Genomic DNA, 48,073 nt, shown 5'->3' with positions numbered 1-48,073 from the left:
CCCCCCCCCCCCCCCCCCCCCCCCCCCCCGCCCCGGTATCAGGCGTCAGCGGCGGCGGCAGGGATCATTCGACTTGTCGATTTCGCGTCCGGCCAGCGCGCCCAGCGCGCCGCCGATAATGGTGCCAACGGTGCGATCGCCGCGCCGGCCAGCGAGCTCACGGCCAGCGAGACCGCCAGCGACAGCGCCGATTATCGTGCCGCCGTCGCCATTGTCGCAGCGGCTGTACTGGCGGCGGTCATAACGACGGTCGTAACGCCGATCCGATCGGCGATCATAGCGCCGGTCATAACGACGGTCATAGCGGCGCTCGTAACGATCATCATCATCGTCGTCATAGTAATTGCTGGCGCCGCTATAGCCATAATCGGCGGCAGCAGCCGGCGCGGCAAAGCCGACGGCCGGGATCGCCAGCGCTGCAGCGAGGGTCAGGGTGAGGGTGCGGGTCATCGCAAATCTCCAGTGCATCGGGCGGGATAGCCGATGACCATGATTTGCCGATTCGCCTTTGAGCCAAAGCTGAACACGGCTGTTGGCTGGCGTTCATCTTTCGCCGTTGCGGCGGGGCGCTGCGGCTGGCAGGGCGGTTGCGCCCATGCGCCGTACCCTGATTGCCCTTTTGCTGTTCATTTTGCTCGCGCCATTGCCCGGTTCGCAGATCGCGCCGCCGCCGCCCAACCACACGCAGCAATTGGACATTGCCGCCGTTGCGGGCGTGCCGCGGGGGATGCAGTTCGGGGCGCTCAAGCTGGTCGAGGCGTGGGACATTGGCAGCAAGCATGACAAATTTGGCGGATTTTCCGGGCTGGCGCTGGTTGGTGAGCGGTCATTCCTGTTGATGAGCGATATTGGCTACCGCTTGCGCTTCACCCTGACGGCCAATGGCATGGTGGGCGCTAGCCGCTTTGATCATTTGCCGCCGCCCGTGGCGGGCTATCGCGGCAAGCATCACTATGACGCCGAGGCCGTCACCGTCGATCCGACGACCGGGCGCTATTGGACGGCGATGGAAGGGACCGGGGAGGTGTGGAGCTTTGCTGTCGATCACCGGCGGATTTTGCGCACGCGGCAGGCGGTGTTTGAAAGCTGGCCTGACAATGGCGGGGTTGAAGCGTTCACCCGCCTGCCCGACGGCCGCTTTATCGGCTTGTCCGAATCGCGCACGGTGCTGGGTCGGCGCGAAGGCCTGCTGTTCACTGGCGATCCAGGCGATCCTGCCACGCCCAGCGTCCGCTTTTTCTATGACAGCGGCGGGCAGGGGGATGTGACCGAAGTTGCGGCCCTGCCCGATGGACGGATTATCATTTTGCACCGGCGACTATGGCTTAACCCTGTTTTTCGCACCAGCATCGCTATCGCCGACCCGCGCACCATCGCAGCGGGGCAAACGCTCACCAGCCGTCCGATTGCCGTGATTGATGACGGCCGCATCGCCGAAAATTATGAAGGCGCGGCGGTGAGCGAAGCGTCTGATGGCTTGTCGCTGTGGCTGGTGTCCGACGACAATCTGCAGGATTGGCAGACCACAAGGCTGGTGCGGTTCACCATCGACCCGAACGCGTTGATGCCAGCAAAAAAGGGCGGCGCCGTCACCGGCCCGCCCCTGATGCAATCGGAATAGGCAAAACCGACTCAGGCGGCGGTGGCCGCCAGCTTCTTAGCCACTTCCTTCTTTAGCTTGCGGGCATTGTCCGACAGTTGATCGTCGCTGGCCTTGAGCAGCCAATTGTCGAGGCCGCCATTGTGCTCAACCGAGCGCAGCCCGTGCGTCGATACGCGCAGCTTCACGCCTTTGCCCAGCGCGTCCGAAATCAGCGTCACATTCTGCAGATTGGGCAGAAAGGTACGCTTGGTCTTGTTGTTCGCATGGCTCACATTGTGACCGACTTGACGGCCCTTGCCGGTGAGTTCGCAGATGCGCGACATGGATAATTCCTCAATTGACTGGCGGCCAGATTCGCCCCCGAAAGCGGGCTGGGCAAACCGGATGGGCCGGGAAAGTGCGCGCGCCTATCGGCTTGCGGCAGATTCGTCAAGCGAATAGGCCCTATACATGGCCGCTTCCTTTCCGCTTCCCCCCGGCATGCAGCGCGCGCTTGACCTTGCGGCGCAGGCGGCGCGCGAGGGCGGGGTGCCGGTAGGTGCTGTCGTGGTGCTGGACGGGAAGATCGTCGGGGAGGGCGTCAACCCACCGCCCGGCCACCATGACCCCAGCGCCCACGCCGAACTGGTGGCGATTCGCGCCGCCGCCGCGGCGCTAGGGCGTGACCGGCTGGAAGGGTGCGATCTCTATGTCACGCTCGAACCGTGCGCGATGTGCGCGGGCGCCATCAGCCACGCCCGCATCGCGCGGCTCTATTTTGGCGCCAGCGACCCAAAGGGCGGCGGCGTGACCCATGGCGCAAGGGTTTTCACGCACGCCACCTGCCACCACCGGCCTGAGGTTTATGACGAGCTGGGTGCGAGCGAGGCTGCAGCGTTGCTCAAGGATTTTTTCGCGCTGCGGCGTTAGGACAATACTTCCGCCACCCACGCGGGCACCAATTCGGTGGCCGGACCGTGCCGTGCCTCGTCGAACCAGCGGCTCCCCTGACTGGGTTCCATATTGAGTTCCAGCGTTGCCGCCCCCGCCGCGCGCGCCTCGCGTACCAGCCCGGCTGCAGGATAGACCGCACCCGACGTGCCGATGCTGACGAACAAATCGGCACCGGCGAGCGCTGCGTAGATTTCGCCCATGCGGTATGGCATTTCGCCGAACCAGACGATGTCCGGCCGCAGCGCTGATGCGCCGCACGTGGGGCACGGTGGGCGCTCGAACAGCGTCGCGGTCCAGCGATGGCGGCTGTCGCATGCGGTGCACCAGGCGTTCAAATGCTCGCCGTGCATATGAATCAGCCGACGCGCCCCGGCGCGTTCGTGCAGATCGTCAACATTTTGGGTGACGATGGTCAGGTCCCCCGTCCATTCCGCATCGAGCCGCGCCAGCGCGACGTGCGCGGCGTTGGGCTCGGCTGCCTGAATGGCGGCACGGCGCATGTCGTAAAAACGGTGGACGAGATCGGGGTCACGCGCAAAAGCCTCGGGCGTTGCCACATCCTCGACCCGGTGCTGTTCCCACAGTCCGCCATTGTCGCGAAAAGTGCCGATACCGCTCTCGGCGCTGATGCCTGCGCCGGTCAAAATGACGACATTACGGATTGTTGCGGCCATCATTCGTCCCAAGAAAAAGGGGCGGAATGACCCGCCCCTTTTGCCTTTGAATTTCGCGTGCTTATTCGGCGGCGAGGTTAACAGCGGCAAATTTGCCGCGGTCATCGACTTCGATGTCGAACGCCAGCCGCTGGCCTTCGACCAGCCCCTGCATCCCCGCACGCTGCACCGCGCTGATGTGGACAAAGGCATCGGCCTGACCATCGTCGCGTGAAATAAAACCGAAGCCCTTGGTCTCGTTAAAGAACTTGACCGTGCCTGAGGCGCGTTCGCCGGTCAGCTGACGACGGCCACGGGCACCGCCCGCAGCAGGGCCGCGATCGGGCCGGTCACCGCGATCACGCGGCGCAAATTCCTCGACCGGCATCGGCTCGCCATCGATCTTCAAATCGATCGCCGAAACCTTGCCATTGCGCTCGACCAGCGTGAAGCCGAGCGGCTGGCCATTGGCCAGACCGGTCAGGCCCGCCTGTTCGACCGCGCTGATGTGGACGAACACGTCTTCGCCGCCATCATCACGGGCGATGAAGCCAAAGCCCTTGCCGCCGTTGAAAAATTTGACCTGGCCTGTGCCTTCACCGACGACCTGCGCCGGCATCCCACCGCCGCGCGGGCCACCGCCGCCAAAGCCGCCGCCACCACCACCGAAGCCGCCGCCGCGCGGGCCGCCGCCGCCGAAGCCGCCGCGATCACCACCATAACCGCCGCCACGATCATCGCCGAACGAACGGCGCGGCTCGCCATAGGGTTGCGGTTCGAAGCTGTCGAAATTGCCGAAATCGTCGCGCTTGCCGCGCCCGCGGGGGCCCCGGCGGTCTTTGTTGAAACTCATCTTGGTCGTATCACTTTCGCCTCGCCCGCACCCTGTTTGTCGCACGCGCCGCACCGGACGAAGGGCAGCATGAGCCACTGGGACAGACTCACCCTGCACCCAGCCAAAACTAGACATAGCAAGAAAGACAAGCCTCTGCGAACGAAAACTTGGGGATAAGCTGGCCATGCGCGGCGCTTCCATTCGCTGGGCAGCGGGTCTATGGCGCCCCGATGACTGTTTACCTGCACGACGAAGATCTGCCGACCGATGCCTTGGGCCCCGGGCCTATTGCAATCGATACCGAAACGATGGGCCTCAACCCGCTGCGCGACCGGCTGTGTCTGGTGCAGCTCAGCGATGGCGGCGGCGATGAACATCTGGTGCGATTCGCGCCCGGCAGCCGCTATGACGCGCCGGTGCTAAAAGCATTGCTGACCGATCCGGCGCGGCTCAAACTCTTTCACTTTGCGCGGTTCGACATTGCCGCGCTGCGCCATCATCTTGGCGTGGTGACGGCACCTGTCTATTGCACCAAAATCGCCTCGCGGCTGGTGCGCACCTATACCGACCGCCATGGCTTGAAAGAGCTGGTGCGCGAAATGTTGGGGCAGGAACTGTCCAAGCAGCAGCAGTCCAGTGACTGGGGCGGGCCGGTGCTGAGCGAAGCGCAGCGCGATTATGCAGCGAGTGACGTGCGCTTTTTGCACCGGCTCAGGCAAGAATTTGACCTGCGGCTGGAGCGCGAGGGGCGCACCCATTTGGCGCAGGCCTGCTTTGATTTTTTGCCGGTACGGGCTGAGCTGGATCTTGCCGGCTGGGCCGAAGCCGACATCTTCGCGCACAGCTAGGCGGCGCGAATGTCTGCCGCTGCTGACCTTGATCGCGACATGCGCCGCCTCTGGGCGGCGGCGGGGGGCAGCCATGACCGGGTGGTGCGCATTTTGCGAACCGGCTTGCCGCTGGTCATCGGCATCGTCGCGGCGGTGCTGGTCTTTTCGCCCTTCACCCACCGTGAGGAGCTTAGCTTTCTTTTGAGCAAGGATAAGGTCGATGTCGCCCAGGAACGGCTGCGCGTCGCTCAGGCGACCTATCGCGGGCAGGATGCCAAGGGCCAACCCTTTGCCTTGCTCGCCAAAAGTGCGGTGCAAAAATCGAGCACTGACCCCGTGGTACGGATGACCGACCTGTCAGGCGCAATCCGGCTGGCCGATGGCCCCGCCACGATATTTGCCCCCGACGGCGCCTATGATATGCAGCGCGAGGCCGTGTCGGTGACCGGGCCGATAACGGTCAAAGCCGCAGGCGGCTACCAGCTCGAGGCGCGCGATGTTACCATGGACTTGAAGGCGCGCCGCCTGACCGGAACAGGCGGTGTCGAGGGCAGCTTGAACATCGGGCGCTTTTCGGCCAACCGGCTGGTCGCCGACCTTGACGCCCGTACCGTGCGGCTGGATGGCAATGCCCGGCTGACCATCAATCAGGGAGGATTGCGCCGATGACCCGCACCAATTTGGCGCTTGGCACTGCGGCATTTGTGCTGACGGCCCTGGCCCTTCTGGCCAATGGCAATGGTGACACGGCGCGCGCGCAGGCGCTGGCCAACCATGACAGCAATGCCCCGGTCAATGTCGCCGCGAACAGCATCGAGGCACAGGACCGTGCCGACCGGGTTCTCATCACCGGCAATGTTGAAGTGACGCAAGCGGGACTGCGCCTGACCGCAGAACGCATGACGGTTGCGTACAGCCGCTCGGGCGGCACCGAAATCAATCGCATCGATGCGACCGGCGGGGTTACGGTGACCAAGGGCAATGAAAGCGCGCGCGGCAATGTCGCCATCTATGACCTCGATAAGCGCGTCATCACACTGGTCGGCAATGTCGAGCTCGTGCAGGCGGGAAACAATTTGCGCGGTGGGCGGCTGGTGATCGATTTGAACAGCGGCCGTGCGACGGTAGACGGACGCGGCGCGGGACGCGGGCCTGATGGTCAGCCGGTCGTAGGTGGCTCTGGCGGGCGCGTGACGGGCACCTTTACCGTGCCCAAGCGGAATTGACCGGACCCCGGACTTAACCACGTCGACGTCATGACCTGCTAGATGCGGTTTTGGGACCACCCACTGCCGCTGTGCCGTCCGTCTTGGGCGCCAGCGCCGTTGCGAGGTGCCCGCCGATGGAGCGCTCATCCATGCTTCGCCCTGCGTCGCTGCTCCGCGACCTTGGCCCGCCGACCGAGAGCGAGCGCACGACCATCGCGCGCATTCTGATCCGCCATGGCTATTCGCTGCCCCCGCCGCCTGCGCTGCGTTTGGCCAAGTCCCCGCGTCGGACTTGGTAAAATGCGCGCACCGCCCTACATGGCTGGGCGATGCCGCCCGATACCGCCCCCAGTTCCTCGCCCCGCGCCGAGCCGCCGGTTTGGGAAACGATCAAACGCTTTCTGCCCTATCTGTGGCCCGAGCATAAGCCGCAGCTGAAGCTGCGCATTGCTGGCGCGGCGCTGATCGTGCTGGTGTCAAAGGGTGTTCAGATTTCGCTGGGCTTCCTCTTCGGCGCCGCGATCGACGCGATGGCACCGGGAATGGAAGAAGGGTTTGCGCTCGCGATAGGTCTGGTACTCGCTTATGCACTGGCGCGCTTTGGCGGGGTGTTGTTCGACAATCTGCGCAATGTCGTGTTCGAGCGTGTGGGGCAGGACGCGACACGCGAGCTTGCCGTGTCGGTCTTCACACACCTCCACGCGCTGTCCTTGCGCTTCCACCTTGCACGGCGGACGGGCGAGGTGACCAAGGTGATCGAGCGCGGAACGAAGAGCATCGATGTGATGCTTTATTTCTTGCTGTTCAACATCGCGCCAACAATCCTCGAGCTCGCCGTGGTGCTGACTATTTTTGCCGTCAAATATAGCCTGGGTCTGGCCGCCGCGACGGCGGTAATGGTGATCGCTTACATCAGCTTTACCCGGCGCGTAACCGACTGGCGCAATGCGCTGCGCGAGCGCATGAACGACCTCGACACGCTGACCGTCGGGCGCAGCGTCGACAGCTTGCTCAATTACGAGACGGTCAAATATTTTGGTGCCGAACGCCGCGAGGCGGCGCGCTATGCTGAGGTTGCCGAGCAATGGGCCAACGCCGCGGTCAAAAGCGAAAACAGTCTGGCAGCGCTCAACATCGGTCAGGCCTTTATCACCAACGCGACGCTTGGCGGGGCGATGGCCTTTACCGTCTGGGGCTGGTCCAAAGGGCAATTTACGCCCGGCGATGTGGTCACGATCAACACGCTGTTGATGCAGCTGTTCCGACCCCTGGACATGCTCGGCATGGTGTATCGCACCATTCGCCAGGGACTGGTCGACATGGCGGCGATGTTTGCGCTGATCGATACGCCTTCCGAAATCACCGACGCGCCGGGTGCCAAGCCGCTCGCGGTCGATGGCGCGGCAGTGGAATTTGACAATGTGGTGTTCGGCTATGACCCCGACCGGACGATTTTAAACGGGGTCAGCTTTGCGGTCGCGCCGGGGCAAACGCTGGCGATCGTCGGTCCCTCGGGCGCGGGAAAATCGACCATCGCGCGGCTGCTCTACCGCTTTTACGATCCGCAGGGCGGAGCCATCCGCATCGATGGACAGGATATCCGGCAAGTGACGCAGGCCAGCTTGCGCGCCGCGATCGGCATCGTGCCGCAGGATACGGTGCTGTTTAACGACAGCATCGGTTATAACATCGGCTATGGCCGCGAGGGTGCGACGGTTGAGGATATCGCCGCCGCCACGCGCGGCGCGGCGCTCGACGATTTCATCGCGCGGCTGCCGCAGGGATATTCGACCGAGGTCGGCGAGCGTGGCCTGAAATTGTCAGGCGGCGAGAAACAGCGCGTTGCGATCGCGCGCACGCTCGTCAAAAACCCGCCGCTCTTGATTTTGGACGAAGCCACCAGCGCGCTCGACAGCCGCACCGAGGATGCGATCCAGGCAACGCTGGATGAAATCGCCGAACGCCGCACGACAATCATCATCGCGCACCGGCTGTCGACGGTCGTGGGGGCCGACCGGATTGTTGTGCTTGACGCGGGGCGCGTGGCCGAAACGGGCACGCATGCTCAGCTGCTGCGCGCGCGCGGGCTTTATGCCGAAATGTGGGCGCGCCAGCAGGATGAGGGCGTCGAGGTCTAGCCCGCAAATCGTCCCACTAGCCCACGCACATCCACCCGCGCCCCCAGCTGCGCGGCCAGCAAGAATGTCCCCCCCAGCTTCCTCTGGATGAACAGCGCGTCGGGCTGCGGCAATATCCAGTTGGCGCGGTCGGCCGCTACCGTCAGCGCTTCGTCGCGGATTGCGGCGGATTGGGTGCGGTCGGTGAAGTCATGTTTGCCGCGTCCTGCGAACAGGTCGGTCAGCGAGGCGATGATGCGTGCCATCTCATCCGGGTGGCGCTCGAATGCGCGCGGGGCGGCGAGGCCCAGAGCCTCCATTGCGGCGCGCACGCCTGTTTCATCCTGCCGCATCGCACTGGCCAGCAAGGCGCGATAGCCGTCCACAATTTCCGCCGGAATTTGGCGCGTTGCGCCGAAGTCGAGCAGGATGATGCGCCCGCTGGCCTCGTCGACCAGATAGTTCGCGAAATTGGGATCGGTCTGCATCAGGCCAAATTCGAACAATTCGCGCAGCACCAGCTCGCACAAGGTTGCAGCGATATGGTCGCGCTGCTTTTGCGGCTGATTGGCCAGTGTCTCGATGGCGACGCCCGGCACATAGTCCATCGCGAGCACCCCCGGTCCCGACAGTGGGGCATAGCGACGCGGGATCATGAAGCGCTCGTCTTCTGCCAGCAGTTTGCCAAAGCGCGCCAGCATAGCGCCTTCGCGCGCATAATCGGCCTCCTGATGCAGTTGCAGTTTCGCCTCGGCGAGCAAAGGCGCCAGGTCAATGTGGCGGGGGAGCAAGTTCGAGATTTTGAGCAAGGTCGCGACATTGTCGACATCGCTGTCGATGCTGCGCGCGACGCCGGGATATTGTACCTTGATCGCGAGCGCGCGGCCCGATTTACTTACCGCGCGGTGGACCTGCCCGATCGAGGCGGCGGCGAAAGGGCGGCGCTCGAAGCTGGCGAGTTTTTCGTGCCACTCCGTCCCCCATGCGGCCGTGAGCGCTTTGTCGAGCTGGCGCGCGGGCATCGGCCGCGCCTCGGCGCGCAGCTGCGCCAATATCGCGGCGAGCTCGGGCGGGAGCAGGTCGCCCGCGTCGAGCGACAAGAGCTGGCCGAGTTTCATCGCCGCGCCGCGCAACCGGCTGAGTTGATCGGTCAGGCGCAACGCATTGGCGGGGGTCAGGATCAGGTCGGACAAGCGCGGGCGCTTCCCTTCGGCCAACTGCCGCACGCCGTCGACCATCATTCCGCCCGCAATGCCGCCGACGAGGCTACCAAATCGCAGCATCCGCGCCGCGCGCCCGCCGGGCACGGCCAGCCCCTCGGGCAATTTGCGGTTGTCGGTCATGCAGGGAGAGGCCTTTTGCTGTTCTGACTGCCATATAGGGGCTCGCCGGGCGCTATGCATCCCCGGACATGCACGTTAAGGCCGCCGCCATGTCCCCCTCCGCCGCGCTGCTCCCTCTGCTCAAATCGACCTTTGGCTTCGACGCCTTCAGAGGGCGACAAGCCGAAGTGCTCGACCGCGTCATGGCAAGTAAGCATGCGCTCGCGGTGATGCCGACGGGGGCAGGGAAGTCGCTCACATACCAGCTTCCGGCCCTGGCGCTCGACGGGACGGTGGTGGTGATCTCGCCGCTGATCGCGTTGATGCACGATCAGCTGCGCGGCGCTCTGGCGGCAGGCATTCGCGCCGCGACCTTGACCAGTGTCGATGCCGATCAGGCTGAAACAGTGGCGCGCTTTCGGGATGGCGCGCTCGACCTCCTCTATGTCGCGCCCGAACGCGCGACGCGGAGTGCCTTTGCCGATTTGCTCGAGCAGGCTCGCATTGCCCTGTTCGCCATTGATGAGGCGCATTGCGTGTCCGAATGGGGGCATGATTTCCGCCCCGATTATCGCGGCCTTCGGCCCCTGCTCGACCGCTTCGGCGATGTCCCGCGCTTGGCGCTGACCGCAACGGCCGACGCGCACACCCGCGCCGACATATTGGTGCAACTGGGCATCCCGGAAGAGGGCCTGATCCTGGCCGGGTTCGACCGGCCGAACATCCGCTATGCGATGCAGCCGCGCACCAACCCTTTGAAGCAACTGACCGAGCTGCTGAACGAACAGCCGGGGCCGGGCATCGTCTATGTGCCGACGCGCAAGAAAGCCGAGGGCCTGGCCGAGGGGCTGGCGCGCGCGACCGGGCGGCCGGTCGCCCCCTATCACGCGGGCCTCGACCCGGACGTGCGCGCCAACACCCAGAGCCGCTTTGTCGCTTCAGAGGACGGGGTCGTCGTGGCGACGGTGGCGTTTGGCATGGGCATAGACAAGCCCGATGTGCGCTTTGTCGCCCATGCTGGCATCCCCAAATCGATCGAGGGATTTTATCAGGAAACGGGACGGGCAGGGCGCGACGGCGATCCGGCACTGGCGATCATGCTGTGGGGCGCGGGCGATTTCGCGACGGCGCGGTCGCGGCTGGCTGAGCTGCCCGAGGACCGCGTTGAGGGCGAGCGGGTGCGATTGAACGCGCTCGCCGCGCTGGTCGAGGCGACGGGATGCCGCCGCCAGATCTTGCTTGCCCATTTCGGCGAGACCGGCACGCCGCCATGTGGCAATTGCGACAATTGTCTGAGCCCGCCAACGGGAACCGACGCGACGGAACTGGCGCGCAAATTGCTGTCGGCAGTCTATCGCACCGGGCAGAGCTTTGGGCTGGGTCATGTCGTCAAGGTGCTGACGGGCGAGTCCGATGAGCGCGTGGCGGCGCGCGGGCACGACCAACTGACGGTATTTGGCATTGTTGGTCCTGAAGAAGCGGCGTTGCTGCGCCCGCTCGCGCGCAGCCTGACCGCGCAGGACGCGCTGCGCCAGACCGAGCATGGCGGCTGGATGCTGGGTCCGGCGGCGCGCGCGATTTTGAAGGGCGAGGCGAGCGTCGGGCTGGCGCTGCAACCCGAACGGGCGCGGCGGCGCAAACGCGCAGGAACAAGCGATGGCGGGGTCAACCCCGTCGGCGACCCGCTGTTCGACGCGCTGCGCAGCCTGCGCCGCGATCTAGCGAGCGAAGCCGGCGTGCCGCCTTATGTCATCGCGCACGACAGCGTGCTGCGCGAACTGACCGCGCGGCGACCGACGAGCCAGGCCGCGTTGGCCGATATCCCTGGCTTGGGCACACGCAAGATTGCTGCTTATGGCGAGGCATTGCTGGGTGTCATCCGCCAGCATTGACGTGAGCGTCAACCTTCACGCTTGTCAGTAGCGAACAGCGGGCATATCAGGTGGGCGGAGAGAGGATGCCCATGTTTCGCCGTCTGACAGATGACTTCCACGTCGCACCGCAGATCGAACTGGCGGACTTGGCTACTGCGGCAGCGCAGGGTTTTCTCATCGTCATCAACAACCGCCCCGATGGTGAAGAGCCCGATGCGCCGCAGGGCGATGCCGTGGCAGCGGCTGCTGCTGCGGCGGGTCTGGCCTATGCTGCAATCCCGGTCGGGCACGGCGGTTTCAGCGCGGCGCAGCTTGATGCGCTGGATGCCGCGCGCGCGGCGCATCCGGGCAAGGCGCTGGCCTATTGCCGCTCGGGCACGCGATCGACCCATCTATGGGCCCTTGCACAGGCGCGCGGCGGGGCCGACGTCGACGGTTTGTGCGGTGCAGCCGCGGCCGCAGGCTATGATATTTCCATGCTGCGACCCATCATGACCAGCCTCAGCGCAGGCGTTTGATGGACTGGCAGGTCGAGGGGCTGAAGCTGGCGGGCTCGCTGCTCGCGGTGTTTGGCGTGGCGTGGCTGGTTAAGGGCATGAAACTGGGCGGCGAAGTGCGCATCCGCGATGCTGCTCACGCCATCCGGCTCGCGGAGGAGGCCGAGGTCGGCTTTGGCGGGGTCGATGTCGGGCTCGACCGCGCAGGCTTTGCCGCGTTGGTACGTAATGCCGCAGGGCGCCAGATGTTGGTCCGTGCGCACGGCGTGCAATTTGCCGCGCGCGTGGTCGATACGCATTTCACCGCGCGGCTCGACAAGGAATTTCTGACGCTCACTGCGCCCGAACGCACTTTTGGCAGCGTTACTCTGCGGCTCGGCAAGGATGCTGGACTGTGGGCAAGCCGCATGCGCGATGTGGTGAGGACCGCCTGATGCCGCCAACATTCAGCCCAGTTGATTACGCCATACCGGCCTTCATCTTGCTCATCCTCATTGAAATGGTGGTGGCGCGGCGGCGCGACCCCGCCCGCTACGAGGCCAAGGACACGCTGACCTCGCTGCTGCTCGGCACGGGTAGCACGGTGGCCGGGGCGCTGACAGGCGGGATCGTGTTCGCGTTGGCGCTATGGCTATACGAGCAACGCCTGTTTGAGATCGGCTGGGCTTGGTGGGCGTGGGCACTGTGCTTCGTGCTCGATGATCTGGCCTATTATTGGGCGCACCGCACTGGCCACCGTGTGCGCTGGTTCTGGGCGGCGCACGTCAATCACCATAGCAGCCAGCACTACAACCTATCGACGGCGCTGCGGCAGACGTGGACAGGTTTTTTCGCGCTGTCCTTCGTCTTTCGCGTCCCGCTGGCGTTCATCGGCTTCCATCCGGCGATGATCCTGTTCTGCGGCGCCGTGAACTTGATCTATCAATTCTGGATTCATACCGAAGCGATCGGACGGCTGCCGAAATGGTTCGAAGCGGCGATGAACACCCCGTCGCACCACCGCGTTCACCATGCGGTCAACCCGCGCTATCTCGACAGCAACTATGCCGGGACCTTCATCGTCTGGGACAAGATGTTCGGGACTTTCGCGCCCGAAGTCGACGACGACCGCCCGCGATATGGCATCGTCAAACAGCTGGGCAGCTTCAACCTCATTTGGGCGGTGTTCCACGAATGGGTGGGCATCGCGCAGGACGTGTGGCGTGCGCCGTGGCGGCACAAGCTGTCCTATATGTGGCGTGAACCGGGCTGGACCCATGATGGCAGTCGCCTGACCAGCGATATGATCCGCCAGCGCTGGATGGCGGCACAAGGGAATGAGCATGGATGAATTTGACATCATCGTCATTGGCGGTGGCAGTGGCGGCTGCGCAGTCGCCGGGCGGCTGAGCGAGGGTGGCAAGTATAGCGTCTGTCTGGTCGAGGCAGGCGGGCGCAATACTGGCTATCGCACCATCATTCCGGGCTTCGTCGCGTTCCAGACCGACAAGACCAACTGGAAATTTGATACGGTGCCGCAAGCGGGGCTGAACGGTCGGCTGGGCTATCAGCCGCGGGGCAAAGGACTGGGTGGGTCGAGCGCAATCAACGGCATGGTCTATATTCGCGGCAATGCGTGGGACTATGACAATTGGGCGGCGCTAGGGTGCGACGGCTGGTCCTATGCCGATGTGCTGCCCTACTTCAAGCGGTCGGAGCGCAACGTGCGCGGCGGCGATGATTTTCATGGGCACGATGGTCCGCTGTGGGTGAGCGAGCAGGTTTCACCCTATCAGGGATCGGTCGAATTTGTCGAAGCCGCCGCATCGCTGCAAATTGCACGCAACGATGATTTCAACGGCGCGCGGCAGGCGGGCGTCGGCCTGTATCAGGTGACGCAGAAGAATGGCGAGCGCTGGTCGGCGGCGCGCGCTTATGTTGAGCCCAACAGGGCGCGCGACAATCTGACGGTGTTGACCAATGTCACGGTCGAGCGCGTGTTGTTCGACGGCAACAAGGCAAGCGGTATCGCCTTCCGCGAGGGTGGTACATTGCGCCAACTCAGGGCGCGCCACGCGGTCGTGCTCGCAGGCGGGGCATTCGGGACGCCGCAATTGCTGATGCTTTCGGGCATTGGCCCCGCCGATCATTTGCGTGCGCATGGCATCGACGTGCTCGTGGATCGACCAGCGGTGGGCAGCGATTTGCAGGACCATCTCGACTATTCCATCGCCTATGATTGCGACGACACCAGCTTCATGGGTCAGACGCTGGTCGGCCTGAAAAATTCGGCCAAGGCTGTAGTGCAGTGGTTCTGGAGCCGATCGGGCAAAATGACATCCAACTTTGCCGAAAGCGGCGGTTTCGTGACGGTCGATCCAGCATCACCCGCGCCTGATATCCAGTTCCATTTTTTCCCCGTCGCGCTCGAGGATCATGGTCGCACCGTGGTAAAGTCGCATGGGTATAGCCTGCACGTCTGTGTGCTGCGTCCCTATAGCCGGGGCACGGTGCGGCTTGCCTCGGTCGATGCGGCGGCACCGCCGCTGATTGATCCCAATTTCCTGTCGGACGACCGCGATCTCGAATTGCTGAAGCGGGGGATCAAGCTCGGCTATCGCATCATGGAATCGCCGCCGCTGACCAAATATGCAGGGCGTGACCGCAATCCGGTCAACCTCGACGATGATGCAGCGCTGGAAGCGATGATCCGTAACCGCGCCGACACCATTTATCATGCCGTGGGCACCGCGCGAATGGGCAGCGACGATGATGCAGTGGTCGATCCGCGCCTGCGCGTGCGCGGGGTCGAAGGGCTCTATGTCGCCGATGCCAGCATTATGCCGCGCCTCGTGTCAGGCAACACCAATGCACCCAGCATCATGATCGGCGAGCGCTGTGCCGATTTTGTGGCGGCCGATTTGTCGTAGATTGTTACGGCGAATCTGCGGCGTTACGAATCGGCGCTATGTTATGTTTATGCTGCAATCTTGCTGCACGACATGCTGCACTCAAGCCATTGAAAAGCCAAAAAAAGAGGGCCGGGACTTGCGTCCCGGCCCAGCCTTTCAGGCTCTCCCCTCCTGAAACTGTTGCGGCGTGAATGCCACATTAATGTCATGCTGAAAAGGGGGATTTTTGTTACAATCGCCTTGTCCCAAACCCCTCAAAAACTCTTGCGCGCGGTGATGCCAAAAGTGCGCGGCTGGCCGACATTGTAGCCCAGCCGCGCGCGCCCGCCGCGCTCGCGGTCGAACGACAGCAGGGCGTTTTCGTCGAAGACATTGTTGACATAAGCGGTCAGCGACAGTCCCCCGTCGAAGTCCACGCCCACGCTCAGATTGACCAGCTGGTAATCGGGCAGCCGCAGATCGACGGTCGTTGCCGATGCTGCCGGGGCGCCGCCGAACGGCAGATTGTGGGTGAAGGTGCGCGGATTATTTTCCTGGTCAGCCGGCTGGGTGAAGCGGCTGCCGACATGCTGGAAGGATGCTGCGACAAAGGCATCGGCCCCGTCGCTGATCGGCCATTCATAGCTGCCCGCTGCCGACAGTTGGAAATTGGGCACCGATGGCAGGCGGTTGCCCTCGCGGATGCCGGTCGCACTTGCCAGTGCGCCGGGCAGGGTGGTGTCGAACTCGGCCTCGATGATGCTGCCCGACAGGGTGAAGTCGAGCCCTTCAGCAGGCTGCAGGCCCAGTTCAAACTCCACGCCCGCCGTATGCGCCTTGTCGACGTTAAAGACGATGCGCGATGAACAGCTGCCGGCGTCGAGGGTGACCTGCAGATTGTTGATGTCGGTATAGAAGCCCGCGGCGTTGAAGGTGAATCCCCGCCCTTGCGTCTTCACGCCCAGCTCGTAGTTCCAAAGCGTTTCGTCGCTATAATCCTGGAACCCACCGAACAGCGCCAGATCGGTCGCGTTGCACAGCGGGGTGTTGAGCGGATCATTGACGCCGCCCAGACGGAAGCCCTTCGACGCCTGCGCGTTGATGGTCACGTCCTCGCTGACGTCATAGCTGACCAACAGGCGCGGGGTGAAACCGTCCGAGGCGGTGCGGTCGACGACGCCGGCATCGCCGTTGGCAAACAGGCCGCCAGTGGTGATAACACGCTCTTCCTCGAAATCATAATAGCGCCCGCCCGCGGTCACCGTCAGCGCGTCGGTCAGATCATAGCTAACCTCGCCGAACACCGCGAACTGCTTGATGTCGTAGGGCAGATCCGAGTTGAATGGCGAATCGGTGCCAAAGCCATTGGCCACGGCCGCCGATGTGCCTGCACCCAGCACGGCATCGGTGAAGGCGTCATAGCCCGGGGTCGGGAGCCGCTGGGCATAGACGCGGTCGATCTTCGAATAGAAGCCGCCGACGACCCACTGGAACGGGCTGTCATTGTCCGACGCGAGACGCAGTTCCTGCGTGAAGGTTTCAAGCTCGGTCGTGTCGCGCAGGTTTGACGGCAGCAGCACCGCAGCATCAGGATAGCCAAGATCGACCGATACCGATCCGGTCAGCGCGCTGGCATCGCGGCTGACCAAGATGCTGCGGTCGATATAGCTGGTGACCGAGGTCAGCTCGGCACCGCCAAAGCCAACTTTGATGGTCGCATCGGCGATGAAGGTTTCATCCTCAAACGCCTCACGCAGCAGCAGATATTGTTCGCGCTCGTCGAACGTCACCTGTGGGCGCGTGGTGGTAAAGCGATTGCCGAACAGGTTATAGATTTCCTGCCGGTTGAACCCGTCGGCTTCGATCTTCTGATAAACGATGCGCGGGGTAATGCTGAACCGGTCGGACGGTTCAAAGGTCAGCGCGATGCGTCCGCCATAGCGTTCGCCGCTGTTGATATCCTCGCCGCCAGCCGGGCCGATGGCGTTGATGAAACCGCCATAGCGGGTGAAATAGCCGACCGCGCGGATCGCGGCGGTCTCGCCGAGCGGTACATTGACTGCGCCCTTCAGATGACCGCCAATGTCATCGCCATCGACGAGGTTGAGGTTGGCCTCGATCATTCCTTCGGTGGTGCCGAGCCGTGGCTGGTTCGTAATGTAGCGGATGGTGCCGCCGACCGAGCCCGAACCGAACAGCGTGCCCTGCGGCCCGCGCAATGTTTCAACGCGGTTCAGATCGAACAGGTCAAGATCGGGGGTGAAGAGCGAAAGCGAAATGACGCTTTCGTCGAGATAGACGCCGACCTGTTCCTTGACGCCCGGCTGGTCGCGCACGACTTGCCCCGCCGACACGCCGCGCACCGAAACCTGGCTTTGTCCCGGCCCGAGGTTCTGGACCGAAAGGCCGGCGACGTTGCGCGACAGATCCTCCAGCGTCACCGCGCCCGATTTCTGGATATCCTCGGCGGTCTGCGCGTTGATTGAAAAGGGAACGTCCTGCAAATTGGCGTCGCGTTTGGTGGCGGTGACGATGATGACATTGCTGTCCTCGTCCTCGGCTTGCTGCGCGGCGACCGGGGTCGCAACGGCGACAGCGAGGCCAGACAGCCCCGCAAGCATGATGACACGTGCGCGCATAAATCTTCTCCTGCAAACCATGGCGCGGCGTCGCTGCGCTGCGCTCATCTCTGGATGCGGAGGAATCTGCGCGTCATTCAGCGCCTTGGCAATGACATGACAGCCGGATGACAAAAATGGGCCGGGGTGTGTTGCACCCCGGCCACAGGTGGTTCGCAGGAGGAACCTGGGTTGGAACCCGCCGCCGCCCCATGGAGTGGAGAGGAGAGGTGGCGGCGACGGGCCCCAATCTCGTCAATAGTTGTAGGCACGCTCCCCATGTTCGGCGAGGTCGAGTCCTTCTTGCTCGACGTCTGCCGACGGGCGCAGCCCGATGGTATATTTAAGGCCAAGGAACAGCACCGCGCTGACGACGCCGGTCCACAGCACGGTGGTGCCAACGGCCCACAACTGGGTCATGACCTGACCTGCCAGGTCAAATTCGCCAGCCTTGGCAACGGGTGCGGTGTAATCGATCCAGCCTTGGCCGCCCCACGCCGGGTTGGCCACAAAACCGGTACCGATGGCGCCGATGATCCCGCCGACGGCATGGACGCCGAAGACATCAAGGCTGTCGTCATAGCGGAACTTGTTCTTCACCGTGGTGACAAAGAAGAAGCATCCGGCAGAGGCCACCGCGCCGAGCAGGATCGCGGTTCCGGGATGGGCAAAGCCCGCCGCCGGGGTGATCGCCACCAGACCCGCAACCACACCGGTCGCGCCGCCAAGCAGCGACGGCTTCTTGTGCACCACCTGTTCGATAACCGCCCAAGTCGCACCTGCCGCAGCGGTTGCGGTCATCGTATTGAGGAAGGCAAGCGCGCCAAAGGCATTGGCTTCAAGCCCCGAACCGGCGTTGAACCCGATCCAGCCCACCCACAGCAGCGAGGCGCCGATCATCGTCATAACCAGCGAATGCGGAGCCATGGGTTCGGCCTTGTAGCCGATGCGCGGCCCGACGATCAGGCAGCCGACCAGCCCGGCGATCCCGGCATTGATGTGGACGACGGTGCCACCGGCAAAGTCAAGCGCACCCCAACCCCACAGCAGACCCATGTCGGTCGGCGCGGCGTGGAGGAAGTCCGGACCCGCCCAATACCACACCATATGCGCGATCGGGAAATAGGCGAAGGTCAGCCACAGCACAGTAAAGATGATCAGCGGGGTGAATTTGATGCGCTCGGCAAAGGCGCCGACGATCAGCGCGGGCGTGATGCACGCGAAGGTCATCTGGAAGATCACAAACACATATTCGGGGAGGTACACCCCGTTCGAAAAGGTTGCAGCAAAGGTTGTGACGTCGACCCCGGCAAGGAACGCCTTGTCCAAGCCCCCGACGATAGCCGGGAAGGGTGTTCCCGTCGACGTGAACGCCATCGAATAGCCCCAGCTGAACCAGACCAGCGCGGCGACGCAGACAATAGTCAGCACCTGCATCAGCACCGACAGCATATTCTTGGCGCGCACCAGCCCGCCGTAGAAAAGCGCCAGCGCAGGCACCGACATCATCAGCACCAACGCCGAGGCGACGAGCATCCATGCCACATCACCTTTGTTGACCATCTCGGCCGTTGGCACGAAGGCGGCGGGCGCCGCCGCCTCGGCAACCGCATCTGCCGTTTCGGCAACCGCTTCGGCGGCTTCCTGCGCCCAAGCGGGCAGCGCGGCGAACAGGGCGAGGCTTGCCGCCGTGCCCGCGCCCGCGATTTTGCTTATCAGCTTCATTGCGTTCCCCTTTATCTTAAAGCGCGGCTTCGCCGGTCTCGCCGGTGCGGATGCGCACGGCCTGACCGACGTCGAGCACGAAAATCTTGCCATCGCCGATGGACCCGGTGCCCGCAGCGGCCTGCACGGTTTCTACCACGCGCGGCGCGAGCGCATCGTCGCACACCAGCTCGACCTTCACTTTGGGCACCATGTTGGTGGCGTATTCGGCGCCGCGGTAAATTTCGGTCTGCCCCTTTTGCCGGCCAAAGCCCTTGACCTCGGTCACGGTCATGCCGGCGATACCCAGCGTGGTGAGCGCCTCGCGCACCTCGTCGAGTTTGAACGGTTTGATGATCGCCAGGATCAGCTTCATGCTTTGCTCCCCTTTGTTTTCTGGCTAAGCCTTGTTGCGGTGCAACATGCGTGCCAGATTGCGGGACGCGCGCGATCCGCCGCCGATTATGACGTTTTGACGTCATCACGAGCCATTTTGTTACGTGGTTGCGGTCAATTCGCTGGCAATCGCCAACAAAGTTTGCCTATTTTTTAGGCAAATTCTGCAGCTCGGCCCACACCGGCAGATGGTCCGATGCGCGCATCGCCAGCGCGCTGCGGTGCACAGCGGCTGCGGCAGCGGCAAAGTGCGGCGAGGCGAAGATCCGGTCGAGCCGCGCCACCGGACGGCGGCTGTGAAAACTGGGGCCAGTGTCGATGCAAGGGTGCTGCTCGGCAAAGTCAGCCAGGCAGCCGCCGCGCGGGCGCCATTCGTTGCAATCGCCCATCAAGATGGTCGGCATCGGCTCGCCTTGTGCGACATGGTGCAGAATGGCGCGCGCCTGCTGCCGTCGCCGGATGCCCGACAGATCGAGATGCATGCCGACAACGCGCAGCCGCAGTCCGGCCGTGGTGCGCAGCGTCGCGGCCACCGCACCGCGCGGCTCGAGCGTGGGGAGGTGCAGTGCATGGCATTCCTCCACCACCGTCCCGCGCCGGACGAGCAGCGCGTTGCCGTGCCAGCCGATGCTGTGCGGGCTTTCGTCAATGGCGACCGGGTCATAGTCGCTGTGCTCGGCAAACATAAAGGGTGGGATGGCACTGGTCCGCTGGCCAAAGCGGCGGTCGGCCTCTTGCAAGGCGACGATATCGGCGTCGAGTTCGCGCAGCACCGCCAAGATGCGGCCCGGGTCGCGCCGCCGATCGAGGCCGACCGCCTTGCGGATGTTATAACTGGCGACCTTGATGCGCGCGGCCTGGCTCACGCGTGTCCGAACTCAGCGAGTAGCGCCTGTGCTTCGGCCAGATCTTCGTCGAGCACCATCAGCCGCACCGGGATCATCAGCCCGGCGCTATCGGCGATGTTCATCCCGGCGTCAAAACAGACGGCTTGTACGCCTGCGCTCTCCAGCCGTCCGCGTAACAGCTCGGCTTCGGCCCCATTGGGCAGGCGCGCCAGTTCGACGAGTGCCATCAGCCTTCATCGCCCGCGATGAAGCGGTCCGTGGGGCGTGTCGGCAAGCCGTCAATGCTGGTAGTACGCCCGCCCACTTTCTCCAGCCACTGCGCGGGGTCGGCCTGCCGGTGCGCCTTTTTCAGCGTCTCGCGCTCGCGCTCCAGCGTCATGAAGGGCACGCCCCAGCCGCAGCTGGTCTGCACGCTGTCGATGTCGATGACGAAAATCTGGCGCGTGCCGGGCAGCAGGGTGAAATGTGCTACCAATGCCTCCCACTCGGCATCCTGTGGCAGCACAGCGCGCCCACGCCCATAGATCCGCAAAATCAGCGCGCTACGGTCAAACGCGTTGAACATGATGGTAATGCGCCCGTCGGCGGCCAGATGCGCGTGGGTTTCATTACCTGACCCTGCCAAGTCCAGATAGGCGACCTGATTTTCGCTGAGCACGCGAAAGGCATCATAGCCCTTGGGCGACAGGTTGATGCGCGCATCGGGCGCGGCGGTCGCGACAAAGAACATCGGCTGCGCGGCAATGAAGGCGCGGTGCTTGTCGGTGAGAGTGTCAGTGAAGTCGGCCATCTCAATCAATCTCCTTGCCGATACGGGCGCTGTCGCGGCTCAACAATATGCGCTCGGCCTTGCCGACAAAATCGCTCTCGGGCACCATCCCCAGACCCCAATCGGGACCAGTAAAGCGGCTGTCGGCCGCGTTGCCACGATTGTCACCCAGCAGGAAATAGTGGCCCGCGGGGATTTTGACGGCCGGCTGGTCGCTACCAAAATTGCCGCTGCACCCCATGATGGCGTGCGAGGCTCCGCCGGGCAAAAATTCGCGCCGCACAGTCGCCGCGCCGAAACTGCACGTGCCGACCACGCCAGCGACGCTTTGCCCGCTATATTCGGCGACGGCATTGTTGATGGACAATTTGCTGCCGGTGACAGCAATGATTTCGCCGGGCAGACCGACAACGCGATAGGCGAACACCACACCGCCTTTGCGGACCAGATATACGGCGCCTCGCTCGATTGGCGTCAGGTCGCTGGTGCGCGCAATGAATTGTTCGCGCGCGCGCAGCGTAGGCTCCATCGATTCGCTGGGAATGACAAAATTCTGGTAACGAGGCCCGGGTTCGGCGAGCAGCCCGCTGGCCAACAAACCGCCGCCGCCCAGCACGCCCGCCAGCCCGACCGGCCACAGCCAGCGGGGCAGACGGCGCGCCTCGCTCACGCGGTGCCGCCCACCGTCAGTCCTGCGACCAGCAGGCTCGGCTGGCCCACGCCGGCGGGCACGCTTTGTCCGCCCTTACCGCAAATGCCAATGCCTTCGTCGATCGCCATGTCGCCCCCGATTCCGGTGACCTTGGTCAGCACGCTCGGCCCGTCGCCAATCAGCGTCGCACCCTTAATCGGATCGCCGAGCTTGCCGTTCTTGACCTTATAGGCCTCGGTGCAGCTGAATACGAATTTGCCTGACACAATATCGACCTGCCCACCGCCAAAGCTGCGCGCGAAAATGCCGTCCTTGATGCGGCTCAAAAGCTCGGCGGGATCGTCTTGCCCGCCGCGCATAAAGGTGTTGGTCATGCGCGGCATCGGTGCATGGGCATAGGATTCGCGGCGGCCATTGCCAGTAGGCGCAACGCCCATCAACCGCGCGTTGAGACGGTCCTGCATATACATTTTGAGGACGCCATCCTCGATCAGTACATTTTCCTGCGTCGGCGTGCCTTCATCGTCGATCGACAGCGATCCGCGGCGTCCGCCGTCGGCCACCGGGCTGGCCATGCTGCCATCGTCGACCACGGTGACGCCGGGTGCGGCCACACGCTCGCCGATGCGGCCCGAAAAGGCGCTCGTCCCCTTGCGGTTGAAATCGCCTTCCAGGCCATGCCCAACGGCTTCGTGCAACAGCACGCCAGGCCAGCCGGGGCCGAGCAACACGGTAAACTCGCCAGCCGGAGCATCGACCGCGCGCAGATTGACCAACGCCTGAGCCAATGCCTCGTCGATGCAGCGTTGCCATTGCTCCTCGGCGAACAAATGATCGTACATGTACCGGCCACCGATGCCGAAAAAGCCGGTTTCGCGGCGGCCATTTTCCTCGACCACGATGCTGACATTCAGGCGCACCAGCGGGCGCACATCGGTGGCGACAAAGCCGTCGGCGCGGACAATTTCGACCACCGACCAGCTGGCCGAAAGGCCCACGCTCACCTGGGCGATGCGCGCGTCGCGCGCGCGCGCGGCGGCGTCCACCTGTTGGCACAAGGCAACTTTTTGGGCGAAGGGAATAAGGTCGAGCGGGTTGGCATCGCCATAGAGCCGCCGGTTCGTGCGCGGCGGCGGCGGTGCAGGCGGGCTGGTTGCAGGATCGAGCAACGCCAGTGTCTCGGCAGCGCGGCGTATGGCGGGCGCGCTCAAATCGCTGGCATGGGCAAAACCCGTCATCTCGCCCGACACGGCACGCAGCCCGAACCCCGCTTCGGTCGAATAATCGGCGGTTTTCAGACGTCCGTCGTCAAAGCCGAAGCTCTCGGTGGCGCGATATTGCAGGTATAACTCGCCATCGTCGGCGCGCGCCAGCGCCTTAGCGGTCAGCTTCTGCGCCAGATCGGGGTCGAGCGCATCGGCGCGGTAAAGGAAGCGGCGGGGGTCGGATAGGGCTGTCATTGCACTGATATAGGCAGCATGTCGCCGAAGGCAAAGCGGCGATGCGGCCAATCGTCAGATGTAGTTGACGGTCATTGTAAAGCTGCCGGCATAATCGCCCGGCGGTTGGTTGGCGGGTACGGTTAGCGTTCCGCCGACATAATAGATGCGAAAGCCCCCGCCGAAAACAATTGCGGTGTTGGGCAAGGCAACCGGCCCACCGGCGGTCTGCCGCGCCCGCGTGAGGCTCGCGGTCATATTCGGCGCGCCGCCGCCGACGCGCGCCAGCGTTGCCGAATTACTGCCGGTGATGATGATCAGCACTGCGCCGCCTGTGCCCTGGAATTCGGCGCGCTGCGTGGTCCCACCGACCGGGGTCACGCCGCCCGTGGTGGTGCGGGCACCGGACAACGCGCTGATTGTGACCGTCCCGGCGGTGGGGCCGCTGATCATTGATCCGAAATCCAGATCCTCAACCTTGACCAGCGTGTTGGGGCGCAGGATGATGGCGCGGGTCGACCCGTCGGCGTCGGCCAACTGCGCGGCCGCGATCGACGGCAGCCCGGTTGCAGCGCCCGCTAGCGCCACCGCAATCACCCTGATCTGCATTGCAAGCTGCACTGGTCCGCTTCGCTCCCCGCAGGCACTATACTGCCATCGTGAGGTGGATATGCCAGCCTATCCTTGGCATTGGATTGAGCGAAATGGCAAACAGCCACTTAACGGCTGCGCTGCTGCCATCAATGCTGGTCGGCAACCCCGCCGATCAGCACAAACCGCCGGTCGCAATAGCCGCAGTCGGCAAAGCCCTGGTCCGGATCAATTTCCAGCCACACGCGCGGATGGCCCAGGGCGGCATCTGCCAGCCCGTCGCCGGTGCCGTCACAGGCAATGCGGGTCTTGGCAACGCGGAGCGTTTCGGGGGCTGGAGCGGTCATGCCAGCGCGCATAGCAAGGCGGCTGGCGCGGCGCAATTCGCCGGTGGCGCGCTGCTTAAAGATAATTCAGCGTGATGGTGTAGGTGCCGACATAGTCGCCGGCGGGCTGATTGGCGCCGACTTCCAGGATTGCCCCGAGCGGGAAATTGAACGCGCCGGTTGCGCTCGTGATGCGGAAACGCAGCGGGCTGGTCGACAATATCGCCGTGGGGGTGCTGCCGATTTCGAAGTTGCGCACGCGCATGCGCGGTCCGGGGCCGTAAATCCAGATGCTGTTCGATTGCAGCGAAATGGCCACCTGCTGATTGAACCGGCCCAGCCCGGCAAAGCGCGAGGGTTGGTGGCTGTTGCCGACCAGCACGACCCCGCCGGTTGCGGTGCGGGTGCCGTTAGGCTGTAACCGCACCGTGCCCGCCGCGGTCGGATTGGGAATGATGTCGCCAAAATGCAGCTCATCAACGATGAAGAAGCTTAAGGGGCGCAGGATGATCGCCTCGGTTTGCACCTCGACATTGTCAGATTGCGCGGCGGCGGGCGCGGCGAGCAGCAGCGCGGCCGCGCCGACGAGCGCAGCCAATGCCGCCCGCGCGGCCTGCAGAAACGGAAATGGTCTGGTCCCCATTGCACAGCGGAAATAGCGCAGCATACTTTCAAACCGGTAAATGGCTTTCATCAAGCGCGCGGCCTCGCTAAGCGGCGGAATATGACCCAGTCTGCTATCGTTATCCGCGACCTTGTGAAAACCTATGCCGGGGGCAAACAGGCGCTGGGCGGTGTCAGCTTCGAAGTGCCGCGCGGACACATCTTTGGTCTGCTCGGCCCCAATGGAGCGGGCAAGTCGACACTGATCAACATCCTGTCGGGCATGGTGCGCAAGACCGGTGGAACCGCGGAAATCTGGGGCTTCGACATCGACGCGCACCCGCGCAACGCCAAGAACAGCATCGGCATAGTGCCGCAGGAAATCGTTTTCGACCCTTTCTTTACTCCGCTGGAAACGCTGGAACTGGTCGCCGGGCTTTACGGCGTTCCCAAAGCGAAACGGCGCAGTATGGAATTGCTCGAAGCGGTCGGCCTTGCTGACAAGGCCAATGCCTATGCCCGCACCTTGTCCGGTGGCATGAAACGGCGCCTGCTGGTGGCGAAAGCCATGGTCCATTCGCCCCCCGTGCTGGTGCTCGACGAGCCGACTGCCGGAGTCGACATTGAGTTGCGGCAGCAACTTTGGACTTACGTCCGCTCGCTCAACGCGCGGGGGGTGACGGTAGTCCTCACCACGCACTATCTGGAAGAAGCCGAAGAGCTGTGCGACCGCATCGCCATCATTAATCATGGCCAGCTGATCGCCAATAAGCCGACCCGCGAGCTCGTTGATATGGCACGAGAGAAAGTGGTGGTCGTGACCACCGATGCCGACATTACCGCGCCGCCAACGCATGACTGTTTTGAAAAGGTTGAGCTCGGCGGGGCGCGCGAGCTTTCCATCACCTATAACAAGGACCGTACCAATGCGGGTGAGGTGCTGGGCGCGGTGCAGGCGCAGGGCCACCGGATTGTCGACGTGTCAACGCGCGAGGCGGACCTGGAGGATGTGTTCCTTAATCTGACGCGGGCAGGCAGCTAGCCAAAGGAATTTCCATGAACCGTCCGTCCTCAGCTTGTCGAAGGACCGTTCCTTGTTTTTGATGCTCGAAGGAAAGGCCAGCCCTTCGACAAGCTCAGAGCAAACGGGGTAGGGGTGAAGCAGGTGGCAAGTGCCGCGGAACACGACATCATCATTATCGGCTCGGGCGCAGCGGGGCTGACTGCTGCGCTATTGCTCGCCGAACGACACCGGGTGCTGGTGCTGGCCAAGGGCGACCTTACCGGCGGGTCGACCGCCTGGGCGCAGGGCGGGATCGCGGCCGTGCTGGATGCCGGCGACACATTCGACAACCATATCACCGATACGATGGTCGCCGGCGCGGGGCTGAACCGGCGCGAGACGGTGGAATTTGTCGTCGAAAACGCGCCGCGCGCAATCGAACGGCTGGTCGAACTCGGCGTGCCATTCAACCGCGAAGCCGAGCTGCTGCACCTGACGCGCGAGGGCGGGCATTCGCATCGCCGCATCGTCCATGTCGACGACGCGACCGGCTGGGCGGTGCAGGCGGCGCTGCTGAAAGCCGCGGCGGACAATCCGAACATCACGCTGCAACCGCACCGCGCCGCGATTGACCTGATCACCGGGCGGCATGAGGAGCGTTATTCGGGCTCAGGGCGCGTGTGGGGCGTCTATGCGCTCGATGAACAGACGGGGCAGGTTCACGCCTATACCGGCCGCGCGACGATATTGGCGACGGGCGGCGCGGGGCGCTGTTACCTGTTTTCCACCGCGCCGCGCGGGGCGACAGGGGACGGCATCGCGATGGCGTGGCGCGCGGGATGCCGCGTCAGCAACATGGAAATGATGCAGTTCCATCCGACCTGCCTCTATAATCTTGAGGTCAAAAACTTCCTGATTACCGAGGCGGTGCGCGGCGAGGGCGGGGTTTTGAAGCATCCGCTGAGCGGTCACCGTTATATGCCCGATTATGACGGCCGCGCCGAACTGGCCCCGCGTGATGTGGTGGCGCGCGCGAATGATGACCAGATCAAGCGTTATGGCCTCGACTATGTCCACCTCGACATCAGCCACAAAGACCCGGACTTTGTGCGCGGCCATTTCCCCAACATCTATGACAAGCTGATAGGCCTCGGCATCGACATGACGACACAGCCGATCCCGGTAGTTCCGGCGCAGCATTATACCTGCGGCGGGGTGTTGATCGACCTTAATGGTCGCACCGACCTGCCCGGCCTTTACGCGGCGGGCGAGGTCAGCGAGAGCGGGCTGCACGGCGCCAACCGGCTGGCGTCAAACAGCCTGCTCGAATGTTTCGTGTTCGGCGAAGCAGCGGCGCGCGACATCATGGCGCGCTGGGCGGAACTCGATGTTCCGCCACCGATCCGCGCGTGGGACGCCAGCCGCGTGACCGACAGCGACGAAGAGGTCGTTATCAAACAAAACTGGACCGAAATCCGCCGCTTCATGTGGAATTATGTCGGTATCGTGCGCACGACAAAGCGCCTCGAACGCGCCGCGCACCGCATCCGTATGCTGAGTGAAGAGGTTGAGGATTATTACGGCCACTTCCGCGTAACAACCGATCTGATCGAGCTTAGGAACCTGCTTCAAACGGCAGATTTGATCGTGCAAAGCGCCTTGAAGCGCAAGGAAAGCCGCGGCCTGCATTACAACACTGACTATCCCGATATGTTGATGGTGGCCGAAGACACGGTGTTGGTGCCTTAGGGCGTCCTTGCGCCTCGAATCCGAGAACGAGTGGGAGGAACCACTGAAGATCGACGTTGGCGAACGAAAGCTGTCGATATTGCATTGATGCCGCCCCCTTCCCCTTTCGCTCAATCGCGCCTATGGGGGCCGATGCCTTTTTCGACACTTCCCGCGCTTCTTGGCGAAGCGATCGCTGCGCGTGGCTATGCCGCGCCTTCGCCGGTGCAGGCCGCCGTGCTTGCGCCTGAGGCCTCGGGCCGCGACCTCATCGTTTCGGCGCAGACGGGGTCGGGCAAAACCGTCGCCTTTGGCATTGCCATGGCCGACGAGCTTATCCCCGAAGGCCAGCCCGCATCGTACGCGCTCGCGCCGCTGGCGCTGGTGATTGCGCCGACGCGCGAGCTGGCGCTCCAGGTCAGCCGCGAACTTGAATGGCTCTATGCCAAGGCGCGCGCACGGATTGTCACCTGCGTCGGCGGGATGGACGCGTCGCGCGAGCGGCGCAATTTGCAGGGCGGTGCGCATATCGTGGTCGGCACGCCCGGGCGGCTGCGCGACCATCTCGAGCGTGGCGCGCTCGACCTTTCGGCGTTGAAAGTGGCGGTGCTTGACGAGGCCGACGAGATGCTCGACATGGGTTTTCGCGAGGATTTGGAAGAGATCCTCGATGCCACGCCTGCTGTCCGCCGCACCTTGCTGTTCTCGGCAACCATGCCCAAGCCGATTGTTGCGCTCGCCAAACGCTATCAGCGCGATGCCTTGCGCATTTCGACGGTGGGCGAAGATCGCGGGCATGGCGACATCGCCTATCAGGCGGTGACTGTTGCGCCTGCGGATATTGAGAATGCTGTCGTCAATCTGCTGCGCTTTTACGAGGCGGAGACGGCGATGCTGTTCTGCGCGACGCGCGACAATGTGCGTCACCTGCACGCCAGCCTGATCGAGCGCGGCTTTCAAGCGGTGGCGCTGTCAGGCGAGCATAGTCAGAATGAGCGCAATCAGGCGCTACAGGCGCTGCGCGACCGCCGCGCGCGGGTGTGCGTCGCGACCGATGTGGCGGCACGCGGGATCGACCTGCCCGCATTGTCGCTGGTGATCCATGTCGAATTGCCGCGCGATGCCGAGGCGTTGCAGCACCGTTCGGGCCGCACCGGGCGCGCAGGCAAAAAGGGCACGGCGATCCTGCTCGTTCCCTATCCGCGCCGCCGCCGCGTTGAAATGATGCTGCGCGGCGCGCGAATCGAGGCCGAATGGAAGCGGGCTCCGACCGCTGAGGAAGTGCGCGCGCAAGACCGCGAACGTTTGGTCGCCGCCATCACTGCGCCGGTCGAGGGCGATGACGAGGATCGCGCGCTCGCGGCGCGCGTGCAAGAGGTGCTGTCGCCGGGCGATATCGCGCTGGCGCTGGTCCAAGCGCACCGCGCCAGAATGCCCGCGATTGAGGAATTGCTGGATAGCGGCAGCGCCGGGCCTGAAAAACGCACGCTGGTCAAACGCGAGGGGTTCGACGACACCGTCTGGTTCCGGCTCAACATCGGCCGTCGCCAAAACGCCGACGTGCGCTGGATTTTGCCGCTGCTGTGCCGCCGCGGCCATGTCACCAAGAATGAAGTCGGCGCGATCAAGATTGGCCAGCATGAAACAATGTTCGACGTGCCGCGCCACGCCGCCGACCGCTTTGCCGCAGCGCTGAAACGCACGGCGCAAGAGGATCCCGATGACGGGATCGTCATCGAAGCGATGGCGGGCAGCCCGCGTGAAGCGGCGCGCGCCAATGCCCGGGGCGGGCCGCCACGCCACGGGCCGCGCGCAGGCGGACCGCGCAAATTTGGCGGTAAGCCGGGCCAAGGCCGGGGCCGCCCGCCGCGCGGATGACTGCCCGGCGCATCCTGGTCGATGCCGATGCTTGCCCGGTGAAGGACGAGATTTACCGCGTTGCCTGGCGACTTAATCTGCCCGTGGTCATCGTTGCCAATACGCGTATCCGCATTCCCGACCATCCGCTGGTCAGCCGGGTGGTGGTTACCGATGGCTTTGATGCCGCCGACGACTGGATCGCGGACGCGGCGGGGCCATGCACCATCGTCGTCACGGCCGACATTTTGCTCGCCGACCGCTGTTTGAAGGCGGGTGCGCTGGTCACCGGTCCCAATGGCAAGGCGTTTACGCCTGGCATGATCGGCGGCGCTGTGGCGACGCGCGCGATCATGGCCGACCTACGCAGTGGATTGGGTGAAGGGATCGGTGGCCCGCCGCCCTTCACCGCGCGCGACCGCTCGGCCTTTTTGCAGACGCTTGATCGCATGGCTCATCAGCTACTACGCAGTGCTGCATGAACCGATCGCAGATTTTCGAATTTTACAGCCGCCTGGCCGAGGCCAATCCTTCGCCCGAAACCGAGCTCGCCTATGGCAACACCTATCAATTGCTCGTCGCGGTTGTGCTGTCGGCACAGGCCACCGACGTCGGGGTAAACAAAGCAACGCGCGCGTTGTTTGAGCAAGTCAAGACGCCGCAACAGATGCTCGATCTGGGCGAGGATGGCCTGAAAGCGCATATCAAGACCATCGGGCTGTGGCGTGCCAAAGCGAAGAATGTGATCGGCCTTTCAGAGGTTTTGGTGCGCGATTTTGGCGGTCAAGTGCCGGCCGACCGCAATGTCCTCACTGGCCTGCCCGGCGTCGGGCGCAAGACCGCCAATGTGGTGATGAACTGCGCCTTCGGGGCAGAAACTTTCGCCGTTGATACGCACATCTTTCGCGTCGGCAACCGTACTGGTCTGGCACCGGGGAAAACGGTGTTGGCGGTCGAAAAGGCGCTCGACAAGCGCACGCCCGCGCCGTTCCGCGTCGGCGCGCACCACTGGCTGATCCTCCACGGCCGCTATGTCTGCAAGGCGCGCACGCCCGAATGCTGGCGCTGCGGCGTGGCGGATTTGTGCCGCTATAAACCAAAGTCGGTGCCGCGCGCGAAATAGGCCGCCAGCGTTGTTTCAATAAGGGCGATGGCACCGTCGCTCCCAAAGCTGGCGGGGTCGAGCACCAGTTCAAGCCACAGCCCGTCGACCAGCGCGGTGAGGGCAATTGCCAGCTGCGAAGCAGCCGCCGGGGCCATGCCGCACTTCTCGAGCAGCCCCGCCAGCCGCGCGCGATAGGCGGCGTAGCCCGTGCGGTGAATTTCCGCCGCGCGGGCGTTGGTGTGCGCCAATGCCCAGAAAGCGGTCCAGCTACCGAGCAGCGCCGGATCGGTCACCGGCGGGCGAAAGCTGGCGGTCAAAAAGGCCGTCAGCTGCGCGCGTGGAAGCGCAGGCGCGGTAACAATCGCCTCCTCGAAGATGGCGTCCATGCGCTCGGCGGTCGCCGCATAGGCGGCGCATACCAGATCGTCGATGCCTGCGAAATAATGGCGCAGCAGCCCCGGCGACACGCCCGCGCGGGCACAGATGCTGCGCACGCTGACGCCCTCCAGCCCCGCCTCGGCAAGCGCGGCACAGGTCGCGTCGATCAACGCTTCGCGGCGGACATCGGCGCTTTCGCGGGTGAAGGGTTGGCGCGCGGCTTGCATTTGTTTTACGAATGTATAACAAGCATGCCGACATGGCAACCGCACTGCACCCCGATTCCGCGACCGACCCGCTCGACGGCTGGTCGCTGCCCGCATGGACCTATGCGGACCCTGAATTTGCGGCTGTCGAGGCGGAACGGATTTTCCGTCCGTCGTGGCAGATTGTTTGCCACGTCAGCGACATCGCGGAACCGGGTAATTGGCACAGCTTGGATTACGTCGGCGAAAGCGTGATTGTGGTGCGCGGGCAGGACGGGGTGCTGCGCGCTTTTACCAATGTGTGCCGCCATCGCGGGTCGCGCCTGGTCGACGGGGCACGCGGCTGTGCAAAGAAGCTTGTCTGCCCTTATCATGCCTGGACCTATGATCTCGATGGCCGCCTGACCGGTGTGCCTGACAGCGCGACTTATCCCATGCTCGACCGCAAACGGTCTGGGCTGGTGCCGGTCGATCTGGAAATATGGCAGGGCTTCGTGTTTGTCCGGCTGACCGGCGACGGGCCGCCGGTCGCCAGCATGATGGCCCCCTATCTGGACCAGATTGCGCCCTATCGCTTTGCCGATCTCACGGCGCTGGGCCGCGTTACGCTGCGCCCGCGCGAAGTGAACTGGAAAAATGTTGGCGACAATTATTCGGACGGGTTGCACATTGCCCCGGCGCATCCCGGCCTGACCCGCCTGTTCGGCAAAAGCTATGGCGTCGAAGCCGAGCGTCACGTCGACCGCATGTGGGGCGATCTGGTCGAACGACCCTCGGCCAACTGGTCAGAGCGGCTTTATCAGCGGCTATTGCCGTCTGTGTCGCACTTACCGCCTGCGGGCCAGCGCCGCTGGCTCTATTTCAAGCTGTGGCCCAATATCGCCTTCGATATTTATCCCGACCAGGTCGATTTTATGCAGTGGCTGCCAACCGGCCCGACCAGCTGCATCATCCGCGAGATCAGTTATGTCCTGCCCGACGCGCGGCGCGAAATGCGCGCGGCCCGCTATCTCAACTGGCGCATCAACCGCCAGGTCAATGCAGAGGATACCGTGCTGATCACGCGAGTGCAGCAGGGCATGGCGTCGCGAAGCTTTACCATCGGGCCGCTCAGCGACAAGGAAGTTTGCTTAAAGCAATTCTGCCGCCGGATGCGGGAAACCATTCCCGCCGCGCGACAAGAACAGGCCCCGGCGGCGGGGTGGAGCAAGATATGACCCAGAAATATGACGCCCTCATCATCGGTGCGGGGCACAATGGCCTGGTCTGTGCCTTCTACCTTGCCCGAGCGGGCATGCGCGTGCGCATCGTCGAGCGCCGCGATGTCGTCGGCGGCGCGGCGGTGACCGAGGAGTTTCATCCCGGATTCCGCAATTCGGTAGCAAGCTATACCGTCAGTCTGCTGCAACCCAAGGTTATCGCCGACATGGAGCTAGCGAAGCATGGCTACCGCGTTATCGAACGGCCGATCAGCAATTTCCTTCCGCAGCCGGATGGTGGTTACGTCAAGCTGGGCGGTGGACTGGAGCGCACGCAGACGGAGTTTGCACGCTTCAGCCGCCACGATGCCGAGGTGCTTCCCGCTTATTACGACGCATTAGAGGGCGTTGCCGAAGTGCTGCGCGCCCTGGCGCTCAAAGTGCCTCCTAATGTGGGCGACGGTTGGCGCACGTTGATGGATGCGGCGCTGCAGGGGCGCAAGCTTGCAGGTCTTGGGGTGGAGGCGCAGCGCGACGTGCTCGACCTGTTCACCAAATCGGCGCGCGATTTCCTGAACGGCTGGTTTGAAAGCGAAGCGGTGAAGGCCGCCTTCGGCTTTGACGCAGTGGTTGGCAACTACGCTAGCCCCGACGCGCCGGGCAGCGCCTATGTGCTGCTGCACCATGTCTTTGGCGAGGTGAATGGCAAGAAGGGCGCCTGGGGCCACAGCATCGGCGGCATGGGGGCGATCACGCAGATCATGGCGCGGGTGTGCCGTGATTTGGGTGTGGAAATCAGCCTCGAAGCGCCGGTCGAGCGCGTGCTGGTGGACAATGGCAAAACGGTCGGTGTGCGGCTGGAAAGCGGCGAGGAAATTGCTGCGGCGCGGGTGATCGCCAATGTCGGACCGAAATTGCTCTATGGCCGGATGGTCGACAGCGCCGATCTGCCATCGGACTTCGCGCGACGGATCAAGGGCTATAAAGTCGGCAGCGGAACGTTCCGGATGAATGTCGCGCTGAGTGAACTTCCGCGTTTTTCCGCGCTCCCCGAACCCGGCGAGCACCATCAGTCGGGCATCATCATCGCGCCGACGCTGGATTATATGGACGCGGCCTTTGTCGATGCGAAGGCGCACGGCTGGTCGAAAGCGCCCATCGTCGAAATGCTGATCCCGTCGACAGTGGACGACAGTCTCGCGCCCGCGGGCTGCCATGTCGCCAGCCTCTTCTGCCAGCAATTCGCGCCGGTGCTGCCGGACGGGCGCGATTGGGATGCGGAGGAGGACGCGGCCGCCGACACCATCATCGACACGGTCGAAGCGCATGCGCCGGGTTTTCGCGCCAGCATCTTGGGGCGGCAAATCCTGTCACCCAAGGGGCTGGAACGCAAATTCGGGCTGGCTGGCGGCGACATTATGCACGGTCACATGAGCCTCGACCAGCTCTGGTCGGCGCGCCCGATGCTGGGCCACGGCGGCTATCGCGGTCCGATCCAGAATCTCTATATGTGCGGCGCGGGCACGCACCCCGGCGGCGGCGTAACCGGCGCGCCGGGGCACAATGCGGCCGAGGTTATACTGCGCGACGCGGCCGGGTGGTTTGCGCCGCGCTGGCTTCAATAACGCGCCGTCACCGATACGCCATAAAAGCGTGGCTCACCCGGAATGAAGGTCGGAATGCCGAACGCGCCGCCGGTGTTGCCGGCGTCGAGCAGATAGTCCTCGTTGCTAGCATTGCGGATGAAGCCGGCAAATTCAAACCGGTCATTGGCGAAGGCCACGCCCGCGCGCGCGTTGAACAATGTCACCGGTCCCTGTGAAATAAGCGGATTGTTGGGCACTTCAAAGAAGATGCGGCTGCGATGGGTAACGGTGGGCGTCACAAAGAAGCGCGCACTGGATCCGATCGGCGCGTCGATGGTGAAGCCGCCCGCCGCCTGCCATTCGGGCTGCAAACGGAACCGCGCGCCCGCGAATTGCGGAGCGAAGCTGTTGTTGTCGTCGATGCCGCCGTCGATGTAGCCGACATTGCCGAACAGGCTGAGCCAGTCGGCGGCGCGAAGATTGACCTCCAGCTCGACACCAAGGTTGCTCGCCTTGCCCGCGCTTTGGGTCAATGTCGTGCCGTTGGGCTGGATGACGCTGACCTGAAAGCCGTCATAGACCTGATAATAGACACCGAGCGCGCCCGACACGGGGCCCATGGTGCCCTTGATGCCCGCTTCATAGTTCCACACCGTTTCTTCGGGGACCAGCTGGCGATTGGGGACGGGCACCCCGCCGACGCGCGCGGCGTTCAACTGTACCACCGGCGAACGGCGACCCTTGGATACGGTGGCAAAGATATTGCTGCGTTCATCAAGCCGGAACAATATGTTGGCGCGCGGCAGCACGGCGGCATAGCTGCGCTTGGCGCGGAACGTCTGGCCGCCGGTGTCGACCTGTCCCGGGATCAGCGAGAAAGCAGTGGGGTTCAGCCGCGGGCGCGGCACGCGGGCGAAGAAGGTTGATTCACGATCCTCGATCAGGACGCGCGCCCCCGCCGTCAGTTCGAACCTGTCCGAGGCAATCCACGTGGCATCGGCGAACACCGAATAGCTGGCGTTGATCCCGCCATTTTCAAACACCGAGCTGTAGGGGACCTGCGTCAGCAAGCCACCGGTCAGCAGCGCGGTGACCTGCGCCGCCTGTACCACGCCCGCCGCATCGACGCACGGAATGCCGGGCACCACGCGCGCGGCGCATTGCAGGAATATGCCCTCTTCGCTGCTGAACGGCACGTTCTGGATGCTGTCTTCGCGGAAATAGTTCCAGCCAAAGGTCGCGCGCCAATTGGGGTCGGCATAGCTGAAACGGCTTTCGTGGCTAACCTGCTCGCCCTGCGCCAGTTCGGCAAATTCCAGATACCAGGCCGCCGAGCCGTCGGCGTCGAAGATTTCAAGGCTGTCAAACTTGCGATAGCCGTTGACGCTGGTGAAGGTCAGCCCGTCGGACACATCAGCAGTGATGGTGAAATTGACGTCGTACACATCGCGGTCGAGGCCCAATTGCACCGCGCCCAGCACGCTTTCAGACAGCGGCGATCCACCCAGATTGGCGCGGCCGAACGGGTTCGCGGGGCCGTCGCTGGTCGGCAGCGATCCCGAAATGAAAGGAGTGCCCCCGTTGCGCTGGCGGTCATAGGTGCCGATCAGGTCGAACGTCACGTCATCAAAAGGACGCCAGCGCAGCGAGGCGCGGATGCCCAGCTGGTCCTGCGCATACAGCTCTTCATCCTGTGAAGCGGCCAGATTTTCGACATAGCCGTCGCGGGTGCGCCATTCGAACGCCACCCGCGCGGCAAGGTTGTCGCCGCCCAGGTTGACGAAGCCGCCCAGCAGCGTCTGTTCGAAATTGCCATAACCGCCGGTCAGTTCGGCCGAAAATCCTTCGCGCGGGCGCGCTGAGGTCAGACTGATCGCGCCGACCGCGGATGCGGTGCCGAACAGGGTCGCCTGCGGGCCCTTGATCACCTCGACGCGTTCCAGATCGTAGATCGCTTGGTACGAACCGCGCGAGCGCGAAATGTCGATGCCATTATAGTAAAGCGTCACGCGCGGCCCCTGCTGCGCCGATCCCGAATCCGACGTGATGCCGCGAATGACGACGCCGGGGTTGTTCGCGCTCTGCTCCTGGATGTTGAGACCGGGGACATAGGCCGACAGCTCGTCAAGGTCGCTGACGCCCAGCTCGCGAATGCGCGCCCCTGACACTGCGGAAATGGTGATCGGCACATCCACCGAGCGCTGCTCAATCTTTTGCGCGGTGACGATAATCTCGGCCGAATTCTCTTCGGTTTCGGCGTCCTGCGCCTGCGCGACAGAAGCAAAGCTGCTGGCGGCGGCAAGCAGGGTCAGACGGGTTGCAGTATGGAAAGACATGGGGGGAGCCTCCTGTTGTTTGATCCGGCGGCTATGCTGCAAGTGCGAAGAAAGCGCGTCGCGGCGGTGACAAATCGGCGACAATCCAGAGAAATGTTGCCTGTCGGTTGCGATGGGCCGAGGTGGTTAAGAGCAGCGAAAGGATAAAGAGGCAGCGACAGACAAGAACGGCCTGCGCCGACAAAGCTAGTTTTCATGCCATCCACCCAGCTCTGAAAGGATGCCGCATGTCACTGCCGTTTGCCACTTCCCTCGCCCGTCGCCGCAGCATATCGCGCTCTGCCGGCTTGTTGCTTGCGCTTGTGCTTTTTGCACCTGCGCTCCCCGCTGCGGCGCAAAACAGCCAGTCGCCGGTGGACATCACCCCGACCAATAGCCGTCAGGCTCCGCTGCCGCCGCTCAATTTCACCTATGGCAACGATGTGCCGTTATCGGTGGTCAATACCGGCTCGCCCGGAGAAGAAGCGACTATCCGTGCCGATGTGCAGCCGGGTGCCGGGGTCGTTGTAATCGATACCACCAGCTATGACCTGCTGCAGTTTCATTTTCACAGCGAGGCCGAGCATGAAATCGAAGGCGCGCGGGCGGCGATGGAATTGCATCTGGTGCATCGTTCAAACGCGGGGGAACTCGCGGTCGTCGGACGGCTGATCGAGGTCGGCGACGAAAATCCGTTGCTTGATGTGCTGTTCAGCCAGTTTCCGCAGATGCCCGGCGCGACTGTCGCCATCAGTTCGTTCAACTTGGCCGGGCTGTTGCCAAGCGATCTGGCCAGCTTCCGCTACAGTGGCTCACTCACGACGCCGCCCTTTTCAGAGCCAGTTCGCTGGAATGTGCTGGCTTCCCCTCTTTACGCCTCGCAAGCTCAGATCGACCGGTTCCGTGCCCTGTTTCCCGATGGCAACAGCCGCGAAGTGCAGCCGCTCAACGGCCGTATCGTGTTGACCGACGTTGCTGGTTTCGCCGCCGTCCCAGAACCGGCGACCTGGGCAATGTTGATTCTTGGGTTTGGCCTGATCGGCTCCCAACTGCGGCGCGGACACCGCCGCCCGGTTCGGGCGCTGCAACCCGTTTGACTTGCGGCATGGCACTCGCCCCGGCGGCAATTTGCCGCTAGGGCAGTGCAATGCTCTCGGTCCTCGACCTGTTTCGCGTCGGCATCGGGCCGTCGAGCTCGCACACGGTGGGCCCGATGCGCATCGCAGCGCGCTTTCGGGCGCATCTGGACAAGCATGGGCTGACGGCGCGAGCCGCGCGGCTTCGAATCGAATTGCAAGGTTCGTTGGCGCTGACCGGCGAAGGGCATGGCACGCCGCGGGCAACATTGTTGGGCCTGCTCGGCCATTTGCCGGAAGGCGTTGATTTGACGCAGGCCGAGGCCGATCTGGCGGCGCTGCGTACAACCCACCGTCTCGCCCTCGCGAACGGCCATTGCATCAGCTTCGATCCTGCAAACGACCTGATCCTCGCTTTTGACGCCATGCCCACGCTGCACCCCAATGGCATGCGCTTTCAGGCGTTTGATGCAGACGGGGCGGTGATCGCGGACCGCGACTATTATTCAACCGGCGGCGGGTTTATTGCATCGCGCCGGCAGCTGGAGCGGCCGGCAGCGGACGACAGGATCGCGACCGGGTTCGCCGCGCCTTACCCTTTTGCCAGCGGTGACGAACTTCTCGCGCTAACCGCTGCGCACGGCCTCAGCATCGCCGACCTGATGCTCGCCAACGAAGATGCGCTGCGCCCGCGCGCCGAGACCGAAGCGCGCCTCGACGCCATTGCCGCCGTGATGCTCGACTGTATTGCGCGCGGCCTTGCCACCGAAGGCACCCTTCCCGGCAAACTCGGAGTCCAGCGCCGCGCCGCCGCGCTGTGGCGCAAACTCGACGGTGCGCCGCTGTCGAACGAACGCGAGAGTTTGTTCGACTGGCTCAACGCTTATGCGATGGCGGTGAACGAGGAAAACGCCGCCGGGGGTCGTGTGGTCACCGCGCCGACCAATGGCGCGGCGGGGATTATCCCGGCGATCATCCGCTATTACTGCGTCGATGCCGAACGGCCAGCGCGCGACATTCGCACCTTCCTGCTGACCGCCGGGGGCATCGGCCTGCTTTACAAACAGCGTGCGTCAATTTCGGGGGCCGAAATGGGCTGTCAGGGAGAGGTCGGCGTTGCCTGTTCGATGGCGGCGGCGGGGCTGGCCGCGATCTGGGGTGCAACGCCCGAACAGGTCACCATCGCTGCCGAGATCGGCATGGAGCATAATCTGGGCCTCACCTGCGATCCCGTGGGTGGGCTGGTGCAGGTCCCTTGCATCGAGCGCAACGCCATCGGCGCGGTCAAGGCGGCCAACGCCGCGCGGCTGGCGCTGCATAGCGTCGGGCCGATGCGCGTTTCACTCGATCAGGTGATCGAAACGATGCGCCAGACCGGGCTCGATATGTCCAGCAAGTACAAGGAAACCGCGCAGGGCGGTCTCGCCGTCAATGTTGTGGAATGCTGACGCTGCGCCGCGCCCACCAGTAAAACGGCAGCGCCGCCGCCATCAGCACGAAATTGAGCAGCGCGCCGCTGCCCGACCCATAAAGCGCCCACAAGCCAAAAGCGAGGCCCACGAGCGCAAGGCCTCTTGCCACGCCCAGCCAGAGTGCGGCCAGGCAGCACCCAAGATAGAATATCAGCGACGCCGCTGAAGTAAGGTTGAGCATGAAGGTCAGCAGGCCACCGTCGGCGCTGACGCTCGACAGCAGCAGTACCGACGCGCACAGGCTGGCGAGCAGCACCACGCGCACCGGCACGTCGCGGGCGTTGGTGACCCCCAGCGAGGGCGGCAGCAATCCGGCGCGGGCCATGCTCAATGGATGTTCGCCCTGCATTAACACCCAGCAGTTGAGGCAGCCGACCACCGCAATCACGGCAAAGGCAGCCAGCCACTGCGCCGCCGCTGCACCCCAGAAGCGCTCGACGAATAGCGCGATGGGCGCGGGCGACGCGGCAACCTCCGCCGCTGGCAGCGCGAGCAGGATCGCGGCGCAAACCGCGACATAAAGCAGCCCGGTCAGCCCCACGCCGATCAGCGTCGCGCGCGCAACATTGCGCGCCGGATCGCGCACCCGTTCTGCCGCCACCCCGGCAGTTTCGAAACCAACCATCGCATAGAAGGCAATAGCCATCACGACCGTAAATTCGGAGCCGTTGAAAGGTTTCAACGTCGCCGCCACTGCGCTGCTCTGGCCCGTGCCCAGCAGCTGCGCGCCAATCAGGATGACGGCCAGCAGCGGCAAAATGCGCAGCGTCGTGGTCACCAGCTGGAACCGCCCAACCGCCTGCGGACCGCGCAGGTTGATCAGCGTCATCGCCCAAATCAGCACCACCGACCAGATGGCGAGCGACTGGTCGCTGGCGGCGAGGCGCGGCTCGAACACCGCCATGTAGCGGATGGCGGTTTGTGCGAGCACGGCGTTTGCCGACCAGACGCTGATCCAATAGCTCCAGTTGATCAGCATTGCGGGCAGGGGCCCTAGCGCCTCGCCAATGACCGCTCCCGCCCCGGTTGCGTCAGGTCGGGCAGCAATCATCCGTGCGATGACTGCTGCCATCACCAGCACGCCAGGAATGACCACGGCCCAGGCCGCTAACCCCGTCCAGCCAAACGGGGCGAGCTGGCCGGGCATCACGAAAATGCCCGACCCGATCATCCCGCCCATCACCAGCGCGGCGGCAGTCCAGACCCCAAACGGGCGCTCTTCGGCGTTTGTCACAATGTTTCAGCTGCGCTGAAACGTGCGGCATCGGCCCGCGCCCCCACCCGGCTGCCCACAAGGTAACCTCGATTGGGCGGCCGGATGGGAGCGCGGGCCGGTGCCGTTTCCACGTCCGTGGACCCTTAAAAGTCTTTGGTGACCTTCAGCCCCACAAGCCGCGGGCGGATGACCGTGTCATAAAACACCCCGCCGGTGCTGCTGACATTGCCGGGATCGCCGCAGGTCGTCTCGACGCACTGCACGCCGGAATTGATCACGCCATTTTCGTTGAACAAATTGGTCGCGAACAGCTCAAGGCTCCATCCTTCGCCGGCAATCCCTGCTGAAACATCGGCGGTGGTATAGGCATCGAAAAAGCCCTTGATGGCATTTTCGGCGGTGCGCAAATCGCTGCGGCGGCTGCCAATATGGTTCACCGCTAACTGGATGTGTCCGTCAAGGTTGCCGATGGGCGCTTCATAACGGGCCACGGCGTTGCCCTTGAACTTGGCCGTCACCGGCAGACGCGTGCCAGCGGGCGCCAGCAAGCTGTTGGTTTGCCCGACCGGTGCAATGCTGCAGTCGAACTGCGGGTTAGCAATGCGGCAGAAATCGCGGCGGATTTCGGCATCATTATAGCTGGCCCCGGCGTTCAGGCTGAACCCGCCGGAACGGAAGCCGATATCGGCTTCGATGCCCCGGATGCGCGCAATTCCTGCATTGCGTACCTCGCTGAGACCATTGGCACCCAGGAAGGACAGCTGGATGCCCTTCCAATCCAGTTGATAAACCGACCCGTTGAACCGGAAGGGACCGAAATTGGTCTTCCACCCCAATTCGTAATTGTCGAGCGTATCGGGACCATAGGGCGGCAGCGATCCGCGCCGGTTGACCCCGCCGGGACGGAAACCACGCGACCAAGTGGCATAGAGCAGCACATCGTCGGTTACGCGGTAGCTGGCGTTCAGTTTCCAGATGGCATCGGTGTCCGACGTCGTTTTGTCGACGTTGGTGCAGGGGCTGCCCGCCACCTGGGTCGGGCCAAAGCACGCCGCCTCACCAGTGCGGCTTGAGAAACCGGCGCTATAGCCGAAAAAGCCAACCAGCGAATTCTTGTAGCGGTACAAGCGTCCGCCCGCGGTTACCGTGAACCGGTCGGTCAAGTCATAGGCAATTTCGCCGAACAGCGCATAGTCACGGTCAACGCGCAGCTGCTTGGTCAACCAGATATTGCTGTCGGTACCGGTTACCGTGATCGCATCGCTGATATTATCGATGATGTAATTCTGCTCGATGTTGTGCGACTGGCGCTGATAGAAAACACCGCCAATGAAGCGCAGCGGCGCATCGGCAGGTGACGCCAGCCGGATTTCGGCAAAGCTTTTGCGATAGCGGTCGGTCCCCTGAATATATTGGTTGGGGTTGACGGGGTCGCCATTATTGTCGGTGAAATAAGCCCCGTATCCGAACAGAGCGTCGTAGAAATAGGCATAGTCCGAATAGTCGCTCTCGGTTTCGGTCTTGCGGCGCAAATGGCCGCCGGTGGCCGTCAGATCCCAGCTGCCGATTTTGCCTTCGATCGTCAGCGCCGCCTGAACCCACTCATCGTTGCTCGATTCAGGGTTATATTGGACCGTCTGCAGCTTGCCCGACACGGCGGTCGACCGTTCCTGGGCAAAGCTGCCCGACACTTCCTGTACCTGACCGATAATGACCGGACGGATCGTCCAGTCGTCATCCAGTTCGATTCCCAGCGCGATGCGGCCGCCAAAGGTATCGACGTCGTTATAATTGCGCTCGACCAGATTGGCGTTGGTCTGGGTAATACCGGAGGTGGGATAGGTGCGGCTGCCAAAGACATTGTCGATATAGCCGGCATCACGGCGGTAATAGGCGACGATGCGCGCAGCGGCGCGTTCCGAAATCGGCGCGTTCAGAAAGCCTTCGACCAACCCGCCCAAGCCCCCCGACACGGCGTTGAGTTCGGCCCCGACCTCGCCATAGGTGCCGCTGGTGTCGGGTTTGTTGGTGACCAGCTTGATCGTCCCCGCCATCGAGCTTGCGCCATAGAGCGTGCCCTGCGGCCCGGCGAGCGCCTCGACGCGGGCAAGGTCATAGGCGTGCAGATCGAGCGCGCCCTGGATCGTCGTGATCGGCATTTCATCAAGGTAGGTGCCGACGGTAGGCAAGGACGTGGAGTGGTTCGCATTCTCGCCCGACGCGACGCCGCGGAAATAGACCTGTGCAAAGCCGGGTGCAGCCGTCTGGATTGTTACCGATGGCAGGAATTTAATAACGTCGGCAAATTCCTTGACCTGCAATTCATCCAGCCGCTCAGTGCCAAAGGCGGTGATGGCGAGCGGAACATCCTGCAGATTTTGTTCGCGCTTGGTTGCGGTGACGACGATATCGGCATCATCGCTAGAGTCGGCCTCCTGCGCCACCGCGCCAGTGGAGCAAAGGATCGTGGTCGACAGCAAAACCGCGCTGCTGCGGGTGACGGCGGAAACAAAGGAACGCATGCAAACCCCCCAAAGGTTGAACGCCTACTCAATCCTTTGGGCCGATATTGCGCAAGTCCCGTTCGTCCAAATGCCCGTTCGCGATACAATAATTCGCCTGATTGTGACCAATTAGTCACAAAACGCTGGCGGCGGGGCGGGGTAGTGGTCCAGCACCGGTCCCAGCGCGGTGGTAAGATCGCCCAGCCACGGGGCATAGGGCTTCCACTGATCAACCCCGTCACGATTAATCGGGCGGCGCACTTGCTCGCTCGACGCCGTCCGCACTGCACGGGCATTTTGGTGGAACGCCATACAGCCCGCCTCGAACGGCAGGTCCAGAAAGGCCAGCAGCGCGCGCACTTCCGCTTCGGGATCATCGAGTAGCGCTTCGTGGATCACACGGTGGACGCGGGCCGGTTGCACGGCGTCGATATGCGCCATCAGCCGCACATAATCGGCATAATAGCGCCCCATGTCGGCAAGGCCGTAGCTGAACGCCTGTCCTTTGGCAAAATGCTGGCGATAGTTGGACCAGCAGCAATCCATGGGATGCCGCCGCGCGTCGATTATGCGCGCACCCGGCAGGATCAGGCGGATGAAAGCGGTATAGAGCCAGTTGTTGGGCAGTTTGTCGATATAGTGGGGCTTGGTGGTTTTGCGCTGTACTGCGGTGCGCGCCAAATATTCGCCGCCGAGCGCGGTCAGTTCGGCGCCGGTCAACTCGCCCAGCGCTTCTATCCATTGCCGTCCATGCGCGCGTCGTGCGCGCCCCAGGTCAAGCGCCATCGCTGGAATGTCGGGCAGCTCTTGTGTGCCTTCAATCGCCGAATGGCTGGCCAGAATCTGTTCCACCAACGTTGATCCCGCGCGCGGCATGCCCAGGATGAAGATGGGGTCAGCGGCAGAATCGCCTGCACCTGCACGCGCCGCGAAATAATCGGCATCGAAGGTGGCGATCATCCGGTCGACCAGCGCACTGGTTTCGCCCGCATCATAGCCCAGTTGGTCGCGGCGGATGGCGTTGCCCGCGGCATAATGATCGAAGGCGGCCCTCGCGTCGCCGACATCATCAAACGCCTTGCCCAAGGCAAAGTTGAGGTGCAGGCGGTCATCCTGCCGCGCCTGGTCCGCCTCATCAATGGCTGCCAGCGCCGCCAGCATGGCGAGGCGATCCCTTTCATCGAAGCGGATGGTTTTGAGGTTGGCGAGGCTCCACCACACCTCGCCCAGCCCCGGATCGACAGCGATGGCAGCGCGATAGGCGGCGATGCTGTCGTCCTGCCGCCCCACGGTTTTCAGCATATGGCCATAGCTCATGGCGAGCTTGGCATGGTCGGGGAAGCGCTGCGTCAGTTCGGCATAAAGGGCTATTGCCTCGTCATAGCCGCCGATCCGTCCTAGCGCGGCCGCCTTCAGATTGCGCAGCGCTGGATTGTCAGGGTCGAAGGCCAACGCGCCCGACAGCACCTCGACCGCCTCGGCAAAGCGGCTTTGTTTATAGAGGACAGTGGCGAGGTTAGCGCGCGCCGCGCCAAAGGCGGGGGCCAGTTCCAGGGCACGGCGGAGCAATTTCTCGGCATCGGTGTAGCGTCCGATCCGCCCCGCCACCTCGGCAAGCATGCGGATCGCGGCGACGTCGCTGGCGTCGCGGCGCAGGCGGGTGCGCAAGGCGACCTCGGCGTCGGGCAGCCGGTCCTGTGCCAGCGCGAGCCCTGCCGCGATCATTTCGGGGTCGTGAATTGCGGCCGACACCGCAGCAAGTGAGGCAGCCTGCGCTTCGGCTTCGCGCCCAAGCCGCCGCAGCGCGTGTGCCGCGAGCCGGTGCGCCTCGGCAACCTCCGCATGCCGGGCGACAATAGCGGTGGCCAGCTCCAGCGCGCGCGCCGGATCGGAGGCCAGCGCGGCATGTGCCGCCGCCAATTGCCCGTCAGTTTCGGTCGTTGCCATCCAGCAGGATCAGCCCGCCGTGCGCGCTTCGGCCACGGCCTGCTTCAGCGCGTCATAGCCGACCGCGCCAGCAATCAGTCGCGACCCGATGATCATCGACGGGGTGGCGTTGATGTTGAGTTGCTGCGCCAGCGCCAGATTGTTATCGATTTCGCGCTCGAACAGGCGCGTATCGGCATTGGCATCGCTGCGCCCGTCGAGGATTACCCCGGCGCGGGTGCTGGCCGCGGCGATGGCGCCGCGGTCAAGGCTGCCTGCAGCAAACATTGCATGGTGGAAGGCGTCATATTTGCCCTGCCGCGCCGCGGCGAGTGCGGCGATGGCGGCGTCCTTACTCTGCGGAGCGATGATGGGCAGCTCGCGGAACACCACCTTCACGCCCTTGTCCTCGCGCACCAGCCGGTCGATATCGGGCAGCGCCGCGCGGCAGAACACGCAGCCATAGTCGGTAAAGATGGTCAGCGTGACATCGCCCCTGGCATTGCCGATCCACGCCCCCGAAAAGGGCTTTTCCAGCACCGGGCGCACCGCATCAATCGCCGCAGCCATCTGGTTCGCCTGATATTTTTCCAGCGCCTGGGGCACAATTTCGGGGTTGGCCAAAATGGTCTCGCGCACCAGTGCGCGTGTCTCGGCTGCGGTCATCGCGCCGCCGCCCCAGCGGCCTCCGGCCCAAAAGGTAAGCGCCAAAACAGCCAGCGCGGCTGCTGTTAGCGGCACCCAGCGCGGTACAGCAGGCGGTTCATCCGACGATGTGGCCCGCGGCAGGTCGCGGCGCGCCGGCCTTTCATCGGCAGTTAAATCGTCGGGCGGTGCTGCCTCGGCTGATGGCGCGACCGGCTCTGGCGCAGGCGCCGCCTGGAACAAGGGCAGATTGTTGGCGTCCGTCTTGACCGGTTCGTCGGCGAGCAGCCGTTCCAGCCCCGATATGGGCGGTTCGGCGGGTTCGGCAGCAGGCGGGCGCAACTTGCCAAGCTGGCGCGCCCCCGCTTGCTTGCCGCTGGCAACCACGCTGCCCAGCCCTTGCTGCGCGGCGGTCCCGGCTTTGCCGAGCTGCGCGGCGGCGGCAGTGCCTGCCTTGCCCGTGGCGGCGGCCGTTGCGCGACCCGCCGCGCGCAGCAGCACGCCTACTTGCCGCGCCGCCGCCGCGCTCTTGCGCGGGATTTCCAGGGCAGCGATGCGAGCGGGGATGTCAGCGCGTTCGCCAACCCTTATCGTCCAGTCGGCAAAGGCGTATGCTGCGCGGACGGTTGCGGCCCAACCTCGCGCCGCGAAGCTCTTGGCGGCGGCAACCGCGGGCCCCGCCTGCTCGGATAGCGAGGGCGGCGGCGACTTGGGCGGGGCAGCATAGGCCGACACATCAACGCCAAGCGGCAGCGCCTCGTCACGCATCAGTCCACCGTCGCCCGGCGGTGACGCTGGCTCGTGGCGGCGCTTCACCGGGACAGGCGGCGGCGGGTTCTGGCGTAGCCAGGGCTGGTAAAATTCGTCGTTGCGCTCGTTCACATTGGACCTTCGCTAAACCGGGACGAGCGCTCTAGCGCCTCTTGCGCTGCTGTTCCACCTCGGCGCGCGCAACCAGCGCAATATCCTGTGCACGAATCCAGTCGGGCGACCCGTTGGGTAGTGCGGCCATTGCCATTTCGGCATGTTGCAATGCGAGCGCCGCCGCGCGCCCCTGCAATTGATAGCGTTCGGCGGTGGCGAGTGCAGCACGCCCTTGGTCACCGCGCTGGGCATAAACCACGCCCAGTTGATACCAGGCAAAGGGATTTTCATTGTCGAGCGTCACCGCCGTGCGCAGCACCTGCTCGGCCTCGGCTGCGAGGCTCGGGTCTTCTGTGGCGATTAGCGCATGGCCCAACAGCGCGGCGATCAGCGGCTGTGACCGGCTGCCCGCCACCGCCTTGCGCAGCGGCGGAACGGCATCGCGCGGGCGCCCCGATTCGAGCAGAATCTGGCCCTGCAATTCCAGAAAATAAGGGTCATCGGGGTCTTTGGCTAGCAGCGCCTCAGTCTCGGCCAGCGCACGGTCGGGATAGGCGCTCTTGTGCCAGGCGTAGGCGCGGGCGTAGCGTGCGGGAATGCTGGTGTCGCTTGCCGGATAGAGGCGCAGCGTGCGCGTGGGTTCGGCAATGAAGCCGACGAGCTTGGCTTTGACGCGAACGAACCGCGCTTCGAGCGCGGGGTCGCTGGGCTTGTCCCACGCCGGATCGACAACATAGGTTTCGCGCAGCGCCGCGATGCGGTCCCCGCTCAGCGGGTGGGTGCGGCTATAGGCCTGATCATCATCCTGCTTGACCGCATAGCGGAACTCCAGATTCTGTAGCCGTTTGAAGAAATCCAGACTGCCGCGCCCGGTGATCCCGGCCTTTGACAGATATTGCGCGCCGGCTGCATCGGCGGTCGATTCCTGCACGCGGCTGAAGGCGAGATATTTGCCCAACGCGGCTTGTTGCCCGGCCATCAAAATGCCTATCCCGGCATCGCCTGCCCCTGCAGCGACAGCGGCTGCGCCCAAAATCAGGCTTAGCAGCGAAATGCCAGTGGCGTTCTTGATGCCTTCCGACGAGCGGATCACATGGCCGCCCTGAATATGGCCCAGCTCGTGCGCGAGCACGCCCTGGACCTCGTTGGCGGTCCCCGCCGCCTCGATGAGGCCGCTGTGGACATAGATATCCTGCGATCCCGCGACAAAGGCATTGATGCTGCGATCGCCGATCAGATGGACGCGGATCTGCCCAGCCTTTAGCCCCGCTGCCTGTTCGAGCGGGGCCATCATCTCGCGGAACAGCGCCTCGGTCTCGGCATCGCGCAGGATCGACTGCGCGGCGGCGGGACGGACAGCGAGTGCAAAGAGGGCGAGCAGCAAAATGGCTGCGCGTAGCATTTTGCCCGGCCAAATGGCCGGACGAACGTGGGGGAGACGCGCCATGACAAAGTCATGGCGCGCACTGCCTGAATGCGGGGTGAAGCGGCGGTTCGCAAGCTGCCGGACCGCCGCCATGGTCAGGCCCCGAAGGTCCGCTGCCACCAGCCGCGACGGCCATTGCCGCCTTCGCCTGCCGCCTCGCCATTTTCGACGGTGTCGGCGGCGACCGGGGATTTTGACCCGTTGCCGCTGGCCTCGTCGGCTTCCTGGGTCACCTTTTTGCGGCTGCGCGGCGCGCGCTTGGCTTTGGCAGGAGTTTCGGGCTCAGCTTCAGCGGCGGGAACGGCAACTTCCGCCGGGGCATCGTCGGCCACCTTCTTGCGGCTGCGGCTGGCGCGCTTGGGTTTTTCGGGCGCAGCCTCGTCGGCGGGCTCGACATTGGGCGCAGGTGCCCGTTCGATCGCCTCAGATTCAACAGCCGTTGCTTCGCCGTCGCTGTCACCGTCGCCGTCGCGTGCCTTGCGTCCCCGACCGCCGCGCCGCCGCTTGGGCTTTGCCACTGCGTCGGCGTCATCGGCCTCGACGGCGGCAACTTCGGCTTCGTTCTCGTCGCTTGCTTCGGCTTCACCCGTTTCGGCATTGCCGCCATTTTCGCTGCCTGCCTCGTCATCGCGGCGGCCCCGGCGGCCCCGGCGACGACGCTTGCGGCGGCGTTTGCCCTCGCCCTCTTCGTCGCCGCGCTCGCCATCACGCGGCTGGCTGCGGCGCGGGGTTTCGGCGTCGTCGGCTTCGTCGTCCTCGCCCTCGTCCTCGTCATCATAGGGCAGGTCGTCGTCCTCGTCGGCAGCAATCACCACAGGCGCGAATTGCGGTCGCTGCGTGGGCGGCGGGCCGCTGACCTCGACTGCCATTTTCGCACCT

The 48,073-nt window shown here is 64.0% G+C and carries 45 protein-coding genes (1 of these 45 only partly in view); 21 read left to right on the top strand and 24 right to left on the bottom strand.

Going from position 1 to position 48,073, the window contains the following annotated elements; translation table 11 throughout:
- Positions 1 to 45 precede the first annotated feature (45 nt).
- Entirely contained in the window at positions 46 to 450 is a 405-nt protein-coding gene (locus AC2TC0_RS01605; protein WP_484715741.1) for a glycine zipper 2TM domain-containing protein, read from the bottom strand.
- A 145-nt stretch (positions 451 to 595) separates the two neighbouring features.
- Between AC2TC0_RS01605 and AC2TC0_RS01600 the strand changes: the two genes are divergently transcribed.
- Positions 596 to 1,621 (top strand): esterase-like activity of phytase family protein, encoded by a 1,026-nt coding sequence (locus AC2TC0_RS01600; protein ID WP_484715740.1) that lies wholly within the window; start codon positions 596 to 598, stop codon positions 1,619 to 1,621.
- 11 nt (positions 1,622 to 1,632) lie between these two features.
- Here AC2TC0_RS01600 and rpmB read toward each other — a convergent pair whose 3' ends face one another.
- Positions 1,633 to 1,926 carry a 50S ribosomal protein L28 gene (gene rpmB, locus AC2TC0_RS01595; RefSeq protein ID WP_484715739.1) on the bottom strand — a complete coding sequence of 98 codons (294 nt, stop codon included), beginning with the start codon at positions 1,924 to 1,926 and terminating at the stop codon, positions 1,633 to 1,635.
- 127 nt (positions 1,927 to 2,053) lie between these two features.
- On the opposite strand from rpmB, the gene AC2TC0_RS01590 reads away from it, so the two are divergent.
- Positions 2,054 to 2,512 carry a nucleoside deaminase gene (locus AC2TC0_RS01590; protein ID WP_484715738.1) on the top strand — a complete coding sequence of 153 codons (459 nt, stop codon included), beginning with the start codon at positions 2,054 to 2,056 and terminating at the stop codon, positions 2,510 to 2,512.
- Here the strand turns inward: AC2TC0_RS01590 and AC2TC0_RS01585 are convergent.
- Positions 2,509 to 3,210: an NAD-dependent deacylase gene (locus AC2TC0_RS01585; RefSeq protein ID WP_484715737.1), complete on the bottom strand. Its 702-nt coding sequence runs from the start codon at positions 3,208 to 3,210 to the stop codon at positions 2,509 to 2,511. The two genes, AC2TC0_RS01590 and AC2TC0_RS01585, sit on opposite strands and share 4 nt — an antisense overlap.
- Positions 3,211 to 3,271: 61 nt before the next feature.
- Positions 3,272 to 4,042: a cold-shock protein gene (locus AC2TC0_RS01580; protein ID WP_484715736.1), complete on the bottom strand. Its 771-nt coding sequence runs from the start codon at positions 4,040 to 4,042 to the stop codon at positions 3,272 to 3,274.
- A 212-nt stretch (positions 4,043 to 4,254) separates the two neighbouring features.
- Here AC2TC0_RS01580 and AC2TC0_RS01575 point away from each other — a divergent pair, with 212 nt between their 5' ends.
- From AC2TC0_RS01575 to AC2TC0_RS01555, 5 genes are all read left to right on the top strand, one after another.
- The gene (locus AC2TC0_RS01575; RefSeq protein ID WP_484715735.1) at positions 4,255 to 4,872 is read left to right on the top strand and encodes a ribonuclease D; all 618 of its coding nucleotides are present in this window, start codon (positions 4,255 to 4,257) and stop codon (positions 4,870 to 4,872) included.
- A 9-nt stretch (positions 4,873 to 4,881) separates the two neighbouring features.
- A complete protein-coding gene (locus AC2TC0_RS01570; RefSeq protein ID WP_484715734.1) occupies positions 4,882 to 5,523 on the top strand; it encodes an LPS export ABC transporter periplasmic protein LptC in 642 nt (213 codons plus the stop codon).
- Positions 5,520 to 6,080, top strand: a complete 561-nt coding sequence (locus tag AC2TC0_RS01565) for an LptA/OstA family protein (RefSeq protein ID WP_484715733.1) — start codon at positions 5,520 to 5,522, stop codon at positions 6,078 to 6,080. The genes AC2TC0_RS01570 and AC2TC0_RS01565 overlap by 4 nt, the downstream gene beginning before the upstream one ends.
- A gap of 131 nt (positions 6,081 to 6,211) precedes the next feature.
- Complete coding sequence (locus AC2TC0_RS01560) at positions 6,212 to 6,361, top strand: hypothetical protein (protein ID WP_484715732.1); 150 nt, start codon at positions 6,212 to 6,214, stop codon at positions 6,359 to 6,361.
- Positions 6,362 to 6,391: 30 nt separating this feature from the next.
- Entirely contained in the window at positions 6,392 to 8,200 is a 1,809-nt protein-coding gene (locus AC2TC0_RS01555; protein ID WP_484715731.1) for an ABCB family ABC transporter ATP-binding protein/permease, read from the top strand.
- Here AC2TC0_RS01555 and AC2TC0_RS01550 read toward each other — a convergent pair.
- Positions 8,197 to 9,522 (bottom strand): ABC1 kinase family protein, encoded by a 1,326-nt coding sequence (locus AC2TC0_RS01550; protein ID WP_484715730.1) that lies wholly within the window; start codon positions 9,520 to 9,522, stop codon positions 8,197 to 8,199. The genes AC2TC0_RS01555 and AC2TC0_RS01550 overlap by 4 nt on opposite strands.
- Positions 9,523 to 9,611: 89 nt before the next feature.
- Here AC2TC0_RS01550 and recQ point away from each other — a divergent pair, with 89 nt between their 5' ends.
- From recQ to AC2TC0_RS01525, 5 genes are all read left to right on the top strand, one after another.
- Complete coding sequence (gene recQ, locus AC2TC0_RS01545; protein WP_484715729.1) at positions 9,612 to 11,393, top strand: DNA helicase RecQ; 1,782 nt, start codon at positions 9,612 to 9,614, stop codon at positions 11,391 to 11,393.
- Between the two features lie 71 nt (positions 11,394 to 11,464).
- On the top strand, positions 11,465 to 11,893 hold the full coding sequence (locus AC2TC0_RS01540) for a protein tyrosine phosphatase family protein (RefSeq protein WP_484715728.1): 429 nt from the start codon (positions 11,465 to 11,467) through the stop codon (positions 11,891 to 11,893).
- A complete protein-coding gene (locus AC2TC0_RS01535; RefSeq protein WP_484715727.1) occupies positions 11,893 to 12,306 on the top strand; it encodes a hypothetical protein in 414 nt (137 codons plus the stop codon). Before AC2TC0_RS01540 ends, AC2TC0_RS01535 begins: the two co-directional genes overlap by 1 nt.
- Entirely contained in the window at positions 12,306 to 13,202 is an 897-nt protein-coding gene (locus tag AC2TC0_RS01530; protein ID WP_484715726.1) for a sterol desaturase family protein, read from the top strand. Before AC2TC0_RS01535 ends, AC2TC0_RS01530 begins: the two co-directional genes overlap by 1 nt.
- A complete protein-coding gene (locus AC2TC0_RS01525) occupies positions 13,195 to 14,781 on the top strand; it encodes a GMC family oxidoreductase (RefSeq protein WP_484715725.1) in 1,587 nt (528 codons plus the stop codon). Before AC2TC0_RS01530 ends, AC2TC0_RS01525 begins: the two co-directional genes overlap by 8 nt.
- Before the next feature lie 236 nt (positions 14,782 to 15,017).
- Here the strand turns inward: AC2TC0_RS01525 and AC2TC0_RS01520 are convergent, their stop codons facing one another.
- From AC2TC0_RS01520 to AC2TC0_RS01470, 11 genes are all read right to left on the bottom strand, one after another.
- Positions 15,018 to 17,381 carry a TonB-dependent receptor gene (locus tag AC2TC0_RS01520; protein WP_484715724.1) on the bottom strand — a complete coding sequence of 788 codons (2,364 nt, stop codon included), beginning with the start codon at positions 17,379 to 17,381 and terminating at the stop codon, positions 15,018 to 15,020.
- A gap of 234 nt (positions 17,382 to 17,615) precedes the next feature.
- The gene (locus AC2TC0_RS01515; RefSeq protein WP_484715723.1) at positions 17,616 to 19,085 is read right to left on the bottom strand and encodes an ammonium transporter; all 1,470 of its coding nucleotides are present in this window, start codon (positions 19,083 to 19,085) and stop codon (positions 17,616 to 17,618) included.
- A 16-nt stretch (positions 19,086 to 19,101) separates the two neighbouring features.
- Positions 19,102 to 19,440 (bottom strand): P-II family nitrogen regulator, encoded by a 339-nt coding sequence (locus AC2TC0_RS01510; RefSeq protein WP_484715722.1) that lies wholly within the window; start codon positions 19,438 to 19,440, stop codon positions 19,102 to 19,104.
- A 166-nt stretch (positions 19,441 to 19,606) separates the two neighbouring features.
- Positions 19,607 to 20,326, bottom strand: coding sequence for an endonuclease/exonuclease/phosphatase family protein (locus AC2TC0_RS01505; protein ID WP_484715721.1), 720 nt, complete (start codon positions 20,324 to 20,326; stop codon positions 19,607 to 19,609).
- Positions 20,323 to 20,535 (bottom strand): putative signal transducing protein, encoded by a 213-nt coding sequence (locus tag AC2TC0_RS01500; RefSeq protein ID WP_484715720.1) that lies wholly within the window; start codon positions 20,533 to 20,535, stop codon positions 20,323 to 20,325. The genes AC2TC0_RS01505 and AC2TC0_RS01500 overlap by 4 nt, the downstream gene beginning before the upstream one ends.
- Positions 20,535 to 21,098 (bottom strand): pyridoxamine 5'-phosphate oxidase family protein, encoded by a 564-nt coding sequence (locus AC2TC0_RS01495; protein ID WP_484715719.1) that lies wholly within the window; start codon positions 21,096 to 21,098, stop codon positions 20,535 to 20,537. The genes AC2TC0_RS01500 and AC2TC0_RS01495 overlap by 1 nt, the downstream gene beginning before the upstream one ends.
- A 1-nt stretch (position 21,099) precedes the next feature.
- Positions 21,100 to 21,747 (bottom strand): signal peptidase I, encoded by a 648-nt coding sequence (lepB, locus tag AC2TC0_RS01490; protein WP_484715718.1) that lies wholly within the window; start codon positions 21,745 to 21,747, stop codon positions 21,100 to 21,102.
- Complete coding sequence (gene tldD, locus AC2TC0_RS01485; RefSeq protein WP_484715717.1) at positions 21,744 to 23,189, bottom strand: metalloprotease TldD; 1,446 nt, start codon at positions 23,187 to 23,189, stop codon at positions 21,744 to 21,746. The genes lepB and tldD overlap by 4 nt, the downstream gene beginning before the upstream one ends.
- Positions 23,190 to 23,243: 54 nt before the next feature.
- Positions 23,244 to 23,756 (bottom strand): DUF4402 domain-containing protein, encoded by a 513-nt coding sequence (locus AC2TC0_RS01480; protein WP_484715716.1) that lies wholly within the window; start codon positions 23,754 to 23,756, stop codon positions 23,244 to 23,246.
- A 152-nt stretch (positions 23,757 to 23,908) separates the two neighbouring features.
- Positions 23,909 to 24,106: a zinc-finger domain-containing protein gene (locus tag AC2TC0_RS01475; protein WP_484715715.1), complete on the bottom strand. Its 198-nt coding sequence runs from the start codon at positions 24,104 to 24,106 to the stop codon at positions 23,909 to 23,911.
- 55 nt (positions 24,107 to 24,161) lie between these two features.
- Positions 24,162 to 24,728, bottom strand: coding sequence for a DUF4402 domain-containing protein (locus AC2TC0_RS01470; protein ID WP_484715714.1), 567 nt, complete (start codon positions 24,726 to 24,728; stop codon positions 24,162 to 24,164).
- 81 nt (positions 24,729 to 24,809) lie between these two features.
- Between AC2TC0_RS01470 and AC2TC0_RS01465 the strand changes: the two genes are divergently transcribed.
- The 5 genes from AC2TC0_RS01465 (at position 24,810) to nth (ending at position 30,399) form a co-directional block, all read left to right on the top strand.
- Positions 24,810 to 25,730 (top strand): ABC transporter ATP-binding protein, encoded by a 921-nt coding sequence (locus AC2TC0_RS01465; protein ID WP_484715713.1) that lies wholly within the window; start codon positions 24,810 to 24,812, stop codon positions 25,728 to 25,730.
- Positions 25,731 to 25,853: 123 nt separating this feature from the next.
- Entirely contained in the window at positions 25,854 to 27,440 is a 1,587-nt protein-coding gene (gene nadB / locus AC2TC0_RS01460) for an L-aspartate oxidase (protein ID WP_484715712.1), read from the top strand.
- Positions 27,441 to 27,572: 132 nt separating this feature from the next.
- Positions 27,573 to 29,297: a DEAD/DEAH box helicase gene (locus tag AC2TC0_RS01455; protein WP_484715711.1), complete on the top strand. Its 1,725-nt coding sequence runs from the start codon at positions 27,573 to 27,575 to the stop codon at positions 29,295 to 29,297.
- Positions 29,294 to 29,758, top strand: coding sequence for a YaiI/YqxD family protein (locus AC2TC0_RS01450; protein WP_484715710.1), 465 nt, complete (start codon positions 29,294 to 29,296; stop codon positions 29,756 to 29,758). Before AC2TC0_RS01455 ends, AC2TC0_RS01450 begins: the two co-directional genes overlap by 4 nt.
- Complete coding sequence (nth, locus tag AC2TC0_RS01445; RefSeq protein ID WP_484715709.1) at positions 29,755 to 30,399, top strand: endonuclease III; 645 nt, start codon at positions 29,755 to 29,757, stop codon at positions 30,397 to 30,399. The genes AC2TC0_RS01450 and nth overlap by 4 nt, the downstream gene beginning before the upstream one ends.
- On the opposite strand, the gene AC2TC0_RS01440 is transcribed toward nth, so the two are convergent.
- On the bottom strand, positions 30,366 to 30,986 hold the full coding sequence (locus tag AC2TC0_RS01440; RefSeq protein ID WP_484715708.1) for a TetR/AcrR family transcriptional regulator: 621 nt from the start codon (positions 30,984 to 30,986) through the stop codon (positions 30,366 to 30,368). The genes nth and AC2TC0_RS01440 overlap by 34 nt on opposite strands.
- A 32-nt stretch (positions 30,987 to 31,018) precedes the next feature.
- On the opposite strand from AC2TC0_RS01440, the gene AC2TC0_RS01435 reads away from it, so the two are divergent.
- Together AC2TC0_RS01435 and AC2TC0_RS01430 are read left to right on the top strand one after the other, a co-directional pair.
- Positions 31,019 to 32,182, top strand: coding sequence for an aromatic ring-hydroxylating oxygenase subunit alpha (locus tag AC2TC0_RS01435; protein ID WP_484716453.1), 1,164 nt, complete (start codon positions 31,019 to 31,021; stop codon positions 32,180 to 32,182).
- Positions 32,179 to 33,789, top strand: coding sequence for a phytoene desaturase family protein (locus AC2TC0_RS01430; RefSeq protein ID WP_484715707.1), 1,611 nt, complete (start codon positions 32,179 to 32,181; stop codon positions 33,787 to 33,789). Before AC2TC0_RS01435 ends, AC2TC0_RS01430 begins: the two co-directional genes overlap by 4 nt.
- Here AC2TC0_RS01430 and AC2TC0_RS01425 read toward each other — a convergent pair.
- Positions 33,783 to 36,086 carry a TonB-dependent receptor gene (locus tag AC2TC0_RS01425; RefSeq protein WP_484715706.1) on the bottom strand — a complete coding sequence of 768 codons (2,304 nt, stop codon included), beginning with the start codon at positions 36,084 to 36,086 and terminating at the stop codon, positions 33,783 to 33,785. The genes AC2TC0_RS01430 and AC2TC0_RS01425 overlap by 7 nt on opposite strands.
- 227 nt (positions 36,087 to 36,313) lie before the next feature.
- On the opposite strand from AC2TC0_RS01425, the gene AC2TC0_RS01420 reads away from it, so the two are divergent.
- Positions 36,314 to 37,162 (top strand): carbonic anhydrase family protein, encoded by an 849-nt coding sequence (locus tag AC2TC0_RS01420; protein ID WP_484715705.1) that lies wholly within the window; start codon positions 36,314 to 36,316, stop codon positions 37,160 to 37,162.
- Between the two features lie 50 nt (positions 37,163 to 37,212).
- Positions 37,213 to 38,589, top strand: a complete 1,377-nt coding sequence (locus AC2TC0_RS01415) for an L-serine ammonia-lyase (RefSeq protein WP_484715704.1) — start codon at positions 37,213 to 37,215, stop codon at positions 38,587 to 38,589.
- Here the strand turns inward: AC2TC0_RS01415 and AC2TC0_RS01410 are convergent.
- The 6 genes from AC2TC0_RS01410 to AC2TC0_RS01385 form a co-directional block, all read right to left on the bottom strand.
- Positions 38,570 to 39,847 (bottom strand): APC family permease, encoded by a 1,278-nt coding sequence (locus tag AC2TC0_RS01410; RefSeq protein WP_484715703.1) that lies wholly within the window; start codon positions 39,845 to 39,847, stop codon positions 38,570 to 38,572. The genes AC2TC0_RS01415 and AC2TC0_RS01410 overlap by 20 nt on opposite strands.
- A 125-nt stretch (positions 39,848 to 39,972) precedes the next feature.
- The gene (locus AC2TC0_RS01405) at positions 39,973 to 42,351 is read right to left on the bottom strand and encodes a TonB-dependent receptor (RefSeq protein ID WP_484715702.1); all 2,379 of its coding nucleotides are present in this window, start codon (positions 42,349 to 42,351) and stop codon (positions 39,973 to 39,975) included.
- Between the two features lie 111 nt (positions 42,352 to 42,462).
- A complete protein-coding gene (locus tag AC2TC0_RS01400; RefSeq protein ID WP_484715701.1) occupies positions 42,463 to 44,280 on the bottom strand; it encodes a sulfotransferase family protein in 1,818 nt (605 codons plus the stop codon).
- A 9-nt stretch (positions 44,281 to 44,289) separates the two neighbouring features.
- Positions 44,290 to 45,786, bottom strand: a complete 1,497-nt coding sequence (locus tag AC2TC0_RS01395; RefSeq protein ID WP_484715700.1) for a DsbA family protein — start codon at positions 45,784 to 45,786, stop codon at positions 44,290 to 44,292.
- Between the two features lie 31 nt (positions 45,787 to 45,817).
- Entirely contained in the window at positions 45,818 to 47,215 is a 1,398-nt protein-coding gene (locus tag AC2TC0_RS01390) for a M48 family metalloprotease (RefSeq protein ID WP_484715699.1), read from the bottom strand.
- A gap of 74 nt (positions 47,216 to 47,289) precedes the next feature.
- On the bottom strand, positions 47,290 to 48,073 hold the 3' portion of the coding sequence (locus AC2TC0_RS01385; protein ID WP_484715698.1) for an Rne/Rng family ribonuclease. 1,790 nt of this gene lie beyond the right edge of the window; only the last 784 of its 2,574 coding nucleotides appear in the window; its start codon lies beyond the right edge, outside the window — the gene reads right to left on this strand; it ends in the stop codon at positions 47,290 to 47,292.

This window comes from Sphingopyxis sp. sgz302558, from assembly GCF_057220455.1.
This window is presented reverse-complemented; position numbering and strand designations above follow the sequence as displayed.

Coding starts and splice junctions, on each gene's coding strand:
- AC2TC0_RS01605 (WP_484715741.1), bottom strand. CDS start 450: ATGACCCGCACCCTCACCCTGACCCTCGCTGCAGCGCTGGCGATCCCG.
- AC2TC0_RS01420 (WP_484715705.1), top strand. CDS start 36,314: ATGTCACTGCCGTTTGCCACTTCCCTCGCCCGTCGCCGCAGCATATCG.
- AC2TC0_RS01565 (WP_484715733.1), top strand. CDS start 5,520: ATGACCCGCACCAATTTGGCGCTTGGCACTGCGGCATTTGTGCTGACG.
- AC2TC0_RS01525 (WP_484715725.1), top strand. CDS start 13,195: ATGGATGAATTTGACATCATCGTCATTGGCGGTGGCAGTGGCGGCTGC.
- AC2TC0_RS01580 (WP_484715736.1), bottom strand. CDS start 4,042: ATGAGTTTCAACAAAGACCGCCGGGGCCCCCGCGGGCGCGGCAAGCGC.
- AC2TC0_RS01400 (WP_484715701.1), bottom strand. CDS start 44,280: ATGGCAACGACCGAAACTGACGGGCAATTGGCGGCGGCACATGCCGCG.
- AC2TC0_RS01390 (WP_484715699.1), bottom strand. CDS start 47,215: ATGGCGCGTCTCCCCCACGTTCGTCCGGCCATTTGGCCGGGCAAAATG.
- AC2TC0_RS01450 (WP_484715710.1), top strand. CDS start 29,294: ATGACTGCCCGGCGCATCCTGGTCGATGCCGATGCTTGCCCGGTGAAG.
- tldD (WP_484715717.1), bottom strand. CDS start 23,189: ATGACAGCCCTATCCGACCCCCGCCGCTTCCTTTACCGCGCCGATGCG.
- AC2TC0_RS01455 (WP_484715711.1), top strand. CDS start 27,573: ATGCCTTTTTCGACACTTCCCGCGCTTCTTGGCGAAGCGATCGCTGCG.
- AC2TC0_RS01500 (WP_484715720.1), bottom strand. CDS start 20,535: ATGGCACTCGTCGAACTGGCGCGCCTGCCCAATGGGGCCGAAGCCGAG.
- AC2TC0_RS01555 (WP_484715731.1), top strand. CDS start 6,392: ATGCCGCCCGATACCGCCCCCAGTTCCTCGCCCCGCGCCGAGCCGCCG.
- AC2TC0_RS01560 (WP_484715732.1), top strand. CDS start 6,212: ATGCTTCGCCCTGCGTCGCTGCTCCGCGACCTTGGCCCGCCGACCGAG.
- AC2TC0_RS01510 (WP_484715722.1), bottom strand. CDS start 19,440: ATGAAGCTGATCCTGGCGATCATCAAACCGTTCAAACTCGACGAGGTG.
- AC2TC0_RS01585 (WP_484715737.1), bottom strand. CDS start 3,210: ATGGCCGCAACAATCCGTAATGTCGTCATTTTGACCGGCGCAGGCATC.
- AC2TC0_RS01435 (WP_484716453.1), top strand. CDS start 31,019: ATGGCAACCGCACTGCACCCCGATTCCGCGACCGACCCGCTCGACGGC.
- AC2TC0_RS01425 (WP_484715706.1), bottom strand. CDS start 36,086: ATGTCTTTCCATACTGCAACCCGTCTGACCCTGCTTGCCGCCGCCAGC.
- AC2TC0_RS01590 (WP_484715738.1), top strand. CDS start 2,054: ATGGCCGCTTCCTTTCCGCTTCCCCCCGGCATGCAGCGCGCGCTTGAC.
- AC2TC0_RS01405 (WP_484715702.1), bottom strand. CDS start 42,351: ATGCGTTCCTTTGTTTCCGCCGTCACCCGCAGCAGCGCGGTTTTGCTG.
- AC2TC0_RS01440 (WP_484715708.1), bottom strand. CDS start 30,986: ATGCAAGCCGCGCGCCAACCCTTCACCCGCGAAAGCGCCGATGTCCGC.
- AC2TC0_RS01470 (WP_484715714.1), bottom strand. CDS start 24,728: ATGGGGACCAGACCATTTCCGTTTCTGCAGGCCGCGCGGGCGGCATTG.
- AC2TC0_RS01520 (WP_484715724.1), bottom strand. CDS start 17,381: ATGCGCGCACGTGTCATCATGCTTGCGGGGCTGTCTGGCCTCGCTGTC.
- AC2TC0_RS01535 (WP_484715727.1), top strand. CDS start 11,893: ATGGACTGGCAGGTCGAGGGGCTGAAGCTGGCGGGCTCGCTGCTCGCG.
- AC2TC0_RS01530 (WP_484715726.1), top strand. CDS start 12,306: ATGCCGCCAACATTCAGCCCAGTTGATTACGCCATACCGGCCTTCATC.
- AC2TC0_RS01600 (WP_484715740.1), top strand. CDS start 596: ATGCGCCGTACCCTGATTGCCCTTTTGCTGTTCATTTTGCTCGCGCCA.
- AC2TC0_RS01495 (WP_484715719.1), bottom strand. CDS start 21,098: ATGGCCGACTTCACTGACACTCTCACCGACAAGCACCGCGCCTTCATT.
- AC2TC0_RS01575 (WP_484715735.1), top strand. CDS start 4,255: ATGACTGTTTACCTGCACGACGAAGATCTGCCGACCGATGCCTTGGGC.
- AC2TC0_RS01465 (WP_484715713.1), top strand. CDS start 24,810: ATGACCCAGTCTGCTATCGTTATCCGCGACCTTGTGAAAACCTATGCC.
- AC2TC0_RS01515 (WP_484715723.1), bottom strand. CDS start 19,085: ATGAAGCTGATAAGCAAAATCGCGGGCGCGGGCACGGCGGCAAGCCTC.
- AC2TC0_RS01550 (WP_484715730.1), bottom strand. CDS start 9,522: ATGACCGACAACCGCAAATTGCCCGAGGGGCTGGCCGTGCCCGGCGGG.
- AC2TC0_RS01475 (WP_484715715.1), bottom strand. CDS start 24,106: ATGACCGCTCCAGCCCCCGAAACGCTCCGCGTTGCCAAGACCCGCATT.
- rpmB (WP_484715739.1), bottom strand. CDS start 1,926: ATGTCGCGCATCTGCGAACTCACCGGCAAGGGCCGTCAAGTCGGTCAC.
- nth (WP_484715709.1), top strand. CDS start 29,755: ATGAACCGATCGCAGATTTTCGAATTTTACAGCCGCCTGGCCGAGGCC.
- AC2TC0_RS01415 (WP_484715704.1), top strand. CDS start 37,213: ATGCTCTCGGTCCTCGACCTGTTTCGCGTCGGCATCGGGCCGTCGAGC.
- AC2TC0_RS01430 (WP_484715707.1), top strand. CDS start 32,179: ATGACCCAGAAATATGACGCCCTCATCATCGGTGCGGGGCACAATGGC.
- AC2TC0_RS01570 (WP_484715734.1), top strand. CDS start 4,882: ATGTCTGCCGCTGCTGACCTTGATCGCGACATGCGCCGCCTCTGGGCG.
- AC2TC0_RS01540 (WP_484715728.1), top strand. CDS start 11,465: ATGTTTCGCCGTCTGACAGATGACTTCCACGTCGCACCGCAGATCGAA.
- recQ (WP_484715729.1), top strand. CDS start 9,612: ATGTCCCCCTCCGCCGCGCTGCTCCCTCTGCTCAAATCGACCTTTGGC.